General features: G+C 72.6%; 42 protein-coding genes, 9 tRNA genes, 1 pseudogene and 1 riboswitch (1 of these 53 only partly in view). Of the genes and pseudogenes, 24 read left to right on the top strand and 28 right to left on the bottom strand.

The window, feature by feature from the left end:
• On the bottom strand, nucleotides 1-463 hold the 5' end (the start) of the coding sequence (locus tag AC069R_RS28435) for an NAD(P)/FAD-dependent oxidoreductase (RefSeq protein ID WP_478769629.1). It extends 902 nt beyond the left edge of the window; the window shows 463 of its 1,365 coding nt (coding positions 1-463); its start codon is at nucleotides 461-463; its stop codon lies beyond the left edge, outside the window.
• A gap of 376 nt (nucleotides 464-839) precedes the next feature.
• Between AC069R_RS28435 and AC069R_RS28430 the strand changes: the two genes are divergently transcribed.
• Both AC069R_RS28430 and AC069R_RS28425 read left to right on the top strand, forming a co-directional pair.
• Nucleotides 840-1,652, top strand: coding sequence for a TetR/AcrR family transcriptional regulator (locus AC069R_RS28430; RefSeq protein WP_478769628.1), 813 nt, complete (start codon nucleotides 840-842; stop codon nucleotides 1,650-1,652).
• A 238-nt stretch (nucleotides 1,653-1,890) separates the two neighbouring features.
• Nucleotides 1,891-3,723: a sigma-70 family RNA polymerase sigma factor gene (locus AC069R_RS28425; protein ID WP_478769627.1), complete on the top strand. Its 1,833-nt coding sequence runs from the start codon at nucleotides 1,891-1,893 to the stop codon at nucleotides 3,721-3,723.
• A 141-nt stretch (nucleotides 3,724-3,864) separates the two neighbouring features.
• Here AC069R_RS28425 and AC069R_RS28420 read toward each other — a convergent pair whose 3' ends face one another.
• Together AC069R_RS28420 and AC069R_RS28415 are read right to left on the bottom strand one after the other, a co-directional pair.
• Entirely contained in the window at nucleotides 3,865-7,119 is a 3,255-nt protein-coding gene (locus AC069R_RS28420) for an ATP-binding protein (protein WP_478769626.1), read from the bottom strand.
• A 209-nt stretch (nucleotides 7,120-7,328) separates the two neighbouring features.
• A complete protein-coding gene (locus AC069R_RS28415) occupies nucleotides 7,329-9,428 on the bottom strand; it encodes an asparagine synthase-related protein (protein ID WP_478769625.1) in 2,100 nt (699 codons plus the stop codon).
• Between the two features lie 712 nt (nucleotides 9,429-10,140).
• Here AC069R_RS28415 and AC069R_RS28410 point away from each other — a divergent pair.
• From AC069R_RS28410 to AC069R_RS28395, 4 genes are all read left to right on the top strand, one after another.
• Nucleotides 10,141-11,565 carry an NsdA family TPR-like regulatory protein gene (locus tag AC069R_RS28410; protein ID WP_397985202.1) on the top strand — a complete coding sequence of 475 codons (1,425 nt, stop codon included), beginning with the start codon at nucleotides 10,141-10,143 and terminating at the stop codon, nucleotides 11,563-11,565.
• Between the two features lie 84 nt (nucleotides 11,566-11,649).
• Nucleotides 11,650-12,897 carry an L-2-hydroxyglutarate oxidase gene (gene lhgO, locus AC069R_RS28405; RefSeq protein ID WP_478769624.1) on the top strand — a complete coding sequence of 416 codons (1,248 nt, stop codon included), beginning with the start codon at nucleotides 11,650-11,652 and terminating at the stop codon, nucleotides 12,895-12,897.
• A gap of 13 nt (nucleotides 12,898-12,910) precedes the next feature.
• Nucleotides 12,911-13,723 carry a tRNA (guanosine(46)-N7)-methyltransferase TrmB gene (gene trmB / locus AC069R_RS28400; RefSeq protein WP_478769623.1) on the top strand — a complete coding sequence of 271 codons (813 nt, stop codon included), beginning with the start codon at nucleotides 12,911-12,913 and terminating at the stop codon, nucleotides 13,721-13,723.
• A 41-nt stretch (nucleotides 13,724-13,764) separates the two neighbouring features.
• Nucleotides 13,765-15,111, top strand: a complete 1,347-nt coding sequence (locus AC069R_RS28395) for a PrsW family intramembrane metalloprotease (RefSeq protein ID WP_478769622.1) — start codon at nucleotides 13,765-13,767, stop codon at nucleotides 15,109-15,111.
• A 19-nt stretch (nucleotides 15,112-15,130) separates the two neighbouring features.
• Here the strand turns inward: AC069R_RS28395 and AC069R_RS28390 are convergent, their stop codons facing one another.
• From AC069R_RS28390 to AC069R_RS28375, 4 genes are all read right to left on the bottom strand, one after another.
• Nucleotides 15,131-16,075, bottom strand: a complete 945-nt coding sequence (locus AC069R_RS28390) for an aldo/keto reductase (RefSeq protein WP_478769621.1) — start codon at nucleotides 16,073-16,075, stop codon at nucleotides 15,131-15,133.
• 67 nt (nucleotides 16,076-16,142) lie between these two features.
• A complete protein-coding gene (locus AC069R_RS28385) occupies nucleotides 16,143-17,192 on the bottom strand; it encodes a M23 family metallopeptidase (protein ID WP_478769620.1) in 1,050 nt (349 codons plus the stop codon).
• 9 nt (nucleotides 17,193-17,201) lie between these two features.
• A riboswitch (cyclic di-AMP (ydaO/yuaA leader) is annotated at nucleotides 17,202-17,370 on the bottom strand.
• 299 nt (nucleotides 17,371-17,669) lie between these two features.
• Nucleotides 17,670-17,743, bottom strand: a tRNA-Met gene (locus AC069R_RS28380).
• Between the two features lie 46 nt (nucleotides 17,744-17,789).
• Nucleotides 17,790-18,971, bottom strand: coding sequence for a dihydrofolate reductase family protein (locus AC069R_RS28375; RefSeq protein WP_478769619.1), 1,182 nt, complete (start codon nucleotides 18,969-18,971; stop codon nucleotides 17,790-17,792).
• Nucleotides 18,972-19,357: 386 nt separating this feature from the next.
• Here AC069R_RS28375 and AC069R_RS28370 point away from each other — a divergent pair, with 386 nt between their 5' ends.
• Entirely contained in the window at nucleotides 19,358-20,014 is a 657-nt protein-coding gene (locus tag AC069R_RS28370; protein WP_478769618.1) for a DUF2637 domain-containing protein, read from the top strand.
• Between the two features lie 122 nt (nucleotides 20,015-20,136).
• Here AC069R_RS28370 and AC069R_RS28365 read toward each other — a convergent pair whose 3' ends face one another.
• The 7 genes from AC069R_RS28365 to AC069R_RS28335 form a co-directional block, all read right to left on the bottom strand.
• Entirely contained in the window at nucleotides 20,137-20,847 is a 711-nt protein-coding gene (locus tag AC069R_RS28365; protein ID WP_478769617.1) for a leucine-rich repeat domain-containing protein, read from the bottom strand.
• Nucleotides 20,848-21,008: 161 nt separating this feature from the next.
• Nucleotides 21,009-21,545, bottom strand: a complete 537-nt coding sequence (locus tag AC069R_RS28360) for an NADPH-dependent FMN reductase (protein WP_478769616.1) — start codon at nucleotides 21,543-21,545, stop codon at nucleotides 21,009-21,011.
• 65 nt (nucleotides 21,546-21,610) lie between these two features.
• Nucleotides 21,611-21,683: transfer RNA gene (locus tag AC069R_RS28355), tRNA-Lys, on the bottom strand.
• Nucleotides 21,684-21,771: 88 nt separating this feature from the next.
• Nucleotides 21,772-23,316 (bottom strand): amino acid permease, encoded by a 1,545-nt coding sequence (locus tag AC069R_RS28350; protein ID WP_478769615.1) that lies wholly within the window; start codon nucleotides 23,314-23,316, stop codon nucleotides 21,772-21,774.
• A gap of 129 nt (nucleotides 23,317-23,445) precedes the next feature.
• Entirely contained in the window at nucleotides 23,446-25,620 is a 2,175-nt protein-coding gene (locus AC069R_RS28345; protein ID WP_478769614.1) for a DEAD/DEAH box helicase, read from the bottom strand.
• A 218-nt stretch (nucleotides 25,621-25,838) separates the two neighbouring features.
• The gene (locus tag AC069R_RS28340) at nucleotides 25,839-26,357 is read right to left on the bottom strand and encodes a hypothetical protein (RefSeq protein WP_478769613.1); all 519 of its coding nucleotides are present in this window, start codon (nucleotides 26,355-26,357) and stop codon (nucleotides 25,839-25,841) included.
• 149 nt (nucleotides 26,358-26,506) lie between these two features.
• Nucleotides 26,507-26,857, bottom strand: a complete 351-nt coding sequence (locus AC069R_RS28335; RefSeq protein ID WP_397985189.1) for a metallopeptidase family protein — start codon at nucleotides 26,855-26,857, stop codon at nucleotides 26,507-26,509.
• A gap of 426 nt (nucleotides 26,858-27,283) precedes the next feature.
• Here AC069R_RS28335 and AC069R_RS28330 point away from each other — a divergent pair, with 426 nt between their 5' ends.
• The 5 genes from AC069R_RS28330 to AC069R_RS28310 all read left to right on the top strand — a co-directional run bounded on the left by AC069R_RS28330 (nucleotide 27,284) and on the right by AC069R_RS28310 (nucleotide 29,653).
• Nucleotides 27,284-28,864 carry a metallophosphoesterase family protein gene (locus tag AC069R_RS28330; RefSeq protein ID WP_478769612.1) on the top strand — a complete coding sequence of 527 codons (1,581 nt, stop codon included), beginning with the start codon at nucleotides 27,284-27,286 and terminating at the stop codon, nucleotides 28,862-28,864.
• An 80-nt stretch (nucleotides 28,865-28,944) separates the two neighbouring features.
• Nucleotides 28,945-29,017, top strand: a tRNA-Glu gene (locus tag AC069R_RS28325).
• Between the two features lie 39 nt (nucleotides 29,018-29,056).
• Nucleotides 29,057-29,131, top strand: a tRNA-Asp gene (locus AC069R_RS28320).
• A 24-nt stretch (nucleotides 29,132-29,155) separates the two neighbouring features.
• Nucleotides 29,156-29,232, top strand: a tRNA-Phe gene (locus AC069R_RS28315).
• A gap of 76 nt (nucleotides 29,233-29,308) precedes the next feature.
• A complete protein-coding gene (locus AC069R_RS28310; RefSeq protein WP_478769611.1) occupies nucleotides 29,309-29,653 on the top strand; it encodes a hypothetical protein in 345 nt (114 codons plus the stop codon).
• A 9-nt stretch (nucleotides 29,654-29,662) separates the two neighbouring features.
• Here the strand turns inward: AC069R_RS28310 and AC069R_RS28305 are convergent, their stop codons facing one another.
• Nucleotides 29,663-30,703: an ABC-2 transporter permease gene (locus AC069R_RS28305; protein ID WP_478769610.1), complete on the bottom strand. Its 1,041-nt coding sequence runs from the start codon at nucleotides 30,701-30,703 to the stop codon at nucleotides 29,663-29,665.
• A gap of 188 nt (nucleotides 30,704-30,891) precedes the next feature.
• Here AC069R_RS28305 and hrpA point away from each other — a divergent pair, with 188 nt between their 5' ends.
• The 3 genes from hrpA (at nucleotide 30,892) to AC069R_RS28290 (ending at nucleotide 35,477) form a co-directional block, all read left to right on the top strand.
• Nucleotides 30,892-34,836 carry an ATP-dependent RNA helicase HrpA gene (hrpA, locus tag AC069R_RS28300; RefSeq protein WP_478769609.1) on the top strand — a complete coding sequence of 1,315 codons (3,945 nt, stop codon included), beginning with the start codon at nucleotides 30,892-30,894 and terminating at the stop codon, nucleotides 34,834-34,836.
• A 97-nt stretch (nucleotides 34,837-34,933) separates the two neighbouring features.
• Nucleotides 34,934-35,008 (top strand) — tRNA-Asp (locus AC069R_RS28295).
• Nucleotides 35,009-35,297: 289 nt separating this feature from the next.
• On the top strand, nucleotides 35,298-35,477 hold the full coding sequence (locus AC069R_RS28290) for a DUF6274 family protein (RefSeq protein WP_478769608.1): 180 nt from the start codon (nucleotides 35,298-35,300) through the stop codon (nucleotides 35,475-35,477).
• Nucleotides 35,478-35,918: 441 nt separating this feature from the next.
• Here AC069R_RS28290 and bldC read toward each other — a convergent pair whose 3' ends face one another.
• Both bldC and AC069R_RS28280 read right to left on the bottom strand, forming a co-directional pair.
• Nucleotides 35,919-36,125 (bottom strand): developmental transcriptional regulator BldC, encoded by a 207-nt coding sequence (bldC, locus tag AC069R_RS28285; protein ID WP_003949541.1) that lies wholly within the window; start codon nucleotides 36,123-36,125, stop codon nucleotides 35,919-35,921.
• 554 nt (nucleotides 36,126-36,679) lie between these two features.
• Nucleotides 36,680-37,522: a DUF8083 family protein gene (locus tag AC069R_RS28280; protein ID WP_478769607.1), complete on the bottom strand. Its 843-nt coding sequence runs from the start codon at nucleotides 37,520-37,522 to the stop codon at nucleotides 36,680-36,682.
• Between the two features lie 197 nt (nucleotides 37,523-37,719).
• Between AC069R_RS28280 and AC069R_RS28275 the strand changes: the two genes are divergently transcribed.
• Together AC069R_RS28275 and AC069R_RS28270 are read left to right on the top strand one after the other, a co-directional pair.
• Nucleotides 37,720-38,823 (top strand): Leu/Phe/Val dehydrogenase, encoded by a 1,104-nt coding sequence (locus tag AC069R_RS28275; protein ID WP_478769606.1) that lies wholly within the window; start codon nucleotides 37,720-37,722, stop codon nucleotides 38,821-38,823.
• A gap of 364 nt (nucleotides 38,824-39,187) precedes the next feature.
• Nucleotides 39,188-39,436, top strand: coding sequence for a DUF3073 domain-containing protein (locus tag AC069R_RS28270; RefSeq protein WP_397985182.1), 249 nt, complete (start codon nucleotides 39,188-39,190; stop codon nucleotides 39,434-39,436).
• Nucleotides 39,437-39,530: 94 nt separating this feature from the next.
• On the opposite strand, the gene purM is transcribed toward AC069R_RS28270, so the two are convergent.
• The 4 genes from purM to AC069R_RS28250 all read right to left on the bottom strand — a co-directional run bounded on the left by purM (nucleotide 39,531) and on the right by AC069R_RS28250 (nucleotide 43,664).
• On the bottom strand, nucleotides 39,531-40,598 hold the full coding sequence (gene purM / locus AC069R_RS28265) for a phosphoribosylformylglycinamidine cyclo-ligase (protein WP_478769605.1): 1,068 nt from the start codon (nucleotides 40,596-40,598) through the stop codon (nucleotides 39,531-39,533).
• Nucleotides 40,599-40,633: 35 nt separating this feature from the next.
• Nucleotides 40,634-42,163 (bottom strand): amidophosphoribosyltransferase, encoded by a 1,530-nt coding sequence (gene purF / locus AC069R_RS28260; protein ID WP_397985180.1) that lies wholly within the window; start codon nucleotides 42,161-42,163, stop codon nucleotides 40,634-40,636.
• Nucleotides 42,164-42,366: 203 nt separating this feature from the next.
• Complete coding sequence (locus AC069R_RS28255; RefSeq protein ID WP_478769604.1) at nucleotides 42,367-42,726, bottom strand: META domain-containing protein; 360 nt, start codon at nucleotides 42,724-42,726, stop codon at nucleotides 42,367-42,369.
• Nucleotides 42,727-42,866: 140 nt separating this feature from the next.
• Nucleotides 42,867-43,664 carry a maleylpyruvate isomerase family mycothiol-dependent enzyme gene (locus AC069R_RS28250; RefSeq protein WP_478769603.1) on the bottom strand — a complete coding sequence of 266 codons (798 nt, stop codon included), beginning with the start codon at nucleotides 43,662-43,664 and terminating at the stop codon, nucleotides 42,867-42,869.
• Nucleotides 43,665-43,769: 105 nt separating this feature from the next.
• Here AC069R_RS28250 and AC069R_RS28245 point away from each other — a divergent pair, with 105 nt between their 5' ends.
• On the top strand, nucleotides 43,770-44,354 hold the full coding sequence (locus tag AC069R_RS28245) for a Uma2 family endonuclease (RefSeq protein ID WP_478769602.1): 585 nt from the start codon (nucleotides 43,770-43,772) through the stop codon (nucleotides 44,352-44,354).
• Between the two features lie 54 nt (nucleotides 44,355-44,408).
• On the opposite strand, the gene purL is transcribed toward AC069R_RS28245, so the two are convergent.
• Genes purL through purS form a run of 3 tightly spaced genes read right to left on the bottom strand, consistent with a single transcriptional unit; the run spans nucleotide 44,409 to nucleotide 47,613 of the window.
• Nucleotides 44,409-46,667, bottom strand: coding sequence for a phosphoribosylformylglycinamidine synthase subunit PurL (gene purL / locus AC069R_RS28240; protein ID WP_478769601.1), 2,259 nt, complete (start codon nucleotides 46,665-46,667; stop codon nucleotides 44,409-44,411).
• The gene (gene purQ, locus AC069R_RS28235) at nucleotides 46,664-47,344 is read right to left on the bottom strand and encodes a phosphoribosylformylglycinamidine synthase subunit PurQ (RefSeq protein WP_397985176.1); all 681 of its coding nucleotides are present in this window, start codon (nucleotides 47,342-47,344) and stop codon (nucleotides 46,664-46,666) included. Before purQ ends, purL begins: the two co-directional genes overlap by 4 nt.
• Entirely contained in the window at nucleotides 47,341-47,613 is a 273-nt protein-coding gene (purS, locus tag AC069R_RS28230) for a phosphoribosylformylglycinamidine synthase subunit PurS (protein ID WP_037650676.1), read from the bottom strand. The genes purQ and purS overlap by 4 nt, the downstream gene beginning before the upstream one ends.
• Before the next feature lie 310 nt (nucleotides 47,614-47,923).
• Between purS and AC069R_RS28225 the strand changes: the two genes are divergently transcribed.
• The 6 genes and pseudogenes from AC069R_RS28225 to AC069R_RS28200 all read left to right on the top strand — a co-directional run bounded on the left by AC069R_RS28225 (nucleotide 47,924) and on the right by AC069R_RS28200 (nucleotide 50,907).
• Complete coding sequence (locus AC069R_RS28225; protein WP_145488531.1) at nucleotides 47,924-48,241, top strand: histone-like nucleoid-structuring protein Lsr2; 318 nt, start codon at nucleotides 47,924-47,926, stop codon at nucleotides 48,239-48,241.
• A 213-nt stretch (nucleotides 48,242-48,454) separates the two neighbouring features.
• Nucleotides 48,455-48,526, top strand: a tRNA-Gly gene (locus AC069R_RS28220).
• A gap of 82 nt (nucleotides 48,527-48,608) precedes the next feature.
• Nucleotides 48,609-48,684 (top strand) — tRNA-Gly (locus AC069R_RS28215).
• A gap of 136 nt (nucleotides 48,685-48,820) precedes the next feature.
• Nucleotides 48,821-49,651: pseudogene (locus AC069R_RS28210) on the top strand (ABC transporter ATP-binding protein); the annotation flags it as partial.
• 545 nt (nucleotides 49,652-50,196) lie between these two features.
• Entirely contained in the window at nucleotides 50,197-50,811 is a 615-nt protein-coding gene (locus AC069R_RS28205; RefSeq protein WP_478769600.1) for a response regulator, read from the top strand.
• A gap of 23 nt (nucleotides 50,812-50,834) precedes the next feature.
• Nucleotides 50,835-50,907: transfer RNA gene (locus tag AC069R_RS28200), tRNA-Gly, on the top strand.
• Nucleotides 50,908-50,954: 47 nt separating this feature from the next.
• On the opposite strand, the gene AC069R_RS28195 is transcribed toward AC069R_RS28200, so the two are convergent.
• The 4 genes from AC069R_RS28195 to purD form a co-directional block, all read right to left on the bottom strand.
• On the bottom strand, nucleotides 50,955-51,854 hold the full coding sequence (locus AC069R_RS28195; RefSeq protein WP_478769599.1) for a phosphoribosylaminoimidazolesuccinocarboxamide synthase: 900 nt from the start codon (nucleotides 51,852-51,854) through the stop codon (nucleotides 50,955-50,957).
• A 106-nt stretch (nucleotides 51,855-51,960) separates the two neighbouring features.
• Nucleotides 51,961-53,457, bottom strand: coding sequence for a N,N-dimethylformamidase beta subunit family domain-containing protein (locus AC069R_RS28190; RefSeq protein WP_478769598.1), 1,497 nt, complete (start codon nucleotides 53,455-53,457; stop codon nucleotides 51,961-51,963).
• A 201-nt stretch (nucleotides 53,458-53,658) separates the two neighbouring features.
• Complete coding sequence (locus AC069R_RS28185; RefSeq protein ID WP_478769597.1) at nucleotides 53,659-55,680, bottom strand: hypothetical protein; 2,022 nt, start codon at nucleotides 55,678-55,680, stop codon at nucleotides 53,659-53,661.
• 330 nt (nucleotides 55,681-56,010) lie between these two features.
• Nucleotides 56,011-57,267: a phosphoribosylamine--glycine ligase gene (gene purD, locus AC069R_RS28180; protein ID WP_478769596.1), complete on the bottom strand. Its 1,257-nt coding sequence runs from the start codon at nucleotides 57,265-57,267 to the stop codon at nucleotides 56,011-56,013.
• Between the last annotated feature and the right edge of the window lie 404 nt (nucleotides 57,268-57,671).

Genomic DNA, 57,671 nt, shown 5'->3' with positions numbered 1-57,671 from the left:
GTTCGATGACGTGGTTGCGCAGGGCGATGGCCTCCTCGACGGTCTTGAAGCCGATGCCGTGCTCGGCGAGGCCGGGGATGGGCAGGGTGCGGGCGACGGAGCCGGGGGCGAGCACCAGTTCGTCGTAGCGGAAGAGTTCGGTGCGGCCCGCGTCGGCGGTGGCGAGGGTGCTGACGGTGACGGTGCGCGCCGCGTGGTCGACGGCCTTCGCCTCGCCGACGACGACGTGGCACTGGTCGAGGACGCGGCGCAGCGGTACGACGACATGGCGGGGGGAGATCGAGCCCGCGGCCGCCTCGGGCAGGAAGGGCTGGTACGTCATATACGGGTCGGGGGTGACGACGGTGACGCCGATCTCCCCGCGCCGCAGCTCGGCCTTCAGCTTCCGCTGGAGGCGCAGGGCCGTGTACATCCCGACGTAGCCGCCGCCGACAACCAGAATGCGCGCACGTTCCTTCACCATCCCATGACGCACCCGGCGCTGTGGTTTGTCCACAGGCCCGGCAATTTGTGTGACCGGAGGCCTCGTGGCGGGCGGTGCCGGCCCGGCGGCCGGGGCGGTGGCAAGGGGGCAGGTCAGCGGGGGCGGACGCGCGGGCGGACGCGCCGGGAATCGGGACGTATACGGCTCGTACTCCGATCGGGGGGCGCAGTGTGCGGAACCTGCCCCTTCTGAATTGACTCCCTCTCAACTATGTTCGTGTCGACGGGGTGTGGGGGTTGTGGTCGTTCGGGCTCTGTGACGGGTCGGCCCGCGGCGACCGGTGCCCCTTCGCGCATTCCGGCATCAGTGACGGGGAGTGTCTCCGGGGGGAGACGTCATGCACCGGGGGAAACACATGCATATGCAGGACACGCACTGGTCGACCGCCACCGCGGTGGCGACCGCAGGTTCGACGCTGCCGGCGGTGCCGGCGGTCGCGACGGCGAACGGGCGCGCGGACGGGGCGCGTACGACGCCGCTGCGGGTGGACGCACAGCGCAATCTGGAGCACGTGCTGCGCGCGGCGCGTGAGGTGTTCGGCGAGCTGGGCTACGGCGCGCCGATGGAGGACGTGGCGCGGCGCGCGCGGGTCGGGGTCGGCACCGTCTACCGGCGCTTTCCCAGCAAGGACGTGCTGGTCCGGCGGATAGCCGAGGAGGAGACGGCGCGGCTCACCGAGCAGGCGCGGGCGGCGCTGGGGCAGGAGGACGAGCCGTGGTCGGCGCTGTCCCGGTTCCTGCGCACGTCGGTGGCGTCGGGGGCGGGCCGGCTGCTGCCGCCGCAGGTGCTGCGGGTCGGCTCGGCGGAAGGCGCCGGGGGTCCGGCGGACGGGGTCCGTTCGGTCGGTTCGGTCGCTCCGGTCGTCGGGGAGACTCGTGTGCCGCAGCAGCGGCTCCAGCCCGGCACCGGTGAACTGCGGCTCGTCGGGCAGGAGTCCGGCCCCGCGGAGGATGCCGGGGCCGGGGAGCTGCTGGCGGTCGTGGGGCGGCTGGTGGAGCGGGCGCGGGCGGCCGGGGAGCTGCGGGCCGATGTGTCCGTCTCCGATGTGCTGCTGGTGATCGCCACGGCGGCGCCGTCGCTGCCGGATGCCGCGCAGCAGGCGGCGGCGTCGGCACGGCTGCTGGACATCCTGCTGGAGGGTCTGCGGTCCCGGCCGTCGATCGCCTGACCGCGCCTTCGGCGGGGATTTCCGGCCGCCCGCGTCACCCGAGCGATCTTCACACTCGGGTGACGCGGGCGGCCTTTTTCCTCGGCTCCTCATTTCGTGTTTCCTCGGCCCCTCTTTTCGTGGGCGTTTCCCCGCCAGTCCCCCCGGACGGGTGACAGGAGGCGAAGGGGGTCGTTGAAGAAATGACGATGTGGCACGCTGGGGCGGTGATGTCGGGCTGGGGCGGGGGCGTTCCGCGATGAGTGTTGACGGGGCGCGTGAGGACGAGGGCGCCGGGACCCAGGTGCCCAGCCAGGGGCGCCGGACGAGCAACTGGAACGTCCCGGTGCAGCGGGGCACGCCGGCCGGTGACGCCGAGCTGATCGAGCGGATGCGGGGCGGCGACGACTCCGCGTACGAGGAGCTGTACCGGCGGCACGCGCCCGCGGTGCGCCGGTACGCGCGCACCTGCTGCCGGGACGCGCACACCGCCGACGACCTGACCGCCGAGGTGTTCGCCCGGATGCTCCAGGCCGTGCGCGGCGGCTCCGGTCCGGAGCACGCCGTACGAGCCTATCTGCTGACCTCGGTACGACGGGTCGCCGCGCACTGGGTCAGCTCGGCCCGGCGCGAACAACTCGTGGACGACTTCGCCACGTTCGCCCAGCAGGCCGCCCGCTCCTCGGCGGTGTCCGACGACGACACCCTCGAACTCGGCGCCGACGCAAGGGCGTTGCACGAGGCCGAACAGTCCATGGCCATGCGGGCGTTCCGTTCGCTGCCCGAGCGCTGGCAGGCCGTGCTGTGGCACACCGAGGTGGAGGACGAGTCCCCGAGCGAGGTCGCCGTCCTGTTCGGACTGGACGCCAACGGCACCCGCGTGCTCGCCAGCCGCGCCCGCGAGGGGCTGAAGCAGGCGTACCTCCAGGCGCATGTCAGCACCACCCTCACCGAGGACGCGGAGTGCGCCCGCTACGCCGACCAGCTCGGCGGCTACGCCCGCCGCAAGCTGCGCGTGCGCGCCGAGCGGGGCCTGCGCAAGCATCTGGAGGAGTGCGCCAGGTGCCGGCTCGCGGCGGCGCAGATCGAGGAGGTCGCGGGGGGCATTCCCGCGGTCGTGCCGGTCGCGGTCATCGGCTGGTTCGGGGCCGCCGGGTACGCCAAGGCGCTCGGCCTGGTCGCGGGCGGCGCGGGGGCCGGGGCCGCGGGTGCCGCGGGGGCGGCCGCCGCGGCGGGCGGGTCCTCCGGCGGGTCCGGTGCCGCGGGCGGGGCCGCCTCGGAGGCGATCGGGGCGCCGGTCAAGGCGGGCATCGCCGCCGGTGTCGTCGCGGTCGCCGCCGCCGCGGTGGCCTTCGGCCTGGTGTACGACGGCCATCCGGCGAAGGAGGTCGCCAAGCCCTCCGCGCCGCCCCCGCCGGTGGTCGTGCGCACGCCTCCCCCGACGCCCGCCCCGCCGAAGCCGAAGCCCGTCCCGAAGCCGGCGCCGAAGCCGGCGGTGCCCGCCGCACCCGCGCCGGCGCCCACCCCGGCCCCGACACCCCCGCCGAAGCCGAAGCCGTCGCCGAAGCCCGCACCCCCGAAGCCGAGCCCCAAGCCCACGCCGACGCCCAGCCCCATACCCACCCCGACCCCGACGCCCCCTCCCCCGGCGCCCCCCGTCGTCTACCAGCTCAGCGAGCTGGGCTACGACGTGGGCGGCGACGGCACCCGGCCCGAGATCGCGCTCGGCGCGAGCAGCTGGGTGTGGCAGCGGTACGGCCTGGAGGTCGGCGGCACGCGGTACGCGCACGGCGCGACCGTCCGCGGCGAGTCCTCCGTGACCATCGACCTCAACCGGCAGTGCACCGCGTACGACGCGGTGGCCGGCGTGGACGACATGACCCTCGGCCTGGGCAAGGTGACCTTCGCCGTCTACGCCGACGGGGTCCCGCTGTGGCAGTCGGGGCCGGTCAAGGGCGGCGACCGGGCCGTCCCCGTCCATGTGGACCTCACCGGACGGCGGACCGTGCAGCTCGTGGTGCGCCCGCACCGCGCCCCCTTCGACCGGATGACGCTGGCGGACTGGGCTCAGTCCCGGTTCACCTGCCGGTAGCCCGGTTCACCCGGCGAGCGGCAGGGACCGTCCGCAGGCGGCAAGGACCGTCCGACGGCAGCCGGGAACGTCCGGCGGCGGCCGGGGTCATCCGACAGCAGCCGGGAACGTCCGACAGCAGCCGCGGTCGTCCGGCGGTGGTCAGCTCGCGCTGGCCCGGCGCAGTTCGCGCAGCACGTCGGCCTCGTCGTAGTCCGCGCCGCGGGCCTCTTCGGCCGCGTACCGCTCGGCGGGCAGGGCGGCGCGGGCCTCGGCACGGATGCGGGCGGCCTCGGTGCGCTCGGGTTCGCTGCGCGGGCGCCCTGCGCGCCAGTGGTCGGCGGCCGCGTACAGCCGCAGTGCGCCCGGCAGGTCCCCGAGCCGGGCGAGCAGACCGGCCGCGGCGTCCACCATGCCACCGGTGATCGACTCGGCGCAGCGCACGGCGACGGCCTCCTCCAGTGCCCCGGCCAGGATCGGCAGACCGTGCCCGGGGCCCGACTCCGCGGCGACCAGCAGCGCCTCGACGGTCCGCAGCGCGGCCGCGAACTGCGGCGGGGCCGGCTCGGATCCCGCCGCGTCCCGCATCGCCTCGAAGTGCGTCCGGGCCTCGGCGGGCCGGCCGTCGTACAGGGTGATCCAGGCCCGCATCAGCAGGATGAAGGCGCGGGACTCCGGGACCGCGTACCGGTCCGCGGCGGTGCCGGCCTCGTCCAGGGCGGCCAGCGCGGTGTCCCGGTCGCCGAAGCGGAAGGCGATGTCGGCGAGGCGGGCCAGCAGGAACGGCGACTCCGCGTACGCGCCCACCTCGTAGGCGAGCCGCAGCGCCTCCTCGTACTCCCCGCGCGCCTCCGCGAACCGGCCGCGCGCCATCTCCGCCTCGCCTGCCGCGCTGCACACCTGCGCTCGCATCCAGCGGTCCCCGACCCGGCGGCTGAGCACCCGCAGTTCGGCCAGGTCCTCGTCCACCCCGCGCAGATTGCCCGGCGAGTCGACCAGCACATGGGCGCGGAACATCAGCGCGGCGCCCAGCTCCCAATCTCCGCCGTGCACCCGGCAGTTGGCGACCACCGGGGCCATGTCCCGGCCGGCGTCGTCCGGGCCGCCCAGGTAGTAGGCGGTCATCGGCCAGACGACGCCGGGGAGCCGGGCGGCCACCGGGCCGCCCGACTCGTACGCGGCGCGCACGAGGGCGAGGTAGCGCGGGGTGCGTTCGTCGGCGGCCAGGCGGTCCAGGCCGCCGCCCGCCGTCAGGAACAGCTCGAACAGCCGCAGGTCCATGCGGAGTTCGCGCAGCGGGTGGGCGGCCTCGGCGTCGGGGCCGGCGAGCAGGGCGGCCACATGGTCGGCCGACTCGGTGCGGGCCGTCAGGGTCGCCGGGTCGGCCGCCGCGCCGGCGTCGAGGGCGGCGCCGAGGCGGAGCACCTGGCGTACCCGCGCCACCCCTTCCTGGCGGTAGTTGCGCAGCCACCAGTACCAGCACATGGCCCGCACGAGCGCGCCCGCCTCCGCCTCCTCGCCGGCGCGCACCGCGCGGTCGAGGGCGGCGCGGATGTTGTCCAGGTCGCTCTCCAGGCGGGCGATCCAGTGGAGTTGGTCCGTCGAGCGCAGCCGCGGATCGGCCTCCTCGACCAGGGCGCGCGCCCAGGCCCGGTGGCGGCGCTCGGCGGCGGCGCGCAGGTGGGGGGTCTCGGCGGCGCGCTCGGCGGCGTACTCGTGGATGGTCTCCAGCATGCGGTAGCGCATGCCGCCGGGGCCGCCGGGCGTGGCGAGGACGAGGGACTTGTCGACCAGCGCCCCGATCAGGTCCGCCACCGGCCCGGTGCACACGGCCTCGGCCGCGGCGAGGTCCCAGCCGCCGGCGAAGACGGAGACCTCGCGCAGCAGGGTGCGCTCACGCTCGTCCAGCAGGTCCCAGGACCAGTCGACCACCGCGCGCAGGGTCTGCTGGCGGGGCAGCACCGTGCGACTGCCAAAGGTGAGCAGGCGGAAGCGGTCGTCGAGGCGGTCGGCGATCTGCCGCGGGGTGAGCGACCGCAGCCTCGCCGCGGCCAGTTCGATGGCGAGCGGCAGTCCGTCCAGGCGGCGGCAGATCTCCGCGACGGCGGCGGTGTCGCCGAGCACCGCGTCGGCGTCGGGGCGGGCGGCCCTGGCGCGTTCGGTGAAGAGGCGGTGCGCCTGCTCGGGGACGAGGGGTTCGACCGGGCGCACGGACTCGCCGGGCACGCCCAGGGGTTCGCGGCTGGTCGCGAGGATGGTCAGGCGCGGGCAGTGGGTGAGGAGGGTCTCGGCGAGGGCGGCGGCCGCGTCGATGACGTGCTCGCAGTTGTCGAGGACGACGAGTTCGGCGCGCGGGGCGCAGTACTCGATCAACAGGGCGGTGGGGTCGGTCTGCTGGGGGGCCGGCTCGGGGTTAAGCAGCACGGTCTCGCGCAGGCCGAGGGCGCTGACCACGGCGCCGGGCACCGCGTCCGGCTGGTCCAGCGGGGCCAGTTCGGCCAGCCAGGCCGGGGCGAGGGCGGCGGCGGCCTCCTCGGCGAGCCGGGTCTTCCCGGAGCCGCCGGGGCCGGTGAGAGTGACGAGCCGGGACCGCTTCAAGTCTGCTTGTACGGCGTCGAGTTCGCCTTCCCGGCCGACGAAGGAGGTGAGCCGGGGGCGGAGGTTGCCCCGGCGGGCCGGGGGCGGTGCGGCGGGGCGGTGTTCCTGTGCCAGCAACTCGGCGTGCAAACCGCGCAGTTCGGGGCCGGGGTCGGTGCCGAGGGTGTCGGCGAGGGTGCGGCGGGCGGACTCGTAGGCCGCGAGGGCGTCGGCGGGGCGGCCGGTGGCGGCGAGGGCGCGGATGAGGAGGGCGTGCAGCGGTTCGTCGTACGGGTGCGCCGCGGTCATCTCCCGCAGTTCCGGTACGACCTCTCGGGCGCGGCCCAGGGCGAGCGCTGCGGCGGCACGGGCGCGGGTCGCCTCCAGGCGCAGCGCCTCGGGACGGGTGGCGGCGGTGCGGTCGGGGAGGTCGGCGAGGGCGGGGCCGTACCAGAGGGCGAGGGCGTCGGTGAGGGTGCGGTGGGCGGTGGCGGGATCGCCGGCGGTGAGGGCGGCGGTGCCGGTGCGGGTGAGCCGTTCGAAGACGTACAGGTCGATGTCGTCCTCGGTGGCTTCGAGGCGGTACCCGCCGGGGGTGGAGGTGACGGTGTCCTTGCCGAGGGTGCGGCGGAGCCGGCCGACGAGGGCCTGGAGGGCGGCGGGGGCGTCCTGCGGCGGGGCGTCGGTCCAGATCTCCTCGATGAGGGTGGCGGGGACGGTGGTGCGGCCGGGGCGCAGGGCGAGGGCGGCGAGGAGGGTACGGAGACGGGGGGCGGTGAGGGGGACGGGGGTGCCGTCAGGGTCCGCCGCCTGCGTGTTGCCGAGAATTCTGTACCGCACCGGGTCATTGTCGCGGGTGACCGGAGTTCCGGACGAAGGGTTTGCGGGCGCGGGCTGGGTGGAACGGCGGCGCCACACGGGTAGCGGCGCTGCAATTCCCCAGGGGCGCGGGGAACTGCGCGACCAGCCACGACGCACCCGCAGCCGCCACCCCACCGCACACCCTCTCCCCTGACGCGCCCGGCCGAAACCCTCACGCGCCGAAACCCTCACGCGCCGGAGGCCAGCGCGTCCCTCCGCCGCTGGATCCCCGCCGGCACCGCCCGCGACCGCGCCGGCGTTCCCGTCCAGCACGTGCCCCGGCGGGACAGCAGGCGGTGCAGCCACAGTTCGAGGGAGACCAGGTCGGCCAGCCCCTCCACCGTGGACCCGGCCGCCGCCGAGCGGAGCGCCTTGCGGACCACGCCCCCGTCCACCAGCCCCGCGTCCGCGAGCAGCGGGCGGGAGAAGAGGTCGAGCAGCGGGTCGGCGGACAGCCGCAGGCCCGCCCGCGCGGCCGCGGCCGACGAGGCGTGCGACGGGGTGCCCCAGCCGGGCGGCAACTCGGTGATGCCGGTGCTCTCCAGGACCGTGCGCAGGATCTCGGCGCGCGCACCGGGCCGTACCCGCAGCGCCTCCGGCAGCTCACGGCACGCGCGGACCACCTGGTTGTCCAGGAACGGCGCGTGCAGCCGCTGCGAACGGACCTCCGCGGACTGCTCCAGCACCCGCAGGTCCGCCGCGTACCGGGCGAGCGCCGCCCGTGCCCGGTGCTCGCCGGGCCGCTGCGCCCCCGTACCCGACCGGTCCCCCTCCACCCCGAGCAGAACCGATACTTCAGCCAGTGCCTCCCCCGTGAGCCACCGGGCGGCCGGACCCGGCGCGGCCCAGGTCAGCGCCGCGAGCGACGCCCCGACCGCCCCCTTCGGCTCCTCGAACCGCCGCCGCATCAGCCGCTCGGCGAGCTCCTCCAGGCCGGCCCGGTACGGCGTGCGGGCGAGCCGCCGGGCCGCGCCGTACACCCGCGCGGGGACCAGGACCGAGCCGTCCGCACGGGCGAGCGCGGCGACCGGCCGGACCAGATGGCGGCGTCTGCGGTCCATCAGCAGGTCGGCGAGCCGGGCCGGGTGCGCGTCCAGGACCTGCCGCGCGCCGTGCCCGGTGAAGTGGTCCGCGCTGCCCGCGGCCAGCCGCGCCCGGTGCCGCCCGGCCGTGACCAGCGAGGGTCCTGGCTCGTCGGTGAGGGGGCCGTCGAGGTCGGCGTAGGGCAGGGCCTCCTCGCCGCCGGTCACCACCACGTGGTGCAGCCGCGGGTCGGCCGCGAGCGCCGCCGCCCGCTGCACCTCGGCCTCGCGGCCGCCGACGGCGAGGTCGTTGAAGGTGACGGCGAGAAGGCGTTCGCCGGCGCCGTGTCCGAGCAGGGTGCCGGGCCGGCCGGGCAGCCCGGCGGCGAGCAGCGCGAGGGTGGCGGAGGCCGGCCCGCCGGACAGGTCGGCGCCGATTCCGGGCACCGGCATCCCGCGCCGGGCGCGCCGCTCGGCGGGCCCCATGCCGGGCACCGGCCCCGGATCGAGGTCGGGCACGTGCCGCGGCGCCGAGAGCCGGGTGCGCACCGCCTCCACCAGGGCGTCGCGTACGGCGTCCACCGCGCGGTCGGGGTCGGCCGGGGGCGCGGACACGGCGAGCGAGGAGACCGGGTCGTACCCGGCGATCTCCAGCGCCCCCGCGCGCAGCACCAGCGCGTGTCCGGGCGGAATGCGCCGTACCCCTTCGTAGGGGGTGGTGTCGCGCAGCGCGGCCGGGACGTCCGGGGCGGCGAGCAGGGCGGCCAGATGACCGAAGTCGAGGTTGGCCTCGATGAGGTCGGCGAGCGGCAGCGCGGCGGTGGCGTACGCCGTGCCGCCCGCCCACGGGGTGTGGAAGACCGGGCGGGCGCCCGCGAGGTCGCCGCAGACGGTGACGCGGCGGCCGACCTGGACGACGGCCGTGTAGCTGCCGGGCCAGTTGGTCAGGTGGCGCAGCGCGCCGCCGCGCGCGGTGAACAGGCCGCGCCGCAGCTCCTCGTCGGAGGCGCCGCAGATGCCGAGGACGGCGATCCGGTTCTGCTCGTCGGCCTTGATCACGCGCACCTCGTCCGGGCGCCAGTCGCCGACGGCCCACAGCGGGTCGGGGTCGCCCCACAGGAGCTGGGAGCCGACCGGGTGCAGGGTCTCGCCGTCGGGGCCGAACGAGCCCGCGGAGCCCGGCGAGTCCGCGGAGCCCGGCGAACCGGCGGAGCCGAGCCCGGCCGCGCCCCCGGCGGCGCTGCTCCACCCCACCAACCACCGCATCGTGCCTCCACAGCCTGTGGACAACCAGTGCACCGATCGAACCGGTCCCCATGCTGCCACGAAGGACGCGTGGGAGAGGTGTGGTGACACCGTCCGGAACGGCGGAGGGAGAAGGGGGGGTCGGCGGCCGGGCGCCGCGGGCGGGCCGGCGCTCGGGTGGCCACTCACCAGGCAGGGCGCGACGCGAATGCGCCCCCGGCGCGCTCCCCCAAAACGCCCTTCGCGCCCCCAAGTTGCGTGGTCGGAGCAGAAATACCCCGGTCGACTCCGGGACGATTTTCAGCCAAATAGCAGAAGTGGCAGGGGAGATGAGCACGCTCCGTAGGGGCTCGCGGCCCGCGCGGCGCCCCGGACGCACGCACGGTCCGGGAGACGGCATCCGCCTCCCGGACCGGTCCGCCACCCGCGGGGATGAAGGCGGCGGTGTCCCCCAGCCCGCTGGATCCAGTACAGCGGGCCGACCCACGCAGGACCAGGTAACCGCCCGCGAGCCGGCCACAGGAGAGCGCACGGCCGGGCGCACGACCACACACGCGGGGGCACGCGACGGCCGTCCGTGCACGGTGCGTACTGGTCCGCACTCCCGTACGGACCACAATCCCGCCATCCGGAACAATGCCCCTTAACGCTTGGGATGCGGCGAACTACGCTGGGTTTACGAATGCCGCACGGTTATGCCCGAGCGGCGGCCGTCTGTGTCGAGGGGTGGCGCATGTCCAGGGAGCAACGCGGGCCGAACGAAAAGCTCGGCGCCGTTCTCGCCCTCGCGGGAATCAGCAACGCAGGACTCGCGCGCCGCGTCAACGACCTTGGCGCCCAACGCGGGTTGACACTTCGCTACGACAAGACGTCCGTGGCGCGCTGGGTGTCGAAGGGCATGGTGCCGCAGGGCGCCGCGCCCCACCTCATCGCGGCCGCCATCGGACAGAAGCTCGGCCGCCCGGTGCCGCTCCACGAGATCGGCCTGGCGGACGCGGACCCCGCGCCCGAGGTCGGCCTCGCCTTCCCGAGGGACGTGGCGCAGGCGGTGCGCTCGGCGACCGAGCTGTACCGCCTCGACCTCGCCGGACGCCGGGCCGGCTCGGGCGGCATCTGGCAGTCGCTGGCCGGATCGTTCGCGGTGAGCGCCTACGCGACGCCCGCCTCACGCTGGCTGATAACCCCCGCCGACAGCTCGGTCGCACGGGCGGACGGCGCCGCCGAGGGCACCGGCGCACCGGTCAGAGTCGGCCACAGCGATGTCCGCAAGCTGCGGGAGGCCGCCGAGGACGCCAGGCGCTGGGACTCCAAGTACGGGGGCGGCGACTGGCGTTCGTCCATGGTGCCCGAGTGCCTGCGGGTCGAGGCGGCACCGCTGCTGCTCGGCGGGTACTCCGACGAAGTCGGCCGCGCGCTGTTCGGCGCCTCCGCCGAACTGACCCGGCTCGCCGGGTGGATGGCCTTCGACACCGGCCAGCAGGAGGCGGCGCAGCGGTACTACATCCAGGCGCTGCGGCTCGCCCGCGCGGCGGCCGACGTACCGCTGGGCGGGTACGTCCTCGCCTCCATGTCCCTCCAGGCGACCTACCGGGGGTTCGGGGACGAGGGCGTGGACCTCGCGCAGGCCGCGCTCGAACGCAACCGGGGGCTGGCCACCGCCCGCACGATGAGCTTCTTCCGGCTGGTAGAGGCGCGCGCCCACGCGCGCGCCGGGGACGCGCAGGCGGCGGGCGCGGCGCTGAAGGCGGCGGAGAGCTGGCTGGAGCGCTCCCGCGAGGGGGACAACGATCCCTCGTGGCTCGGCTTCTACGGCTACGACCGGTTCGCCGCCGACGCGGCCGAGTGCTACCGGGACCTGAAGCTGCCGCGCCAGGTGCGCCGCTTCACCGAGCAGGCGCTGTCGAAGCCGACGGAGGAGTTCGTGCGCTCGCACGGACTGCGCCTGGTCGTCTCCGCGGTGGCCGAGCTGGAGTCCGGCAACCTCGACGCGGCCTGCGAGCAGGGGGTGCGGGCGGTCGAGGTGGCCGGCCGGATCTCCTCGGCGCGGACCACCGAGTACGTGCGGGATCTGCTGCACCGGCTGGAGGCGTACGGCGACGAGCCGCGCGTGGTCGAGCTGCGGGAGCGGGCCCGGCCCCTGCTGATGGCGCCCGCGTAAAGACATCCCCGCGCCTTCGGCCGTACCGCCGCTTCCCGTGTTTGAAGGCATTGTCAGTGGCGCAGTGCACTATCGACGTGGGAGGTGGTGCAGGTGCCGGTCGGGGCGTACGACTGCGATGTGCTCGTGGTCGGAGGGGGAATCGTCGGGCTGTCGACGGCGTACGCGATCGGCCGTGCGGCGCCGGGGACACGGGTGACCGTGCTGGAGAAGGAGCCGGGCCCGGCCCGCCACCAGACGGGCCGCAACAGCGGGGTGATCCACAGCGGGATCTACTACCGGCCGGGCTCCCTCAAGGCGCGGTACGCGGTGCGCGGCGCCGCCGAGATGGTCGCGTTCTGCGCCGAGTACGGCATCGAGCACGCCGTCACCGGCAAGCTGATCGTGGCCACCGAGCGCGCCGAGCTGCCCCGGCTGCACGCCCTGGTCCAGCGCGGCCGGGAGAACGGAATACCGGTGCGCGAGCTGGGCGCCGCCCAGATCGAGGAGTACGAACCCGAGGTGCGCGGACTGGCCGCGATACACGTCGGCAGCACCGGCGTGTGCGACTACACGGGCGTCGCCCGGCAGCTCGCCCGCGCCTCGGGCGCCGACATCCGCTACGGCGCGCGGGTCGCCGGCGTGGACCGGCGCCCCGAGCGCGGCGTGGCCGTGCGCACCGCGACCGGTGACGTCGTGCGCGCGCGGGTGCTGGTGAACTGCGCCGGGCTGTACTGCGACGAGCTGGCCCGGCTCACCGGTGACGAGCCGGGCGTGCGGATCGTGCCATTCCGCGGGGAGTACTACCAGCTGGCGCGGCCCGAGCTGGTGCGCGGCCTGGTCTACCCGGTGCCGGACCCGGCCTTCCCGTTCCTCGGCGTGCATCTGACCCGCGGCGTCGACGGCGGCGTCCACATCGGCCCCAACGCGGTACCGGCCCTGGCCCGCGAGGGGTACGACTGGAGGGTCGTACGACCGCGGGAGCTGGCCGGCACCCTGGCCTGGCCGGGCTCGTGGGCGATAGCCCGGCGGCACTGGCGCTACGGCGCCGGTGAGCTGCACCGCTCGCTGTCGAAGGAGGCGTTCCTGGCGGCGGTGCGCAGGCTGCTGCCCGCGGTTCGGGCCGGGGACCTGGTGCCGGCGCCGGCCGGGGTGCGGGCGCAGGCGGTGCTGCGGGACGGCTCGCTGGTGGACGACTTCCTGATCAAGGAGGGCCCCCGCGCGGTGCATGTGCTGAACGCGCCGTCCCCGGCGGCCACCGCGTCCCTGCCGATCGGCCGGGAGGTCGCGCGCCGGGCCCTGGAGATGCTGGCCGCGGCCGACGGCGCGGGCATATCCGCCGCGCGCCCGTAGACTCGTTCGTACTGTGTCTGATGCGCTGAACACCCCCGACGTCCTGTCCGAGCCGGCCCCGGACGCCCCCGGTGCCGCCCCCCGGCCCGGCCGGGCCAAGGGCGAGCCGCGCTTCCCGGACGGCCCGAAGGCCGATCCCGCCGGCTCGCACTTCGAGCGGCGGATCCGCAGCTTCCAGCCGCGCCGCAGCCGGGTCACGAGCGGGCAGGCCGACGCGCTCCAGCGGCTGTGGCCGGCCTGGGGACTGGACATCGACGGACAGCGGGTGCTCGACCTCGCCGAGCTGTTCGGCAACGACCGTCCGGTGGTCCTGGAGATCGGCTTCGGCATGGGCGAGGCCACCGCACAGATGGCCGCCGCCGACCCGGACACCAATGTGCTCGCGGTCGATGTGCACACCCCCGGCCAGGGCAATCTGCTGAACCTCGCCGAGCAGAACGCGCTGGACAACATCCGGGTGGGCAACGGGGACGCGATCATCCTGCTGCGCGAGATGCTCCGCCCCGACGCGCTCGCCGGGCTGCGGGTCTACTTCCCGGACCCCTGGCCCAAGAAGCGCCACCACAAGCGGCGGCTGATCCAGCCCGAGTTCCTCGACCTCGCCGCGACCCGGCTGCGGCCCGGCGCGCTGGTGCACTGCGCGACCGACTGGGAGCCGTACGCCGAGCAGATGCTCGAAGTCCTCACCGCCCACCCCGCCTACGAGAACACCCAGCCCGACGGCGGTTACGCGCCCCGGCCCGCGTTCCGGCCGCTGACCCGTTTCGAGGGGCAGGGGCTGGACAAGGGTCATGTGGTGCACGATCTCCTGTTCCGCCGCAGGTAAACCGCTCAGCCCCGCGTCCCGCCACCGTTAGGGTCGATGCCGTGGCCACCAGTTCTGCGTACCCGATGTACCCCCCGAGCCCCGGCGGCGAGACGCTGCACCACCCGCACTGGTGGCAGCTGCGGTGGGTGCGGTACGGCGCGCTGATCACGCTGCTGGCCATGTCCGGGCTGGTCATCCTGGCGCTGGTGCGCAAGGAGACCGGCACCGAGGGGTTCCTGGTGGGTCTCGGCCTCGCGGTGCTGCCGGTGCCCTGGCTGGTCACCGCGTTCCGCTGGCTGGACCGGGTGGCGCCCTTCGCCTGGCGGAACCTGGTGTTCGCGTTCTGCTGGGGCGCGTTCGCGGCGGCGCTGATAGCCATCGTCGCGAACAGCTTCGCGACCAAGTGGATCGCCACCTCCACCGCGGACCCGGCGGGCGCCAACACCCTCGGCGCCACCCTGATAGCCCCGATAGTCGAGGAGTCCGCCAAGGCGGCGGCCGTCCTGCTCGTCTTCCTCTTCCGCAGGCGCGAGTTCACCGGGATCGTGGACGGGATGGTGATAGCCGGGATCACCGCCACCGGGTTCGCGTTCACCGAGAACATCCTCTACCTCGGCACCGCCTTCGGCACCGACCGGATCAGCGGCGGCCACGGCATCGTCTCCGTCACCGCCGCCACCTTCTTCGTGCGCATCGTGATGTCCCCGTTCGCGCACCCCCTGTTCACCACCTGCACCGGCATCGGCTTCGGCCTCGCCGCGCTGTACGGGGCCCGCGGGCGCGCCCGGCGGGTGCTGCTCCCGCTCGGCGGTCTGCTGCTCGCGATGTGCATGCACTCCCTGTGGAACAGCTCCGCCGGCTTCGGCCAGTACGGCTTCCTCGCCGTCTACGGCGCCTTCATGCTGCCCGTGTTCGGGCTGCTGACCTGGCTCGCGGTCTGGACCCGGCAGCGGGAGCTGCGCACGGTGCGCGAGGAACTGCCCACCTATGTGCTGGCCGGCTGGCTGGGCCCGGCCGAGCCCTTCGCGCTCGGCTCGATGCGCGCCCGCCGGATGGCCCGCGACTACGCCCGCCACCACGCCGGCCGCCCCACGGCACGGGCGGTCGCCCAGTACGAGACGTACGCCACCGCCCTCGCGCTGCTGCGCCGGCAGGGCCGCCAGGGGCGGGCGGGCGCGGACTTCGCCACCCGCGAGCGGGAACTGCTCGATCAGCTGTGGCAGCGCCGGGAGGCCGCCCGGCCCGCCCTGGAGTACGCGGCCCTCAGGGCGGCCGCCGCCCACGTCCCGATGGGGTGGGCGCCCGCGCCGTACGGGCACGCGTACATCCGGCCGGGGCAGCCGCAGGGGCACGGGTACGGCCACCCGGCGGCGCCGTACCCGTCCTACCACCCGTACTGGATGTGACCTACGGGCCCCAGGGTGCTCAGGCCGAGGCGTCCGTCAGCTTCTTCAGCTCGTCGTCCGTCAGCTTCAGCTCGCCGACGGCCAGCAGCGGCGGGAGCTGCTCCAGGGTGCGGGCCGAGGCGATCGGGGCGGTGACGGTCGGCTGGGCGGCCAGCCAGGCGAGGGCGACGGTGGCGTGCGCGGCCCCGTGCGCGGCGGCGATCTCGTCGAGGGCGGCGAGCACCTTCTGGCCGCGCTCGGTCTCCGCGTACTTGGCGGCCGAGCCGGCACGGGCGCTGTCGACCGTGGCACCGGGCCGGTACTTGCCGGTCAGGAAGCCCGCGGCGAGCGCGAAGTACGGCACCGCGGACAGGCCCTCGCGGGCGACGAGGTCCTGGAGCGGGCCCTCGTAGGTGTCGCGGGAGACCAGGTTGTAGTGGGGCTGGAGCGCCACATAGCGGGCCAGGTTCTCGCGGGCGGAGAAGTCCAGGGACTCCTTGAGCCGCTCGGCGCTGATGTTGGACGCGGCGATCTGCCGGACCTTTCCGGCCTTCACCAGCTCGTCCAGCGCGCCGATGATCTCCTCGACCGGCACCTCGGGCTGGTCGAAGTGGGTGTAGTAGAGGTCGATGTAGTCGGTGCCCAGGCGGGCCAGGGAGGCATCGGCGGCGGCCTTGATGTTGGCCGCGGACAGGCCCCGGTACTGCGGGTGCTGGCTGACCTTGGTGGCGATGACGACGTCGGAGCGGTTGCCGCGGGCCTTGACCCACTTGCCGATGACGGTCTCGGACTCGCCGCCCTGGTGGCCCTCGACCCAGGCGCTGTAGGCGTCGGCGGTGTCGATGAAGTTGCCGCCCGCGGCCGTGTACGCGTCCAGGACGGCGAAGGAGGTCTGCTCGTCGGCGGTCCAGCCGAAGACGTTGCCGCCCAGGCAGAGCGGGGAGACCTGGAGGTCGGATGAGCCCAGTGTGCGCAGAGAAGTCATGCTTCACATCAACACCGGCGACGGATGATCGCATTCCGCCGCCGGTGCGGGAACCGGCGCGGTTCCGTCAGGGGTTGAGGCCCTTGTCGCGCAGCCAGGGCGCGGGGTCGACGGCGGTGGGCTGCCCGTTCGGGTGCACCTCCAGGTGCAGGTGCGGGCCGGTGACATTGCCGGTGGCGCCGACGCGGCCGATGACCTCGCCGGTGGTGACCTTCTGGCCGACCGAGACGTTGATCGAGGACTGGTGGCAGAACCACAGCTCGGTGCCGTCGTCCAGGGTGAGGACGGTGCGGTAGCCGTAGGCGCCGGCCCAGCCGGCCTGGGTGATGGTGCCGCCGTGGACGGCCTTGATCAGGGTGCCGGTGGGGGCGGCGAAGTCGAGGCCGGTGTGGTAGCCGGAGGACCACATGGCGCCGGGCTGCCCGAAGGTGCCGGTGATCGTGTACGAGACGACGGGCAGCGTGTACTGCTTGGCGAGCGCGGCCAGCCGCTTGGCCTCGGCCGCCTTCTTGGCGTCGGCCTCCGCCTGCTCCTTGGCGTCGGCGGCCTTGGCGGCGGCCTCCTTCTCCGCCTTGGCGGCCGCCGCGTCGCTCTGCTGCTGGGCGGCGGCGACCATCGCGGCGGTGGCCTTGCTGTCGGCCTGGCCCTGCTGCTGCTCGGCCTGGGCCATGATCCGGTTGCGCAGGGCCTCGCCCGCGCCGGTGTCCGTGGCGCCCTCGGTGGTCCGCCCGAGGTCGGTGAGCGCGGTGGCGGTCTCGGCCTTGGGCGTCTCGGCGGAGTCGTCGCCGAGGAAGTGCTCGACGGTGGACAGGTGCGGCACCGAGACGTCCGGCAGGTCCGGCATCGAGACGGAGACCGGCGGCTTGCCGGGGTTGGCGCTGGCGATGCCGCCCGCGCCGACGGCGGCGATCACGCCGACGCCGAGGACGGTGGAGCTGCGGGCGAAGCCGCCGCGCTGCTTGGCGACGCGGTGGCGGCCGCGGACCGGGGCGACGGACTCCTCGCCGGGGTTCCACTCCTCCCAGGGGCCGTCGCCTTCGGGGCCGGGGCCGAACGACTCGGGTGCGCGCTGAGCGGGCACGAACGGTGCTTCGGGGGCGGGCCGGTTGGACGCCACGGGGGCGTGCTCCTTTCCTTCCTCCGCCTACCGGGTTAGCTGACGGGTTCGGAGCAGGAAGGTCTCCTACGCGCGTATACCGCTCGTGGACTCGGCTGAGTCCGCGGTGGTGTCCGCGTGATTCACCCCAGAGGTGGTGGTTCCCCGGTTCCCTCGCGGGATTCGGCGCGTGCGCACGGAGCCGCCTCGGGTGACGGCTGGGACGACCGCGCTGCGTTATCGAACGTTAATAGACCGGAGGGGAACTTTCCAAGCCGTTCGGCTTGATCATTAAGGTTCAAACCCGTGGACTTACCGCCCAGCGGGCCGCCAAACCGGGCGAGTTGACCGCCGTTCACGAGTCACCCGGTTTTTGATGGTGACTCAGATGTTATGCGCTGGGCGGTCGAACGGTCACGGGGGGTAACCCCCCGTTCGAGGCCCGGAAAACACCCAGGGCCGGAATCCATGAACTGGATTCCGGCCCTGAGACATCAGTAGCGGGGACAGGATTTGAACCTGCGACCTCTGGGTTATGAGCCCAGCGAGCTACCGAGCTGCTCCACCCCGCGGCGATGTCTCTACTGTACGCCATCACCAGGGCGGAAAGCACATCGGTTACGACGGGCCCCCGGATCGGCCGGGCAGATGCCGGTTCGGCGCCTTGGCCAGCGGCTCGTACTCGGGCAGGACGACGACCTCGGCGCCCGCGGCCGTCAGCACCCCGGTGCCGTCGGCCGCCACCACGAAGGTGTCCGGCTCCCGCCAGGCGGTCACCACCCGGCGCACCCCCGCCCGCAGGATCAGCTCGGCGCAGGGCGCGGGGCGCGAGGCGCGGCGGGCGCAGGGCTCCAGGCTGCTGTAGACGGTGGCGCCGGGCAGCCGCGGGTCGGCGGGGTCGGTCTTGGCGAGCGCCGCCTCCTCCGCGTGCACCACCGGGTCCCCGCCCTCGCGGGAGTGGCCGCGGGCCAGCTCGGTGCCGTCGGCGGCGACCACGACCGCGCCGACGCTGAAGGCCGTTCGCGAGGGCGGGCACAGCGCGGCCAGCTCGCAGGCGGTGCGCAGCCAGTGCCGGTCGGCGGCGGTGAGCACCGGTCCGGTGCCGGGCGCGGTGGGCTCGTAGCGCATCAGGACGACGTCCTCGATCCGGCGGGACTCGACCAGCCGCAGCCGACCCTCCTGGTACCGGCCGGGTCCGAACAGCCGCGGGGCGGCCGGATCGCCCACGATCAGCGGGGCGACCACGAGCTGGAGTTCGTCGGCGAGGCCCTGCTGGAGGAGCTGGGTGTGCACGGCCGCGCCGCCCTCCACCATCAGCCGGCCGACCCCGCGCTCGGCCCGCAGGTGGCCGAGCAGGGCCCGCCAGTCCAGCTCCGGGCCGAGCGCGACGACGTCGGCGGCGCCGCCGAGGAGACGGGTGACCCGTGCGGCGCCCGCGTCGGTCGTGTAGACGAGCTTGTCGCCGCCGGTGTGCCAGAAGCGGGCCGCGGGATCGAGGTCGCCGGTGCCGGTGACGGTGACCTTCAGCGGATACTCCGGCCGGCCCCGCGCGAGCCGGGCCGCGCGCCGCTCGGCGGAGGCGACCAGCAGCCGCGGGTTGTCGGCGCGCAGGGTGCCGGCGCCGACCAGGAGGGCGTCGGCCGAGGCCCGTACCGCGTCCACCCGGTCGAAGTCGGCCGGTCCGGACAGCAGCAGCCGCTGCTGTCCGGTGTCGTCCAGGCAGCCGTCGAGGGAGACGGCGGCGGACAGCAGCACGTACGGGTACGGCGCGGACTCGGGCAAAGCTCGCTCGGTGCTCATCGCCTCCAGTGTGCGGCCCGCCGTGGGCCTGCCCGCCCGGGGGGACGGCACGCGCCGCCCGGCCCGCACCCGCCCCAGCCCGCCCTAAAAGCATTCTTATTTCCGCCCGTTGCTGTCATAGGACCGCCGAACCCCGCTTTCGAGTTACAGAAGCACCCGAATGCCCCACACCCCCAGCTCCCGAGAGGCTCGTTAGCTGACCGTGGCACGCACAGAGAGACGCACAGCGCTGAATCTCCACTCGCCGGTCACATTCCGGGTGGAAAGCAAGGAAGGCGAGGTGTTCACCGACGGCTGTTCCGATCTTCTTGACGATTTCTTGAGAAGAATCCGCCAGCTGGAGAGTGAGTACCTGCGGGCGATGGTGAGGCTCTAGGACTCGGCCGATGGACAGGATTCACGATGAAGACGTTATGTGTGACTACGAGTTCAGCACGCTCGAGATGCAGTGGGACCCGGTCGAGGAACTGGCCCAGATGCTGTCCGGCGCGTCCGCCGCGAATCCCGACCCGGCCACCCCGCCCCACGGCAGGTCCAGCCACCGGAAAAATCGCCGGCGCATCCGCACCGAGCCCGGATTGCTGCGCGACGATCAGCGCGGCGCGCCCGTCACGCTGCTGATCGCCACCATCTCGGTGTGCGCGCTGTGCATGCTGGGCTGGTCCTTCTCCTATTCCTACGCCCAACTCCGCGCCACCGCTTCCTCCGTACTGCCGATGCGCCTCGCACAATGGTGGCCGTTGACGGTGTACGGGCCCTGGCTCGTGGCGGCGCTTTCCATTCTGCGGGCGACGGTCCAGCACCGAAGTGCCAGAAGATCCTGGGGAGTTCTGCTGGGCGCCTCCACCATGGCGGTCGCCCTGTGCGTCTGTCACACGGCGCATTCCCCGCTCTCCCTGATCATCTTCGGAATTCCGCCGATCACCGCCCTGGTGTGTTTCTGGGAGATCGTCGGCCAGGTCTCCTCCAAGGTGACCCGCCCCCGGCATGCCGCGCACAGCCGCCGCAATCCCAAGACGCAGGGACCGTACGACGTCAGATGAGCCACCGGCCCGCCGGGACACCGGCGGGCGCGGCCATCGCGGGCCCGGTCATCGCGGGCCCGGTCATCGCGGGCCCAGTTATCGCGGGCCCAGTTATCGCGGTGCCGCCGCCGCAGGCCCGGTCATCGCAGGACGACGCAGCCCCGCCGCTCCAGTTCCGCTGTCACCGGCGATTCCCGGAGGCCCTGGTTCCAGCGCAGGTCCAGCTTCTCCAGTGCGGGCAGGTCCACGAGCCAGCCGGGCAGCCGGGTGAGCCGGTTGCCGCGCACGTCCAGCTGCCGCAGCAGCGGCAAGCCGGCGAGGCATGACGGCAGTTCGGGCAGCGCGTTCTCCCGCAGGTCGAGATGGCGCAGCTCGCGCAGGCCCGCCAGGGACGCGGGCAGGCTCGTCAGCTCGTTGCCCCGGAGCCAGAGCTCGCGCAGGGCGCGCAGGGCGCCGATGGTGTCGGGCAGCGCGGTCAACCGGTTGTGCTGCGCCCGGAGTTCGACCAGCGCCGCCATCCGTCCGATGCTCTCGGGCAGGGCCGTGAGGGCGTTCTCGCCGACGTTGAGGTACCGCAGCCGCGTCAGCTTCCCCAGTTCCCCGGGAAGCTCGGCGAGCGCGTTGTCGTGCAGGTAGAGGCAGCCGTCGAGCCCGGTCAGCTCACCGATCGCCGAGGGCACCGAGGGGAGCCGGTTGTGCCCGAGGTCCAGGGTCCGCAAGGAGCGCAGCCGCCCGATGCCGTCCGGCAGGGCGGTGAGCCCGTTGTCCGCGAGGATGAGCACCTGGAGGCCGCTGCGCTCCCAGACCGACTCGGGCACCCGACCCAGCCGCCGCCGCCACAGATTCAGCACACTCCCGGAATCCGGCGCCACGCCACCCTCGGACCCCGGCGCCACGCCGCCCCCGGACCCCGGCGCCACGCCGCCCCCGGACCCCGGCGCCACGCCGCCCCCGGACCCCGGCGTCACGCCACCCTCGGAACCCGGCGACGCACCGCCCTCGGAATCCGGCGTCACGCCGCCCCCGCCCCGGCCGCCGTCAGCAGGTCCAGCACTTCCCCGACCCGCCGGCGGATCTCCGGGTCCGCGACGAGCCCGTCCTCGCCCACGTCCCCGTGCCCCACCGGCACCCGGACACAGGCCGCCTCCACGATGGCCGCCCCGGTGTACCCGAGCACGGTCCGCAAGGTGGCCTCCGCGCCCTGCCCGCGCCCCGGCGCCGCCACATTGACCCAGGCGACCGGCTTGTCGCAGATCTCGGTCCCGCCGACCGTCCAGTCCAGCAGGTTCTTGAACGCGCCCGGCAACGTCCCGGCGTACTCCGGCGCGCAGATCAGCACCCCGTCCGCCGCGCCGATCGCCGCCCGCAGCTCGGCCACGGCCGCCGGCAGCGGTTCCCGGTCGTCATCGGGATTGAAGTACGGCAGCCGCCCCAGCCCGTCGTACCGGACGGCCCGCACGCCCGCATCGGCCGCCACCGCCTGCGCCGTCCGCAACAGCACCTCATTCACGGAACCGGCCCGCAGGCTCCCCGACAGCAGCAGAATCATCCCCGACCCCCCTCGAAACGGACGAGCCCCCAGCTCGAACTGCTCCTGAGCTGGGGGCGATTCCGTAGGCCCTGTGGGACTCGAACCCACAACCAATGGATTAAAAGTCCACTGCTCTGCCAATTGAGCTAAGGGCCCAGGCGATGTTGCCTGTCCGAGCATAGCCGCAGGAGGCCGGGTCTCCGATCGGGTAGGGGGGACCCGGCCGCGTCGCGGGGCGGGATGGCTAGTTTTTGACGGGATCCGAGGGGGCCGGGGCGAGGAACCAGTGGCGGGCGGAGACGAGCCACCAGGTGGCGGCGAAGCCCAGGACGACCAGGACGGCGACGGGGGCGTAGTTGAAGGTCTCCCAGGTGACGGGCGAGACCTGCGGGAGCATGAAGAGGATCGTGATCGCCAGCACCCACAGGACCGAGATCACCCCGATCACCCCCGACCAGCGGCCCAGGTGCCACGGCCCCCGCTCGAACGCCGCGCCCTTGCGGACCCGCAGGAAGGTCGGGACGACGTAGGCGAGGTACAGGCCGATCACCGCGATGGACGTCACCGCCGCGTACGCCGTCGAGTTGATCAGGTAGGGCAGGCCGAGGGCCAGCGCGGCGAGCGCGGCCAGCCAGACCGCCGCCACGGGGGTGCGGGTGCGCGGGCTCACCGTGTGCCACAGGCGGGAGAAGGGCAGCGCGCCGTCGCGGGAGAAGGCGTAGATCATACGGCTGTTGGCGGTGACGGAGGCCATGCCGCAGAACAGCTGGGCGCCGATCACCACCAGGAGCAGCAGCTTGCCGGAGGTGGCGCCGAGCGCGTCCAGCAGGATCTGGGCCGGCGGCGCGCCCGTCGCGGAGGTCAGCTCCCTGTCGTACGACTGGATCGCGTAGGTGAAGCCGAGCAGCAGCACGAACCCCGCGATCCAGGACGTCCAGATGGAGCGCACGATGCCCTTCGGGCCCGCCGTGGCCGCGTCGTGCGTCTCCTCGGTCATATGGGCGGAGGCGTCGTAGCCGGTGAAGGTGTACTGGGCCATCAGGAGGCCGAGCAGCACGACGTAGACACCGCTGCCCCAGCCCGTCCGGTTGACGAAGTGGGTGAGGACGAAGGACGTCGGGCGGTGGTGGTCGGGTACGAGGGCCAGCGCGCCGACGATGACCACCACCCCGAGCACGTGCCACCACACGCTCACGCTGTTCAGGAAGGCGACGATCCGCACGCCGAAGGTGTTCAGCAGGCCGTGCAGCAGCAGGATCGCGGCGAAGAGCAGGACGGTTCGCACGCGCGTGACCTCGAAGCCGAACTGGAGGTTCAGGTACGCGCCGAGGAAGGACGCCGCGCCGAAGTCGATGCCCGCGGTGACCGCGACCTGGCCCAGCACGTTGAACCAGCCCGTGAACCACGCCCACGCGGCCGCCGAGCGGGGCGGTGCCAGCCGGTGGGCCCAGAAGTACAGGCCGGCCGAGGTCGGGTACGCCGAGCAGATCTCGGCCATCGACAGCCCCACGAGCAGCGTCATCAGGCCGACCGCGACCCAGCCCCAGGTGATCACGGCGGGGCCGCCCGTGGCCATGCCGAAGGCGTAGAGGGTCAGACAGCCCGACAGGACCGAGATGATCGTGAAGGACACCGCGTAGTTGGCGAACGCCGACATACGGCGGGCGAGGACCTGCGGGTAACCGAGCTGGGCCAGCCGTTCCTCGTCCGAGGGCCCGCCCGCCGGCGCGGCGCCCTTCGTGTCACCTGTGACATCCCGTGTGGCGCCGCCTGTCGCGTCTTCTGTCATGCCCCCAGCAATTCCCCCGTCACGGGCGTGACATGCGTCACTCGGAGGCGGTACGCGGAAGGGCCCGCACGACATCGGTCGTGCGGGCCCTTCGCGGTGCGTACGGCGCTGTGTGTACGGCGCTGTGCGTCAGCCGTTGCGCTTCCAGCGCGGCTTGTCGTCACGGCGGCCGAAGGAGGAGCCGGTCCCGCGGTGGTCGTCGCGGCGGCCGTAGGGGCGCTCGTGGCCGCCGGTGGGGGTCCCCCCGTTCGAGCGGGTCCGAGAATGGGGGAGGAAGCCCGGACGGTCGTCGCGGCGGTCGCGGTTGAACGGGCGGTCGCTGCCCCGGTGGCCGCCGCGGTCGTCACGGCGGAAGCCACCGCGGTCGTCACGGCGCTCGAAGGAACGGCCACCACGGTCGTCCCGGCGGTCATCGCGGCGGAAGCCGCCACGGTCGTCACGACGCTCGAAGGAACGGCCACCACGGTCGTCACGGCGGTCATCGCGGCGGTCGTCCCGGCGCTCGAAGCCACGGGCGCCACCGCGGTCGTCACGACGGTCACGGTCGAACGGACGACGGTCGTCGCGGCGCTCGAAGGAACGGCCGCCACGGTCATCCCGGCGGTCATCGCGGCGGTCGTCCCGGCGGAAGCCGCCACGGTCGTCACGACGCTCGAAGGAACGGCCACCACGGTCGTCACGGCGGTCATCGCGGCGCTCGAAGCCACGCGCACCACCGCGGTCGTCACGGCGCTCCCGGCGCTCGGGCGCCGCCGAAGCCGCCGGACGCTCCTCGCGCTCGGCCTGCTGCGCGACGGGCTCCTCGGCCACCGCCAGTTCCTCGGCGGCGGACGCCTGCGCCTCGGCCACCGCGGTCTCCGGGTCCTCACCGCGCTCGCGGGCGACACGGGCCACCAGGCGGTCGGCCTCCTCGCGCAGCTCGGCGGCGCGGCGCTGGGCGCGCTCCAGCTGCTTGGTCAGCTGGACGACCTCGCGCTCGGCCTGCTGCGCGGCGTTGCCCGCGGACTCGGCCTGCACCTCGGTCATGGACCGGGCGCCGGTGATCTCGGCGACCTCCGGCTCGAAGGCGGCGCCGCCCTGGATGATGTGCCGGCCCGCGTCGACGCCGGCGTCCTCCATCAGACGGAAGATCTGGCGCCGCTGGTGCGGCAGCGACAGGGAGACGACGGTGCCGGTACGGCCCGCACGCGCGGTACGGCCCGCACGGTGCAGGTAGTCCTTGTGGTCGCCGGCCGGGTCCACGTTCAGGACCAGGTCGATGCCGTCGACGTGGATGCCGCGGGCGGCGACGTCGGTGGCGACCAGGACGTTGACGTAGCCGTCCTTGAAGTCGGCCAGGGTGCGGGTGCGCGCGCCCTGGGTCATGCCGCCGTGCAGCGCGTCGGCCTTCACGCCCGCGTCGCGCAGCTGCTCGGCGACGCGGTCGGCGCCCAGCTGGGTGCGGACGAAGATGATCGTGCGGCCCTTGCGGGAGGCGATCGCGGCGGTGACCGGCGCCTTGTCCTTGGGCTTCACGATGAGGATGTGGTGGGACATGGTCGTCACCGCGCCCTGGGCCGCGTCCACCTCGTGGGAGACGGGGTTCTTCAGGTAGCGGTCGACGAGGGTCTGGATCTCGTTCTCCATGGTGGCGGAGAACAGCATGCGCTGACCGCCCGCCGGGACCTGGTCGAGCAGTTCGGTGACCTCGGGCAGGAAGCCCAGGTCGGACATCTGGTCGGCCTCGTCCAGGACGGTGATCTGGACGTCCTCCAGCGAGCAGGCGCCGCGGTTGATGATGTCGCGCAGCCGGCCCGGCGTGGCGACGAGGATGTCGACGCCGCGCTCCAGGGCGTAGATCTGGTTGCCCATGGAGGTGCCGCCGCAGACGACCTTCATCTTCAGGCCGACGACGTCGCCGTACGGCTGGAGGGCGTCCGCGACCTGCATGGCCAGCTCGCGGGTCGGGGTGAGGATGACCGCGCGGGGGCGCTTCTTCTCGGTGCGGCCGCCGGCCAGCTGCGCCAGCGTCGGCAGGCCGAAGGAGAGGGTCTTGCCGGAGCCGGTGCGGCCACGGCCGAGGATGTCCTTGCCGAGCAGGGCGTCCGGGATGGTCGCGGCCTGGATCGGGAAGGGGGACGTCACGCCGTTCTGCGCGAGCTTGCGCACGACGCCCTCGGGGAGCCCGAGGTCGGCGAAGGTGATCTGGGGGGTCTGGGTGGCCTCGGGGGCCTGGGTCTCAGTGGCCTCGGTCGTCTCGTCCACGAGTTCGTTCTCGTTCTCGTTTTCGGGCACGACGATCTGGTCAAAACTGGACACGGACATGCGAATGCGAAACCTTCCGGAGTCTCGTCGGCACGCGCCCGTCAACTCCGTGATTCGCACACGACCGCCTCAATGCGGTCCGCCACGGCAAGGGAGAGTACGCGCCACACGGCGCGCTCTGTGGTGGCGCCGGGCAAATGGGATCAAACGATCTACCACCATACGCACCCTCCCCCCATGAAGGCAAACCGGTGGCCCGCTCGGCAGCGTGCGTCCGGTCACATCGGGACGCCCGCCGCGGGGGCCGGCTCCCGCTGGACCAGTTGGGGGCCGGGGTCCTCGTGCGCCGAGGAGGAGGGTTCGGCCGAGGGGGGCTGGGTGTCGGGCGGCGGCGGGGTGGTCGCCGGGGGCGGGGGCGGGGCGGTGGTGGGTCCGGGGGTCGGCTGGGCCCGCGGCGGGGCGGGCGGGGCGCCGGGGGTCTTGCGGGGCTTCGCGGGGTCCGCGGGGGCGCTGTCCGCGCCGGGCGCGCCGGACGGGGACGCCGGGGCCGACTCCCCCGGCTTCGGCTTGCCGCCGTGCCCGTGCTTGCCGTCGCCGCCGGGGGCGATGCGTCCGGGGGCGGCCACGCCATCCGCCGCGGGCCCGGCGCCCGCCGCCGCTCCGGCGCCGCCGTGCCGCCCCGCGGAGTGGGAGGGCGTGGCCCGGCTCCCGGCATCACCCACGTTCACACAGCCGGCGGCGGTGGAGACGGCCAGTGCCGTGACGACCAGACGTACGGGTACGGGCAAGGGGCGCACGGCGGCCACCTCCGGGGGCAGGGAACGGGGTCAACCTGTCCAACTCCCGTCGCCCACGGGAGGACACGCGCCGCGTACGCATCAAGTCACGCGGCTCGTACGGCCGCTACGGCCATGCCCGCGTCCCGTACGGCCGCGTTGACGCCTCGTCACCCGTAACCGAGGGCGTGCAGCCGGGCGTCGTCGATGCCGAAATGGTGGGCGATCTCGTGCACCACGGTCACCTCGGTCTCCGCCACGACGTCCTCGCGCGTGTCGCACATCCGCAGCGTCGGCCCCCGGTAGACCGTGATCCGGTCGGGAAGCACACCGGCGTACCACTCGCCCCGCTCGGTCAGCGGGGTGCCCTCGTACAGGCCGAGCAGACCGGGGTCGGCGGCGGGCGGCTCGTCCTCGACGAACACCGCCACGTTGTCCATGAGCCGCGTCAGCTCCGGCGGGATCCGGTCGAGCGCCTCGGCCACCAGTTCCTCGAACTCCTCGCGCGTCATCTCCAGCACAGGGCCATTGTCGGGCACGGGAGGGCCGTACGAGAGCGCCGGTCCGCCACGCCCGAGCGCGACCGGGCCCGCGCACGGGGGCCGCCGACCGCTCGCACACGGGGGCCGCCGGCGACGTCGCCCTGTCCCGCGACGCCGCACGGGCGACCGGACCCGCGCACCAGGGGTCCGCCGGCTCCCGCACCCGTCGGCCCCCGCCGCCCACCCGGTCCGCCGGTCCGCGTGCACGGGAGCGGCCGGTCGCCCCGCACGCGATGGCCGATCACCACACGCCGGACGACCGCCACCCACCGGACGGCCGGACGGCCCCCGCACGAGACGGCGAACCCCTCCGCCGCCTCCGAGTCTGGCCGACTTCCCCGCGGCGCCCCGCGCGCGAGCCGGTCAACCCGCATATCCACCCCCGCACATGGGCATACGGGATCAATGGTCCGCGTCCCCGTCGCCGTCCTGAACCGCATGCCGAACCGCGTCGCAGCCCTCTTCCGCCGCCCCCCGGCTCCCCGCCCCCGGCCGCTCCCCGAGCTGGAGCTCGCCGCCCGCCCCCGGCCCTGGCCCGGCGCGCTGGGCCTCACCCTGGTCGTGCTCGTCGGCGCCTGGCTGGGGCTGCTGATCGTCGGCAACGTACGGACGCCGGTCGGGCCGATGAACACCACGATGGCGCTGCGCCCCTCGCTGACCGGCGGCACGAAGATCAATGTGTCCCCGCTGGGCGCGCTCACCCTGGACAGCCATGTCGCGCCGGTCCGCCTGGACGTCAACGTCGATCAGCTGGACCCGCTGCGCTCCCAGGAACTGGTCGACCACCCGGAACGGATCTCCGGCCTCCAGGACGAGGTGGTGCACGACGTGGAGCACGGCACGTTCGACCTCGCCGTGCGCTCCTGCGTCGCCGTGGTCACCGGCGCGGGCGTCCTCGGGTTCGCCGTCTACCGGCGCCCGCGCCGCGCCCTCACGGCCGCCGGGCTGGCCCTCGCGCTGCTGGCCGCCTCGGGCGCCTCCGCGTACGCGACCTGGAACCCCGAGTCCGTGCTGGAGCCGCGATTCTCCGGGCTGCTCTCCTCCGCGCCCTCGGTGATCGGCAACGCGCGCGGCATCGTCACCGACTTCGACGTCTACCAGGAGGAGCTGGCCCGCCTGGTGACGAACGTGACCAAGCTGTACGACGTCACGTCCACGCTCCCGGCCTACCAGCCGGACCCGTCCACCATCCGGGTCCTGCACGTGTCGGACATCCACCTGAACCCGGCGAGCTGGAAGATCATCGCCTCGCTGGTCCAGCAGTACAAGGTGAACGTGATCGTGGACTCCGGCGACACGATGGACCACGGCATGGCGGCGGAGAACGGCTTCCTGGACCCGATCGCCGGGCTGGGCGTGCCGTACGTCTGGGTCCGGGGCAACCACGACTCCAAGGTCACCCAGCGCTATCTGGAGCACATGAAGAACGTCCATGTGCTGGACGACGGGCACGCGCAGACGGTCGGCGGGCTGCGTTTCGCGGGCATCGGCGATCCGCAGTTCACCCCGGACCGCGCGGTGGTGCCCGGCGGTGACGCCGCCGAGCGGCTGGCCGGCGACCGGCTGGACAGCGCGCTGCGCTCCCAGCGGGCCGCGGGCACCCCGGTGGACGTGGCGATCGCGCACGAGCCGGTGGCCGCGCGGGAGACGGACGGGGAGGTGCCGCTGGTGCTGTGCGGGCATCTGCACCACGAGGGGGACGAGAAGCTGCCGTACGGGACGCGGCTGCGGATGGAGGGCTCGACCGGGGGCAGCGGGCTGCGCGCGGTGGAGGGGAAGTACCCGGCGCCGATCGAGGCGTCGGTGCTCTATTTCGACCGCGACAGCCATCTTCTCCAGGCCTGGGACGCGATCCGGCTGGGCGGCCTCGGACTGACGACGGCCGAGGTCAGCCGCCATCTGGCGGACGACAACCGGCCAGGCGCGGCACCCGCGTCGACCGCCCCGGCGCCCTCCGGGAAGGCGAGCGCCTCCGGCCGCCCGTAAACCGTTTTGGCGATCCCCCTCGCCATCCCATATGCTTCTCACGTCCCCGACGCGCTGAGAAGCGCCCAGGCGGGCCGATAGCCCTCATCGTCTAGCGGCCTAGGACGCCGCCCTTTCAAGGCGGTAGCACGGGTTCGAATCCCGTTGGGGGCACGCAGAACCGTGTGCGACACTGTTGCGCACAAACAGCTTGGTCCTGTGGAGCAGTTTGGAGTGCTCGCCACCCTGTCAAGGTGGAGGCCGCGGGTTCAAATCCCGTCAGGACCGCTGAGGTTTCACGTGAAACCTCGTGGCTGGGTAGCTCAGTTGGTACGAGCGATCGCCTGAAAAGCGATAGGTCGCCGGTTCGACCCCGGCCCCAGCCACCACCCGAAGGCCCCGTTCGACGAACGGGGCCTTCGTCGTCGTACGACAGCGTCGCACTCCAGCCAGGTCGGGGGGACCATGAGCGGCACCGAGATCGAACTCGAAAAGAAGAAGGCGAAGTACGGCATGCTGGCGGTGATAGCCAGCAATGTCGCGATCGCCGTCGTGGCGGCCGTCGGGGTCTGGCGGCTAGCCGGCGACACCTCGGTGGTCGTCGGCATCCTCACCGCCGCCTTCACCGCGGTCAGCGGCATGACCACCGCCTACCTGGGCATCAAGGCGGTGTCCAACACCGCGCGGTCCATGACCCTGGCCGCCGGCCCGGCCCAGCAGCCGGCCCCCGCGCCGGCTCCCGCGGCCCCCGCGCCCCCCGTGGGCACCGACGCGATCCCCGCCCCCGCGGCGCCCACCCCCAGCTCCTAGGCCGGTTTCCTAGGTCCCGACCTCCTCGGCCGGGCCCGTCGAGCGGCCGCCCGGATGGCGGTGGCGCCAGATCAGGAAGACCGCGCAGGCGAGCAGGGACCAGCCGGCCAGCACCAGGAACGGGAAGGCGTGCTGGTCGCCCCGGAAGTAGACCGCGGTGTGCTGGGCGTTCACCGAGGCGCCGGGCGGCAGCCAGCGGCCGATGGTGCCCAGCGCGGACGGCAGCAGCGGCCAGGAGACGGCGCCGCCGGACGAGGGGTTGCCGAGCAGCACCATCAGGCCCCAGGTCGGCAGCATGGCCCAGCGCCCGAACAGGGTGTTGAACATCGTGAAGACCATGCCGGACGTGAACATCGTCAGGGCGAGAATCAGCCAGGACTCCACGAACGGCAGCCGCAGCGCGCCCAGCCACCAGTCGACCACCGCGCCGATCGTGAACCCGCCGAGCAGGGCGTAGCCGACGGTGAAGGCGATGCGCTCCAGCGGGTTCAGCGCCTTGGCGTGCACGCTGAGCTGGATCGCGCCGATGAAGCCGATCACCACGGCGGCGAGGGAGACGTAGAAGATCGCCAGTCCGCGCGGGTCGCCCTGCTGGAGCGGCTTGAGGTCGTGCACCACCACGGGCGTCCCGGTGGCCCGGCTCACGCTCGCCGCGGCCTGGCCGAGGAGCTGTGCGACGGTCGCCCCGGAAGCCGCGGACACGTCCAGCCTGACCGGCCCGGCGCCCGCGGGGGCGTCGACCACCGCGAAGACGCGCTGCTGGTCCACGGCGCGTACGGCCGCGGCCCGGTCCGGGTACGGGTGCAGCTTCAGCGAGGCCGACAGGGCGCGCTCCATGCCCGCGAGGAAAGTGCGCGCCGCTGGCTTGTCGTAGGCGCCGGTGACCGCGGCGGGGATGCTGTGCGGGGTGGGGTTCGCCATGGCGTAGGTGTAGGAGCCCGCGAAGAGGCCGGCCGCGGCGGAGATGAGGAGGAGCAGGACGGTGGCGGGGAGGAAGGGGGACCGCTTGAACGTCGTCCAGTGCGAATCGGGCGTACGCGAATCGGACATAGGGGAACTCTGGCATCTCGGCGCGGGGGGTGCCTGTTGATCGCCGGGCGCGGGTCGCCGGTGGTTGCTCGCGCCCACGCGGCGGGGCCGCATATCGGCACAGTCCCGCGCCCCTTCGGGCGCGAGGCCGTCGGCCGGCGGCAAATCGGTCGACTCCGTTTCGGCCGAGGTGAGATCCTGGATCGCGTATGTCTACGCATCCAGCCCCCGCCCTCGGCTCCCTCGCCGCCCGTCTGACCGAGTTGTCGCTGCGTGACGCGCACCGGCTCGGGCGGCGGCTCGAGGGCGCGCGCAAGATCCGCAAGCCCGAGGCCCGTGACGCCGTACTCGCCGAGATCGGGGGCGAGCTCGACAAGGCAGCGGGCCGGATGGCCGAGCGGCGCCTGCGCGTGCCGGCCGTCACCTATCCCGAACAACTGCCGGTCAGCCAGAAGAAGGACGAGATCGCGGCGGCCATCCGCGATCACCAGGTCGTCATCGTCGCCGGTGAGACCGGTTCCGGGAAGACGACGCAGATCCCCAAGATCTGCCTGGAACTGGGCCGTGGCGTGCGCGGCCTGATCGGGCACACCCAGCCCCGCCGGATCGCCGCCCGTACCGTCGCCGAGCGCGTCGCCGAGGAGCTGCGCACCCCGCTCGGCGAGGCCGTCGGCTGGAAGGTGCGCTTCACCGACCAGGTGAACCCGGACGCCACCTTCATCAAGCTGATGACGGACGGCATCCTGCTCGCCGAGATCCAGACCGACCGCGAGCTGCGCGCCTACGACACGATCATCATCGACGAGGCCCACGAGCGGTCGCTCAACATCGACTTCCTGCTGGGCTATCTCGCCCAGCTGCTGCCCAAGCGGCCCGACCTCAAGGTCGTCATCACCTCGGCGACCATCGATCCCGAGCGCTTCTCCCGGCACTTCGGGAACGCCCCGATCATCGAGGTCAGCGGGCGGACGTACCCCGTGGAGGTGCGCTACCGGCCCCTCCTCGAAGCGGACTCCGAGGACGCCGACCGGGACCAGATCACCGCGATCTGCGACGCGGTCGAGGAGCTTCAGGCCGAGGGCAAGGGCGACATCCTCGTCTTCCTCTCCGGCGAGCGGGAGATCCGCGACACGGCGGACGCGCTGGAGAAGAAGAAATACAGATTCACCGAGGTCCTGCCGCTGTACGCCCGGCTGTCGCACGCCGAGCAGCACCGGGTCTTCCAGCCGCACACCGGCCGCCGGATCGTGCTGGCAACGAACGTCGCCGAGACCTCGCTGACCGTTCCGGGCATCAAGTACGTCATCGACCCCGGCTTCGCCCGGATCAGCCGCTACAGCCACCGCACCAAGGTCCAGCGGCTGCCCATCGAACCGGTCTCGCAGGCCAGCGCCAACCAGCGCAAGGGCCGCTGCGGCCGTACCTCCGACGGCATCTGCATCCGGCTGTACAGCGAGGACGACTTCCTCGCCCGGCCGGAGTTCACCGACGCGGAGATCCTGCGCACCAACCTGGCCTCCGTCATCCTCCAGATGACCGCGGCCGGCCTCGGCGACATCGAGAAGTTCCCCTTCATCGATCCGCCGGACCACCGCAACATCCGCGACGGCGTGCAGCTGCTCCAGGAGCTGGGCGCGCTGAACCCCGCCGAGAAGGACCCGCGCAAGCGGCTCACCGAAACCGGCCGCAAGCTGGCCCAGCTGCCCGTGGACCCGCGCCTGGCGCGCATGGTGCTGGAGGCCGACAAGAACGGCTGCGCCCGCGAGGTCATGGTCATCGCCGCCGCCCTGTCCATCCAGGACCCGCGCGAACGCCCCGCCGACAAGCAGGCGCAGGCCGACCAGCAGCACGCCCGCTTCAAGGACGAGACCAGCGACTTCCTCGCCTACCTCAACCTGTGGCGGTACATCCGCGAGCAGCAGAAGGAGCGCGGCTCCAGCTCGTTCCGGCGGATGTGCAAGCAGGAGTACCTGAACTTCCTGCGCATCCGCGAATGGCAGGACATCTACACCCAGCTGCGGACCGTGGCCAAGCAGATGGGCATCCACCTCGCCGAGGAGGACTCGCCCGCCGACCGCGTGCACGTCTCCCTGCTGGCCGGCCTGCTCTCCCACGTCGGGATGAAGGACGTACGCGAGGGCAACAAGAACGAGTACCTGGGCGCCCGCAACGCCAAGTTCGCGATCTTCCCCGGCTCGGCGCTGTTCAGGAAGCAGCCCAAGTTCGTGATGTCGGCCGAGCTGGTGGAGACCAGCCGGCTGTGGGCGCGGGTCAACGCGAAGATCGAGCCCGAGTGGGTCGAACCGCTCGCCGGGCACCTGCTGAAGCGCACGTACAGCGAGCCGCACTGGGAGAAGGACCAGGCGGCCGTGATGGCGTACGAGAAGGTCACGCTGTACGGCGTGCCGATCGTCGCCCAGCGCAAGGTGAACTACGGCCGGATCGACCCCGAGGTCTCCCGCGAGCTGTTCATCCGCAACGCGCTGGTGGAGGGCGACTGGCGCACCCACCACAAGTTCTACGCCGACAACCGCAAGCTCCTCAGCGAGGTCGAGGAGCTGGAACACCGGGCGCGGCGCCGGGACATCGTGGTGGACGACGAGACGCTGTACGACTTCTACGACCAGCGGATCCCCGAACACGTCGTCTCCGGCGCGCACTTCGACTCCTGGTGGAAGCGCAAGCGGCACGAACAGCCGGACTTGCTGGACTTCGAGCGGGAGATGCTGATCCGGGAGTCCGCGGAGGCGGTCACCAAGGCCGACTACCCGGACAGCTGGCGGCAGGGCGCCCTGAAGTTCCGGGTCACCTACCAGTTCGAGCCGGGCGCGGACGCGGACGGTGTGACCGTGCACATCCCGCTCCAGGTCCTCAACCAGGTCACGGACGAGGGCTTCGACTGGCAGATCCCCGGCCTGCGGGAAGAGGTCGTCACGGAGCTGATCCGGTCCCTGCCCAAGCCGATCCGGCGCCATTACGTGCCCGCGCCGAACTACGCCAAGGCCTTCCTGGAGCGGGCGGTCCCCCTCCAGGAGCCGCTGACCGTGACGATGGCGCGCGAGCTCAAGCGGATGGTCGGGGTGCCGTTCGAGGCGGAGGACTTCGACTGGTCCAGGGTGCCCGAGCATCTCCGGATCACGTTCCGGATCGTCGACGAGCGGCGCCGGAAGCTGGCCGAGGACAAGGACCTCCAGGCGCTGAAGCTGCGGCTGAAGCCGAAGGCGCGCAAGGCCCTCTCCCAGGCCGCGGCGGCGACCGCGTCCCGCGAGGGCGGCCCCGCGCTGGAACGCGAGGGGCTGACCGACTGGACGATCGGCACGCTGAGCCGGGTCTTCGAGACGCGCCGGGCCGGGCAGCCGGTGAAGGCGTACCCGGCGCTGGTGGACGACGGCGACACGGTCTCCGTACGACTCTTCGACACCGAGGCCGAGCAGGCGGAGGCCATGTGGAAGGGCACCCGGCGGCTGATCCTGCGCAACATCCCGGTGAACCCGGCCAAGTTCGCGTCCGAGAAGCTCAGCAACCAGCAGAAGCTCGGGCTGTCCGCGAACCCGCACGGGTCCATCCAGGCCCTGTTCGACGACTGCGCGATGGCCGCGGCGGACAAGCTGATCGGCGACTTCGGCGGCCCCGCGTGGGACGAGGAGTCGTACCGGAAGCTGTACGACAAGGTGCGCGCCGAGATCGTGGACACCACGGTGCGCACGGTCGGGCAGGTGCAGCAGGTGCTGGCCGCGTGGGGGGCCTGTGAGCGGCGTCTGAAGGCCGTCCGCAGCCCGGCGCTGCTCGCGAACCTCACGGACGTCCGCAAGCAGCTGGACGCGCTGGTGAAGCCGGGGTTCGTCACATGGGCGGGGATACGGCGGCTGCCGGATCTGATGCGGTACCTGGTGGCGGCGGACCGGCGGCTCCAGCAGATGCCGGCGAACGTGCAGCGGGACACCACGCGCATGGAGAAGGTCCACGAGATGCAGGACGAGTACGCCTGGCTGCTGGAGCAGCTGCCCAAGGGGCGGCCGGTTCCGCAGCAGGTCCTGGACATCCGCTGGATGCTGGAGGAGCTGCGGGTCAGCTATTTCGCGCACGCGCTGGGCACGGCGTACCCCGTCTCGGACAAGCGGATCACCAAGGCGATCGACGCGCTCGCACCGTAACCGGCCGCTCGCAGGGAGTGAGTTCGACCAGGCGGCCTCACCTCCTGTACAGTCTCATCTCGCAGCACAACGCACCAGGCAAAGTGCCGCGAAACCTGGTCCTGTGGAGCAGTTTGGAGTGCTCGCCACCCTGTCAAGGTGGAGGCCGCGGGTTCAAATCCCGTCAGGACCGCAGTAGAAGTAAGGCCCGCACCCCTTGAGGGACGCGGGCCTTACTTCATGTCCCATCCCGCCACCGCGTCAAGGCGGAGGCCGCCCCGCCCCGTCGCGGCCGCACCGCCTCAACGGCCCCTGAGGGCAACGGCGGCCGGCAAACCCCCGCAGAAGCCCGTCCGAGCCCGTCCGTCTGCCTCTAAGCGCTTCCGGGGGGTTCCTGGTGGCGCGTGGCCTTGACGGGGTCCGTCGGGGTCGGTACCCAAGGGGCAGGGCCCGGTTCAGGGTGGGGTCCCAGGAGGTGGGGCATGGGGACAACGGTCAGGCATGAGACGCGGGCGCTGCTCAGAGCGCACCTCGCGGCCGCCTCGTCGTACGGGCACCTCACCCGGCACTGTCCGATCTGCCACCACCTGCTGCGGCTGGCGATGAGCGCCGGCCCCGCGGAGCGGACCGAGGACCGGCGATCCCGGTCCCGTACGGCGTGACCGGCGCACGCCCTCAACTCCCGTTCGCACAGCGGACACTGGAACCGGTGCTTCCATTAGCTCACCGGCGCCCGAGGCAACAAGTGGCCCGGCATGTGACGGGTGTCACCGCATAAGTTTTCAGGAGTGCGGAACTTACACCCGTCCTACAACGGGTCAATTTAATATGTGCAATTGCACCTCGTACCGAAGTGCGCCCCGAGCAGCCGCCCGGACCCCCACCCCACCCCCGACCAGTGCACAAAACAGATCGCGCTGGACCCGGCGGAGTCCAGCGCGATCGACGACGCACCCTGTGTCGCTTGCCTGCAACGTTCTCTTGGGCTCGGGCGTGGGGCCTGTTGGGGCAGGTCCCGCGTCGCTTGAAGCTAGGGTTTCGGGCGCCTCGGCAGGTTGGGGGGCCCGCCGTTTCGCCCTGTATTCAGTTGTTCCGCTGCTCGGTCAGGCCTCGCTGCGCTGCTGCGGGATGCCCGCGAGCAGAGCGCGGACCTCGGCCTCGCGGTAGCGGCGGTGCCCGCCGAGCGTGCGGATCGACGTGAGCTTGCCGGCCTTCGCCCACCGCGTGACCGTCTTGGGGTCGACGCGGAACATGGTGGCGACCTCAGCCGGGGTCAGCAGCGGCTCGGCATCAGGGGTGCGAGCGGTCATGAGCGGCCTCCTCGGGAGAACCGAACCTTCTCGGTTCTTTCCTCTAAATTCTGCACCTTGACCCGCGTTGCCCGAAATGGCGGACGCGAGTCGAGTCGGTTATAGGACGAACGGCTTGTCCTCGGCACTACAACTACACCATCTGTCCAGCCCGGTCGGCCAAACCGACGGAATTGCCCTCCCAGGTGTCCATCAGCGACGGAAGCCGATGGACCATGCCATAGCGGACAGTCACGCCACCGTGACGATCAGTCACAGAGCGATCAGGAGGCACCAGACCCCCCAAAGCGTGCAATGCGAAGATTCCGCCCATAGTGCACCACACTTGGACGGAAGGAACCCTCCCCGGACTCCTTGTCCTATTTTGGCATGAGGAGGGGGAAGAGGCGCAAGGGCCCCGTACGTGCAGTCCATCACCTTTCGGGCACCCTTGACGCAAACGCCCGGATCAGGTCCGATGCCCCGTCAGGTGAGGGAAGCGCGCTTGACCGTACGCCGTTGAGCACCGTCTCAGCTGTGGCGCGGATCACGTTCCGGCGGTTTCTGTTTGAACGTCAGTTCGCCGAACGCCGGTCCCGCACCGCGCGCCACCGCTCCACCAGCCGCGCGTACGCCTCCGCGGCCGCCTCCTCGTCGCCCCGGCGCAGCGCCTCGATGCCCTCGGCCACGTCCGCCGCCGAGTGGTCGTCCGCCAGCTCGTCGGCCGGCAGCACATGCACCAGACCGCCGTAGTCCAGTTCCACCAGCGAACGCGGATGGAACTCCTCCAGCCAGCGGCCGATGTCCAGCAGGCCGTCGATCAGCGGCCCTTCCGCCACGGCCTCCTTCAGCGTGCGCAGTGCCCTGGCCACCCGGCGCCGGGCCTGCACCATCGGCGTGCGGTAGCGCAGCGCCGGGGGCTCCTCCGCGCTCCCCTTGTCGTACTGCCGCTCCTCGTCCGCGACCAGCACGAACCAGTTCACCGGCACCTGCCAGGTCGCCGTGCGGATCCACGGGCGGGCGTCCGGGTTGCGGCCCAGCCAGCGCTCGTAGTCCAGGGCCGCCTGCCGGCGCACCACCGGCGGCAGCACGGCGTCCAGCACCGGCGGCGGCAGCTCGTCGCCGAGCTCCTCCAGCGCCTGCCAGCCGCGCAGCCGGGTCCGCCAGGGGCATACGCAGACCACCCCCTCGACCTCCAGCACGAAGGCGTCGCCGCTCTCGTGCACCGGCACCGCGATGGGCGGGGTCGGCACCAAGTCGGCCAGGGAGCGGCGCAGTTCGTCCTGGTACGAGGGCCGGTCCGGGCGGCGGGCGTAGCGCGCCCAGTGGTCGCGCTCCGGCTGGGGGAAGGCGCCCAGCGGCTCGTACACGCGCAGGTAGGCGGCATAGGGGACGACCACGGAGGACACCTTCGGCACGCCTGCTCCCTCCCCATCGGACCCGGCTGGAAACACTGCAAATCGTGCCACGGCCAGGGGGCGCGGTGAGCCCGTGCGAGTGATCCTGAACACTGCGCGGACGGCGGCCGGACGCAGGCTCTACGCTCATGCCACCAGCCCCCGCCACCCGTACGGGAGCTGACCCCACTCGCCGCTAGTACACAGGAGTCACCACAGTGACCGACGTAACCGGCGCGCCTGCTGATGTCCTGCACACCCTGTTCCACTCGGAGCAGGGCGGTCATGAGCAGGTCGTGCTCTGCCAGGACCGCGCCAGTGGCCTCAAGGCCGTGATCGCGCTCCACTCCACCGCTCTGGGCCCCGCCCTCGGCGGCACCCGCTTCTACCCGTACGCCACCGAGGCCGAGGCCGTCGCCGACGCGCTCAACCTCGCGCGCGGGATGTCGTACAAGAACGCCATGGCCGGTCTGGACCACGGCGGCGGCAAGGCCGTGATCATCGGCGACCCGGAGCGCGACAAGACCGAGGAACTGCTCCTCGCCTACGGCCGGATGGTCGCCTCCCTCGGCGGGCGCTACGTCACCGCCTGCGACGTCGGCACCTATGTGGCCGACATGGACGTGGTGGCCCGCGAGTGCCGCTGGACCACCGGCCGCTCCCCGGAGAACGGCGGCGCCGGCGACTCCTCGGTGCTGACCTCCTTCGGCGTCTACCAGGGCATGCGCGCCTGCGCCCAGCACCTGTGGGGCGACCCCTCGCTGCGCGACCGCACGGTCGGCGTGGCCGGGGTCGGCAAGGTCGGCCACCACCTGGTGCGCCATCTGCTGGACGAGGGCGCCAAGGTCGTCGTCACCGATGTCCGCCCGGACGCCGTCCAGCGGATCCTCGACCAGTACGAGGGGGTGACGGCGGTCGCCGACACCGACGCGCTGATCCGCGTCGAGGGCCTGGACATCTACGCGCCCTGTGCGCTCGGCGGCGCCCTGAACGACGAGACCGTGCCGGTGCTCACCGCCAAGGTGGTGTGCGGCGCGGCCAACAACCAGCTCGCCCATCCGGGCGTGGAGAAGGACCTCGCCGACCGCGGGATCCTCTACGCGCCGGACTACGTGGTGAACGCGGGCGGGGTCATCCAGGTGGCCGACGAGCTGCACGGCTTCGACTTCGAGCGGTGCAAGGCGAAGGCGGCGAGGATCTTCGACACCACGCTGGCCATATTCGCACGTGCGAAGGAAGACGGGATTCCGCCGGCCGCGGCGGCCGACCGGATCGCCGAGCAGCGGATGGCCGAGGCACGCGCGGGCCACACCGGACGCTGAGCGCCATGCGGAGCATCACAGGGAGCACCACATGGAGCACTGCGGTGAGCACCGCGCGCAGGGCCGCACGCGCATGATTTCGCACACATGAGCGGTACCCGCCGGGGGCGAGTTGGAGAGAACTCTCACTTCCCTCGGCGGGTCGTTCCCCGATAAGTGGTTAAAATCGCCACTGACCAGCGAGGACAGGGCACCTCGAAGGTTCTGTGCACACGCGCGTGCTGCGGGCGACGTACCGTATGGGCGCGGGCTCAGGTACCGTGGAAGCCCTACGGACCGGCCTCTCCATGGAGAGTCCGATCCAGATCATGAACGCGTGTCAGACTCTGGGGCCGTCGAGCCCCGTCACCGAGGGGGTCGAGCCATGGGGCGCGGCCGGGCCAAGGCCAAGCAGACAAAGGTCGCCCGCCAGCTGAAGTACAACAGCGGTGGGACTGACCTGTCACGTCTGGCCAGTGAACTGGGCGCATCAACTTCGAGCCAGCCGCCGAACGGCGAGCCGTTCGAGGACGATGACGATGACGAGGACGACCTTTACTCCCGTTACGCCGACCTCTATGAGGACGACGAGGACGAGGACGAGGGCCCTTCACAACATCGTCGCGGCGCTTGACCTTGCACTGAGCACAAGCCCGGTCGGTGGCACAGCCACCGACCGGCTTCTGTGCTACCCACGAGCGGTTCCCGCGGGCACCACACCGTAGGCGTCAGTTCGCGTAGTCCCCCACCAGCTCGGCGCCGCTCTCCTTGTCGCCGCGCCCGGTGATCTCGCCGGCCACCCAGGCCTCGACGCCCCGGTCGGCCAGCGTCGCGAGGGCCACCTCGGTGGACTCCTCCGGCACGATCGCCATCATGCCGACGCCCATGTTCAGCGTCTTCTCCAGCTCCAGGCGCTCCACGTTCCCGGTCCTGCCGACCAGGTCGAAGATCGCGCCCGGCGTCCAGGTGGTGCGGTCGACCACGGCGTGCAGACCGTCCGGGATCACGCGGGCCAGGTTGGCCGCGAGCCCGCCGCCGGTGATGTGGCTGAAGGCGTGCACATCGGCCGTGCGGGTCAGGGCCAGGCAGTCCAGCGAGTAGATCTTGGTGGGCTCCAGCAGCTCCTCGCCGAGGGTGCGGCCCAGCTCGGCCACCTCCGACTCCAGGGCCAGGCCCGCCGTGTTCAGCAGGACGTGGCGGACCAGGGAGTACCCGTTCGAGTGAAGGCCGGAGGCCGCCATGGCGATCACGGTGTCACCCTTGCGGATGCGATCCGGGCCGAGCAGCCGGTCGGCCTCCACGACGCCCGTACCGGCGCCCGCGACGTCGAAGTCGTCCTCGCCGAGCAGACCCGGATGTTCGGCCGTCTCACCGCCCACCAGGGCGCAGCCGGCCAGCACACAGCCCTCCGCGATGCCCTTGACGATGGCGGCGACCCGCTCGGGGTGGACCTTGCCGACGCAGATGTAGTCGGTCATGAACAGCGGCTCGGCGCCGCACACCACGATGTCGTCCATGACCATGGCGACCAGGTCGTGGCCGATGGTGTCGTAGACGCCCAGGCGGCGGGCGATGTCCACCTTGGTGCCCACGCCGTCGGTGGCGGAGGCGAGCAGGGGGCGCTCGTAGCGCTTGAGGGCGGAGGCGTCGAAGAGTCCGGCGAAGCCGCCGATGCCGCCGAGGACCTCGGGGCGCCGGGTCTTCTTGACCCACTCCTTCATCAGCTCGACGGCGCGGTCGCCCGCCTCGATGTCGACGCCCGCCGCTGCGTAGCTGGCACCAGTTGTCTCAGACATGACTGTGAGAGCTTTCGTGTCGTACTGCGGGGGTGTTACGGGCGACGGATCGCGTCGGCCGCGGCCGTCTCTGCGGGGCCGGCCGCCAGCTCGGTCTCCAGCAGCTGCTTGCCGAGCAGCTCCGGGTCCGGCAGCTCCATCGGGTACTCGCCGTCGAAGCAGGCGCGGCACAGGTTCGGCTTCGCGATGGTGGTCGCGTCGATCATGCCGTCGATGGAGATGTAGGCGAGCGAGTCGGCGCCGAGGCTGGTGCCGATCTCGTCGATCGTCATGCCGTTGGCGATCAGTTCCGCGCGGGTGGCGAAGTCGATGCCGAAGAAGCAGGGCCACTTCACCGGCGGCGAGGAGATGCGGATGTGCACCTCGGCGGCGCCCGCCTCGCGGAGCATGCGCACCAGGGCGCGCTGGGTGTTGCCGCGCACGATCGAGTCGTCCACGACCACCAGGCGCTTGCCCTTGATGACTTCCTTGAGCGGGTTGAGCTTCAGCCGGATGCCCAGCTGGCGGATGGTCTGCGAGGGCTGGATGAAGGTGCGGCCCACGTAGGCGTTCTTGACCAGTCCGGCGCCGAACGGGATGCCCGAGGCCTCCGCGTAGCCGATGGCGGCCGGGGTGCCCGACTCCGGGGTCGCTATCACCAGGTCGGCCTCGACCGGGGCCTCCTTGGCGAGCCGGCGGCCCATCTCCACGCGGGAGAGGTACACGTTCCGGCCGGCGATGTCGGTGTCCGGACGGGCCAGGTACACGTACTCGAAGACACAGCCCTTGGGCTTTGCTTCCGCGAATCGTGAGCTGCGCAGGCCGTTCTCGTCGATGGCGACGAACTCGCCCGGCTCGATCTCGCGGACGAAGCTGGCGCCGCAGATGTCCAGGGCGGCGGACTCGGAGGCGACCACCCAGCCGCGCTCCAGGCGGCCGAGGACCAGCGGGCGGATGCCCTGGGGGTCACGGCCGGCGTAGAGGGTGTGCTCGTCCATGAAGACGAGCGAGAAGGCGCCCCGGACCTTCGGGAGGACCTGCTGCGCGGCCTCCTCGATGGTCAGCGGCTTGCCGTCCTCGTCGACCTGGGCGGCGAGCAGCGCCGTCAGCAGGTCGGTGTCGTTGGTGGCCGCGACCCGGCTGGAGCGGCTGTTGTTCTCGTTCGGGAGTTCGGCGACCATCTCGGCGAGCTGCGCCGTGTTGACCAGGTTGCCGTTGTGGCCGAGCGCGATCGAGCCGTGCGCGGTGGCGCGGAACGTCGGCTGGGCGTTCTCCCAGACGGAGGCACCGGTGGTCGAGTAGCGGGCGTGTCCGACCGCGATATGACCCTGGAGGGAGCCGAGAGAGGTCTCGTCGAAGACCTGGGAGACCAGGCCCATGTCCTTGAAGACGAGGATCTGGGAGCCATTGCTGACCGCGATTCCCGCGGATTCCTGACCCCGGTGCTGGAGGGCGTAGAGCCCGAAGTACGTGAGCTTTGCGACCTCTTCACCCGGAGCCCAGACACCGAAGACGCCACACGCGTCCTGGGGGCCTTTCTCTCCGGGGAGCAGGTCGTGATTGAGTCGACCGTCACCACGTGGCACAGCACCGAGTGTAGGCGAGATCGACCACTGGTCCGAATTGGGGATACGCGGTCGTAACGGCCGACCGGTTTACGGATCATCTTGTCGTTTTCCGCGTCAGCGCAGGTCAGCGCGGCGTGTCCGCCGTCACTCGGGATTTTCGCCGGTCGCCCGCGACGCCCCGCGGGGCGGTTTGGCCGGATGCGTGAGTGAGGTGTCGCACATCATTGTGGCGTGCTGCGGGTGAGGTTGACGTGGTCCCCGTGACTCGTGGTGAGCGTGAGCTTGCCGTGGCCGGGCACGCCGGTGAGCGTCCGGCCGCCGAGCAGCCCGCCGAGCAGCCGCTCGAAGGCCATCCGGGCGGTGTCGCAGGCCATCTTGGTGGTGCGCAGCCGCCCGAAGGTGACGCGGTCGCCGTGCACGGTGGCCGGGGCGCTGAAGCTGTTGCACCCGAGGTTGCCGGCGGCGGTTCCGTCGTCGCGCAGGAGCAGCCGGGCGGCGGCGGGCGCGGGGTGCGTCGCGCCCTGGGCGGTGACGCTCACGACGCGCCATTCGACGCCGGTCAGGGGTTCGTCCGCGGTCACCGCTCCACTGTGCGCGGGCGCAGCGCCACAGGCCACCGCCAGGGGCAGGAGAAGGGCGAGGACAGCGGTCGCTTTCATCCGTTTCATACGGATACGACGGCCGGTCGCCCCCACCGGTTCCCCCGGCTCTCCTCGCTCCCTCAGGACATGACCGGCAGCAGCCCCCCGATGTCGGCCCGCTCCCCGCTCGCGCTGACCTTGGCGTCGTCCACCGCCGTCCGCCAGTCCAGCCGCCCGGTGGCGAGCCGTACCCATGTCAGCGGGTCGGTCTCCACCACGTTGGGCGGGGTGCCGCGGGTGTGCCGGGGCCCCGCCACGCACTGCACCACGGCGTACGGCGGCACGCGCACCTCCGTGGACCCGCCGGGCGCCTTCGCCGCGAGCGCGTCGGCGAGCAGCCGGGTGGTGGCGGCCAGCGCCTGCCGGTCGTACGGCACGTCGAGCCCCGGTACGGCCGCGTTCAGGTCGTCGGTGTGCACGACGAGTTCGACGGCTCGGGTGACCAGGTAGTCGTCCAGGGAGAGGGCGCCGGCGTTGGTCGTCAGCAGCCGGCTGCCGGGGTGCTCGGCGAGCAGACCGCGCAGGGACGCGTCGACGTCCGCGAGGTAGGCGTCGAGGTCGGGATGTTCGGCGGCGAGGTTCCGGGTGAACGCGTCGATGGCCGCGGAGTTGGCGGCGGTGGCGAACGGCCAGTCCAGCAGTACGGCGTCCGCCCTGGCAGGCTCGGGCAGCGCGAGCGCCCGGTGCACGGCCGTCAGCGCCATCCCGATGTGCACGACCAACTCCCGCACGGACCAGCCCGCCAGCCGGGTCTCCCCCGCCAACTGCTCCTCGTCGAGCCCGCGTACGGCGTCCCGCACCGCACCGAACTGACCGAGGACCGCGGCACGGGTCCGGACGGGATCGTAGGTACGGGCGCGCTTCTTGGCCTGGGGCATGGCGGGAGCTTATGCGCACTCACCCGTGTGGGTGAGCACCGGCGGAATCCACGCCGCGCGGCCGGGGACGGGCAACACTGGCTTCCGCCTGGAAGGGGGCGCGGCATGACGGGCAGGGGCGAGGGCACGACTCAGATGTCGGTGGAGGAGTTCGAGACGATCGCCGCCGCCGCTCCCGAGACCGTCACGTTGGAGTTCATCGGCGGGCGGCTCGAAGTCAAGAAGATGGCGGACGGAGATCACGACACCATCGTGACCTGGCTTGCACGGCGCTGTATGCAGGCGAGGCCCGACCTGGACCTGTACCAGGGTCGAGGACTTCAGGTGGAGGCATACGGGGACGGCCGGGCGAGGCCCGATGCGCTGCTCGTACCGGAAGGCCACTTCGCGGGGCACAGTGAGTGGGCCGGACCTGAGGGCGTGCTCATGGTCGTCGAGGTCACCTCGTACGACTCGGACACCGACCGGCGGGACCGGCACGAGAAGCCGACCGCGTACGGGCAATCAGGAATCCCGCTGTATCTCTTGATCGACCGGGACGCCCGCACCGTGACCGTGCACAGCAACCCTGACCGGCAGATCGGTGGCTACCGCGATGTCCACACGGCGAAGTTCGGGGAGAAGGTGCTCGTCCCCGGCCCGATGGACATCGAGCTGGACACGGAGATCCTCAACAACTACGTCCGCTGAACTTTCACGAGAGACCCCCGCCCGGAAACCGAGTCCGGGCGGGGGTCTTCGTGGTCACGCCAGCAGCGAGGGGATCGTGCCCTCGTGGGCCTCGCGCAGGTCGGCCAGGGGGAGGGTGAACTCGCCCTGGACGTCCACCGCGTCGCCGTCCACGACGCCGATGCGGGTGGCCGGCAGGCCGCGCGCGCCGCACATGTCGGTGAAGCGCAGCTCCTCCGAGCGGGGCACGGCCACCAGCGCACGGCCGGCCGACTCGGAGAAGAGGAAGGTGAACGCGTCCAGGCCGTCGGGGACGACGAGGCGCGCGCCCTTCCGGCCCAGCAGCGCCGACTCGACCACGGCCTGGATCAGACCGCCGTCCGACAGGTCGTGCGCGGAGTCGATCATGCCGTCGCGGGAGGCGGAGATCAGGATCTCGCCCAGCAGCCGCTCCCGCTCCAGGTCGACCGCCGGGGGCATGCCGCCCAGGTGGTCGTGGATCACCTGGGACCAGGCCGAGCCGCCGAACTCCTCGCGGGTGTCGCCGAGGAGGTAGAGCAGCTGGCCCTCCTCCTGGAAGGCGACCGGGGTGCGACGGGCGACGTCGTCGATCACGCCGAGGACCGCGACGACCGGCGTCGGGTGGATCGCCGCCTCGCCCGTCTGGTTGTAGAGCGAGACATTGCCGCCGGTCACCGGGGTGCCGAGCTGCCGGCAACCGTCCGCGAGGCCGCGTACCGCCTCCGCGAACTGCCACATCACCGCCGGGTCCTCGGGCGAGCCGAAGTTCAGGCAGTCGGAGACGGCGAGGGGCTTGGCGCCCGTCGTGGCCACGTTCCGGTACGCCTCGGCCAGGGCCAGCTGGGCGCCGGTGTACGGGTCCAGCTTGGCGTAACGGCCGTTGCCGTCCGTCGCGATGGCGACACCGAGGCCGGTCGACTCGTCGATGCGGATCATGCCCGAGTCCTCGGGCTGCGCCAGCACCGTGTTGCCCTGCACGAAGTGGTCGTACTGCTGCGTGATCCACTTCTTGGACGCCTGGTTCGGGGACGCCACCAGCTTCAGGACCTGCTCGCGCAGCTCCTCCGCAGTCGCCGGGCGGGGCAGCTTGCCCGCGTCGTCCGCCTGGAGCTCGTCCTGCCAGGAGGGGCGCGCGTACGGGCGCTCGTAGACCGGGCCGTCGTGCGCGACCGTGCGCGGGTCGACGTCCACGATCTTCTCGCCGTGCCAGAAGATCTCCAGCCGGTCGCCGTCGGTCACCTCGCCGATGACCGTGGCGATGACGTCCCACTTCTCGCAGATCTCCAGGAAGCGCCCGACCTTCGCCGGCTCCACGACCGCGCACATGCGTTCCTGCGACTCGCTCATGAGGATTTCCTCGGGCGAGAGCGTCGAGTCGCGCAGCGGGACGTCGTCCAGGGTCACCCGCATGCCGCCGGAGCCGTTGGACGCCAGCTCGCTGGTGGCGCAGGAGAGTCCGGCCGCGCCCAGGTCCTGGATGCCGACGACCAGCTTCTCCCGGAACGCCTCCAGGGTGCACTCGATGAGGAGCTTCTCCTGGAAGGGGTCGCCGACCTGCACCGCGGGGCGCTTGGAGGGCTTGGCGTCGTCGAAGGTCTCGGACGCGAGGATCGAGGCGCCGCCGATGCCGTCGCCGCCGGTCCGGGCGCCGTACAGGATGACCTGGTTGCCCGCGCCGGAGGCCTTGGCGAGGTGGATGTCCTCGTGCCGCATCACACCGATGGCACCGGCGTTGACCAGCGGGTTGCCCTGGTAGCAAGCGTCGAAGACGACCTCGCCGCCGATGTTGGGCAGGCCCAGGCAGTTGCCGTAGCCGCCGATGCCCGCGACCACGCCCGGCAGGACGCGCTTGGTGTCGGGGTGGTCGGCCGCGCCGAAGCGCAGCGGGTCGACCACCGCGACCGGGCGGGCGCCCATCGCGATGATGTCGCGGACGATGCCGCCGACGCCCGTGGCCGCGCCCTGGTAGGGCTCCACGTACGAGGGGTGGTTGTGCGACTCGACCTTGAAGGTGACCGCGTAGCCCTGGCCGACGTCCACCACGCCGGCGTTCTCGCCGATGCCGACGAGCAGCGCGTCCGACTCGGGCGCCTTCTCGCCGAACTGGCGCAGATGGACCTTGGAGGACTTGTACGAGCAGTGCTCGGACCACATGACCGAGTACATGGCGAGTTCCGCGCCGGTCGGGCGGCGGCCGAGGATCTCCACCACCCGCTCGTACTCGTCCTTCTTCAGGCCGAGTTCGGCCCAGGGCAGCTCGGCGTCGGGGGTCGCGGCCGCGTGCTCGACCGTGTCCAGAGGCGTCCGGCTCATGCGTTGACCAGCTTCTTGAGGATCGAGGTGAAGAAGGGGAGGCCGTCGGTGCGGCCCGAACCGATCAGCGGCTCGACGGCGTGCTCAGGGTGCGGCATCAGGCCGACGACATTGCCCGCCTCGTTGGTGACGCCGGCGATGTCGTTGAGCGAGCCGTTCGGGTTGACGTCCAGGTAGCGGAAGACGACGCGGCCCTCCGCCTCCAGCTTGTCGAGCGTGTACGGGTCGGCGACGTACCGGCCGTCCATGTTCTTCAGCGGGATGTGGATCTCCTGGCCCCGGCGGTAGTCGCCGGTCCAGGCGGTCTCCGCGTTCTCCACCCGCAGCTTCTGGTCGCGGCAGATGAAGTGAAGGTGGTCGTTGCCCAGCATCGCGCCCGGCAGCAGGTGGGCCTCGGTGAGGACCTGGAAGCCGTTGCAGATGCCGAGGACCGGGAGGCCGGCCTTCGCCTGCTCGATGACCGTGTCCATGACCGGCGAGAAACGGGAGATGGCGCCGGCGCGCAGATAGTCGCCGTAGGAGAAACCGCCGGGCAGGACCACGGCGTCGACCTGCTTGAGGTCCTTGTCCTTGTGCCACAGGGCGACCGGTTCGGCGCCCGCGAGACGGATCGCGCGCTGGGTGTCCCGGTCGTCCAGGCTCCCCGGGAAAGTGACGACGCCAATACGAGCGGTCACTTCGCCGCCTCCGCGACTTCCGCGCCCTCTTCCACCTTGACGGTGAAGTCCTCGATCACGGTGTTGGCGAGGAAGGATTCCGCGAGATCGCGGATGCGGGCGAGCGCGGCCTCGTCGACCGGGCCGTCAACTTCCAGTTCGAAACGCTTTCCCTGACGGACGTCCGAGATCCCTTCGAATCCCAGGCGCGGCAGCGCACGCTGGACCGCCTGGCCCTGGGGGTCGAGGATCTCCGGCTTGAGCATGACGTCGACTACGACGCGTGCCACTGGCACTCCCGATGTGTGGTGCTGAGCAGGTTCCTTCAGACTACCCGCACAAAATTTCTACGCGGGTAGAGTTGGAGGAAACTACGTGAGGCGCATCACGATCGGGTGTCGGAGACCGGCGGCCGTGAAAAGTTCTGGGAAAGTTCGACGGGCCGTCCGCAACCCCTATTGCCTTCGGACACGCGGACGGATTTAGTCGGGCTTCACTTTGCATTGCCGGGCACTGTACAAATGAATTGGCAATAGCCGATACTCGGCACGTCAACGCCGGTGAGCTGTATCGACGTGCCGCACGAAGGGACCGATATTCGTGGCGCAAAAGGTCGTGGTCACTCTCTTCGACGACATCGACGGCTCGGAAGCGGCGGAAACGATCGCCTTCGGACTCGACGGCAAGTCGTACGAGATCGACCTGAACGAAACCAACGCCAAGAAACTGCGCAAGGCGCTCGCGCCGTACGTCGAGGCCGGCCGCAAGCGGTCGCGCTCCGGCAAGGCGTACAAGCAGACCGAGGTGGCGCCCGACCCGGCGGCCGTCCGCGCCTGGGCCCAGGCCAACAAGATGGACGTGCCCGCGCGCGGGCGCATCCCCAAGAAGGTCTACGAGGCGTTCAGCAGCGCGCAGTGAGGCGTGACAGGGCCCGCGAAGGGGCGGTCTCCAGGGTCCGTCAGCGGGCCCTGGAGACCGTGCACTTGGGGCCGTACGGGGGTGCCCGGACGGTGTGCGGGCGGCGCGCGGACGGCCGGTGGGGGAGCCGACTTGCGCTACCCCCCTGCTGATCAGCTAATGTCTGAGACACGCCGAGGGGCGAGGCCGAAAGGCCGAAACCCCGAGGATCGTGCGGGTGTAGTTCAGTAGTAGAACATCCCCCTTCCAGGGGGAAGGCGCAGTGTGCGATTCCTGTCACCCGCTCTGGCACCGGCCGTCCGGACCACTCTTGTGGATCAGGTAGGCTGGTGCTCGCACCGATCGGTGGGAGCCGATCGGCAGCAGTGCGGACGTAGCTCAGTTGGTAGAGCGCAACCTTGCCAAGGTTGAGGTCGCGAGTTCGAGCCTCGTCGTCCGCTCCAAGGGAAAGCCCCGGTCTTCGCGACCGGGGTTTTTTCGTGCGCCGGGAAGTGGCATCGGAACCCCGCTGACATTTGTCATGCCGGCCGATGACATCCCGCACTGCCGGCCGCCCCCGCCCGCCGGGACGCTGAAGGCATGGACATCCCAGGGCACGATCGCGTGATCGAGGTCAGCGGCCTCACACGTGCCTACCGCGGCGGATTCGAGGCCGTGCGCTCAATCGGCTTCTCCGTGGCGCGCGGGGAGATCTTCGCGCTGCTCGGCACCAATGGCGCGGGCAAGACCTCCACCATGGAACTCCTCGAAGGGCTCGCCGCGCCGACCCGCGGCGAGATCAGGGTCCTCGGCCGTGATCCCTACCGCGAACGGGCCGCCGTACGCCCCCTAACCGGCGTACTGCTCCAGGAGGGCGGCTTCCCCGCCGAGCTGACCGTCGCCGAGACGGTCCGGATGTGGGCGGGCTGCACCAGCGGGGCGCGCCCCGGCGACCGGGTGCTGGCGCGGGTGGGACTCGACGACCGGCGCGGGGTGCGGGTCAAGCAGCTGTCCGGCGGCGAACGGCGCCGCCTCGACCTCGCGCTCGCCCTGCTCGGCGACCCCGAGGTGCTCTTTCTGGACGAGCCGACGACCGGTCTGGACGCCGAAGGCCGCCGCGACACCTGGGAGTTGGTGCGCGCGCTGCGCGACGCCGGTACGACCGTGCTGCTCACCACGCACTACCTGGAGGAGGCCGAGAACCTGGCCGACCGGCTCGCCATCCTGCACGCCGGCCGGATCGCGGCCGCCGGCACCCCGGCCGAGGTCACCGCGGGGCGCCCGTCCCGGATGTCGTTCCGGCTCCCGGAGGGCTACCTGCCCGGCGATCTGCCCCCGCCGGCCGCGCTCGGCGTCTGCGGCCACGCGCACGAGGGCCGGACCGTGCGCCTGAGCACCACCGACCCCCAGCGGACCGCGACCGGCGTCCTCGCCTGCGGCCTACGCGGTTACCGCGAGGCCGACCTAGGCGCCGAACTCGCGGGCGCGCGGGGTGTGTTGGAGGCCGCCGGGATCGAGTGCGAGGTGCGCGCGGCGCCGGCCGGGCTGCCCGCCGGGGTGCAGTCGGCGCTCGGCTGGGTGGTGCGGGAGGCGACCACCAATGTGCTGCGGCACGGGGACGCGCGGCGGTGTGCGGTGGGGCTGGCGGTGCGCGAGGGGCGGGCGGTGCTGATGGTGGAGAACGACGGGGTGCCGGCCGGCGGAGCCGACACCGGTGGCGGGTCGGGGCTCGCCGGGCTGCGGGAGCGGCTCGCGGTGGTGGCCGGGACGCTGACGGTGGAGAACGACGGGGCGCCGGCCGACGGAGCGGACACCGGTGGCGGGTCGGGGCTCGCCGGGCTGCGGGAGCGGCTCGCGGTGGTGGCCGGGACGCTGACGGCCGGGGCCGCGGGCGGGGACCGGTTGCGGCTGGTGGCCGAGGTGCCGCTGCCGGCGGGGGCGCCACGCGAGGCGCGGGAAGTGAGTGACGTCACGTCATGAGTGATCCGGTACGGCTGCTGCTCGCCGACGACGAGCACCTGATCCGGGGCGCGCTGGCCGCCCTGCTCTCGCTGGAGGACGCTCTGCTGGTGGTCGCGGAGGCCGCCACCGGCCCCGAGGCGCTGGCGATGGCGCGGGCGCACGCGCCCGATGTGGCGGTGCTGGATCCCCAGATGCCGGGCGCGGACGGTGTGAGGGTCGCCACATCCCTGCGGGCCGAACTGCCCGGCTGCCAGGTGCTGATCGTCACCGGGCACGGGCGGCCGGGGCATCTGAAGCGGGCGCTCGCGGCGGGGGTGCGCGGGTTCGTGCCGAAGACGGTCAGCGCGCGGCGGCTGGCCGAGATCATCCGGACCGTGCACGCCGGAAGCCGTTATCTGGACCCGGAATTGGCCGCCGACGCGATCGCCGCCGGGGACTCCCCGCTGACCGCGCGGGAGGCGGAGGTGCTGGAGCTGGCCGCCGACGGGGCGCCGGTCGCGGAGATCGCCGAGCGGGCCGCGCTGTCCCCCGGCACCGTGCGCAACTACCTCTCCTCGGCCGTCACCAAGCTCGGCGCCGAGAACCGGCATACGGCGGTGCGTCTCGCGCGCGAGCGGGGTTGGGTATAGTAGCTGTCGCGCCACGGCGCACTGCGGACGTAGCTCAGTTGGTAGAGCGCAACCTTGCCAAGGTTGAGGTCGCGAGTTCGAGCCTCGTCGTCCGCTCCGCAGAGAAGGCCCCGGTCCACTGGACCGGGGCCTTCTTCGTGTCTCTAGGACCAGCTGGTGCCGGTCAGACGCTCGTACGCCTCCAGGTACTTGGCGCGGGTGCGCTCCACCACCTCGTGCGGCAGCGGCGGCGGGGGCTGCTCGCTCCTGCGGTCCCAGCCGGACTCCGGGGAGGTCAGCCAGTCGCGCACGAACTGCTTGTCGTACGACGGCTGCGCCCGCCCCGGCTGCCACTGGTCGGCCGGCCAGAAGCGGGAGGAGTCCGGGGTGAGCACCTCGTCGGCGAGGACGAGCGTGTCCCCGTCGTAGCCGAACTCGAACTTGGTGTCCGCGAGGATGATGCCCCGCTCGCGGGCGATGTCGCGGGCCCGCGAGTAGACGGCGAGGGTGGCCTGGCGCAGCCGGGCGGCGGTGTCCGCGCCGACCTGGCGGGCGACCTCCTCGTAGGACACGTTCTCGTCGTGCTCGCCGACCTCGGCCTTGGTGGCCGGGGTGAAGATCGGGGCGGGCAGCTCGGAGCCGTCGACGAGGCCCTCGGGGAGGGCGAGGCCGCACACGGTCCGGGACTCGCCGTACTCCGCCAGGCCCGAACCGGTGAGGTAGCCGCGGGCCACGCACTCGACCGGGACCATCCTCAGCGACCTGCAGATCAGGGTCCGGCCCGCCCAGTCGGCGGGGGCGCCCGCGGGCAGTTCCTCGGAGATCACATGGTTCGGGGCCAGGTCGCGCAGCTGGTCGAACCACCACAGGGAGAGCCGGGTGAGGACCCGGCCCTTGTCGGGGATTTCCGTGGGCAGCACCCAGTCGTAGGCGGAGATGCGGTCGCTGGCGACCATCACGAGGTCGCCCGCCTCGTTCCGGTACAGGTCCCGCACCTTTCCGGTGTGCAGGTGCACCAGGCCCGGAACCTGGATCGGCTCGGGCTTTTCTACGAATCCGGACACGGTTCCTCCCCGTGGTTCTGTCCAACTGCCTCGATTCTCCCTTACGGGGGTGTCCGGTTCCGGCCAGGGGTCGGCCGGGGTCCTGTCGGGCCCGGTCGCCGGCTCCTCAGTCGCGTTTGCAGATGCGGTCCAGGAGGTTGGCCGTGGCCCGCTGGATACGGGGGTCCACATGGCCGGGGCGGTCCAGGGCCGGGGACCAGGCGAAGGTGCCGGAGGCGAACACCCAGGCGCCGGACGGGGCCCGGTACAGGGAGGTCTCCTGGTGGCGCGGGGTGCCGCCGGCGTCGGTGTAGGGGGAGTGGGCGAGCAGGATGCGCTCGTCGTGGGCGGGCAGCGCGGTGCGCGGGAAGTACCGGTCGGCCTCGCCCGCGACCAGGCCGGGGATCTCGTCGCCCTCGTACGCCCCGGTGGCCTCCCACAGCCAGTGGCCCGCGTTGCGCACGATCAGCGGGCACGGTTCGGGCACCCGGCCCGCGTACTGGATGCCGATCAGCTCCTGTTCGGGGCGGTCGATCTCCCGCCACAGCACCGGCTTGCCGGGGCCCTTGCGCTTGCGGCAGGTCAGCAGCCGGTCCGGCGTCCCGGACGGCGAGGGCCCCAACTCGACCTGCCAGTACATGGTGTTGGCGGAGAGGAAGACCAGCGAGGTGCCGTGGTCTCGGGCCCGCTCGGCGGCGCGGCGCATGGGCCCCGTCCAGTACTCGTCGTGGCCGGGGAAGATCAGGCCCCGGTAGCGGGTGGGGTCCACCCGGCCGGCGTGCAGATCGCGGGCGTCGGCGTAGGCGAGGTCGTAGCCGTAGCGCTCGGCCCAGCGGATGACGTCGTAGGCGTGCCCGACGTGCAGCGGCAGGCCCGCGCCCGCGTACGGCCGGTCGAAGGAGACCGTGGTCGCCGCGTCGGCCTCGCCGAGCAGCGCGCCCTGTTCGTCCCAGGCGTGGTAGAGGCTGGCGCCGGTGTGCCCGTCCTCCGGGTACAGGTTGTACGCCTGCCACGTCACGTCGGGCAGCAGCAGGAGCAGATCGGCCGGGCGGTCGTCGCGGACCGTGAACGGCACGTGGGAGCGGTAGCCGTCGGCGGTGGTCAGCACGGCCACATAGGCGCCGATGCTCCAGTGGGAGGGCACCTGGAGGCGCCAGGACAGCCACCAGTGGTGGCAGGAGACCGTGCGGTCGGCGGCCAGCGGCGGGGGCTGCACGATGCCGGACAGCCGGGGGCTGGTGGTGATCTTGGCGGCGCCGTCGCCCGCGTAGTGGCCGATCCGGTAGATGTCGACGGAGAACTCCTGCGGCGGGTCGACCGTGATGTGGAAGTCGATCGCCTCGCCGGGCGCGACCGCGCCGGTGGCGGTGAAGCCCTTGATCTGGCGGTGCACGTCGTCGGCGGAGCGGGGGCCGCCCGGTGTGGTGCGCGGCGCGGGAATGCGCACATCACCGCGGGTGTGCTGCTGGGGCACGGCGTCCACGTACCAGGGCACGACGTGGCCGGTGTCGTCGAAGTACGTCTCGCTGCCGCGCAGCCAGGGCACGGGGCCCAGGCCGAAGGGATCCGTGACGGCGTGCGCGATCGCTCCGGACTCCCAGCGGCGGATGTGGTCCGAGGCCATGGTCGCTCCCCTCCCCGAGCCCCCCGATTCCTGTGGTGGGTGGTGCTCGCGGTGCTCGGCCGTGCTGTCGTATGTCGCATGCCTTTGCCAGGTGCGTGATGGGTACCAGCACATCACATAACGCACGGGCTCGGTCACTATTCGTTGCGAATTGACCTGAAGTGGAAGCTGGGGCTCCCGTTGAGCGAGGCGGCTCGGCTGTCAGACGAGGCGTATCGGCTTCTCGGGGCGTATCCCCGCGGCGGCCAGCCAGTCGCGCAGCGGGCCCGGATCGCCCTCCTCGATCAGGCTCAGCACGCGGGGGGTCAGGTCGGCCACCCGCTCGCCGTGCAGCAGCAGGGAGGGGCCGTCCAGCCAGTCCAGCGCCGGGACCGCGCCCGCGGTGTCGACGGCGGCGCAGCACACCATCGCCGTGACGTGGTCGGTCAGGAGTTCGCGGGCGGTGCGCGGGGGCTGGAGGGGGACGAGGGGCAGCGCGCCGCCGTCCCACAGGGTGCTGGGCGGGCTCTGGCCCGCGGCGGTGGCGCCCCGCGGCACGGCGCTCTCCTCACGGGCCACCTCGGCGCTGAGACCGGCGGCGAGGGCGGCGCTGCGTTCGGTGCCGGGGTCGTCCTCGTCGGGATCGGCGTCGGGATCGGTCACGGGTCCGGCGCCGGGGGTGGGGGTGGGGGTGGGTGTGGCGTCGGGGGTGGGGGGTGCGTCGGGAGCGTCGAGCAGGTCGTCGGCCGCCGGGAGGGCCGGGCGGGGGTCCTGGGCCGGGCGGCTGGCCGGGGCGGGGTGCGCGGGGACGAGGGCGGTTCCGGGGGCGGTCGTCGCCGGGTCGCCGGGGCAGCCGGGGGTGTCGGGTACGGCGGACTCGCCGGGGGCGGTCGTCGCCGGGTCGCCGGGCTCGCGGGGGGAGTCGGTGGCGCCGGGGGTGTCGGTCTCGCCGGGGGCGTCGGCGGGGGCCGTGGGCTCGGCGAGGTGGTCCAGGATCCGGGCCAGGGTGGGGGCGGCGGTGTGCCGCGCGGGGCGGGCGGCGAGGGAGTCCAGGACGCGGTGCAGCCGGGCCGCGTCGGCGCGCCAGGTGCGGTCCACGACCTCCTCCGGGTACGACTGCCAGTCCACCGGCGCCCACTCGGCGCGGGGTCCGGCGGGGCCGCCGTGGAAGAGGCGCGCGGCGAGCAGCGAGGTGGCTTCGTCCACGCTGCCGGGCTCCTCCAGCAGATCGCAGGCGGGCCGCTCGCCGAGGCGGGAGGTGAAGCCCTCGGCCAGCCGGTCGCGCCGGGACAGCTCGGTGAGCGCAGCCACCACGCCCGCGTCCAGCCGGGAGGGCCAGCGGCCCATCCGCCAGGCGGGCAGGGCGACTCGGGTCAGCAGCCGGTCCCAGCCCGCGTACGCGAGGCCGACCTGTTCCTGGGCGACGATCCGCAGTCCGTAGTCCACCGACTGCGCCCGCTCGGCGGCCGCCGCGGCGACCCCGCGCTCCAGCTGCGCGGCGTGCTCACGGCAGGCGCCCAGCAGCAGCCGGGCCACCCGGCCGAGGACCGCGCGCGCCCCGCGGGCCAGCGGCCCCCGGCCCGGCGTGGCGGCGATGGCCAGGGTGGCGTCGAGCCCGCGCACGAAGCGCCGGGCGGCGGCTATGTCGGGGTGGGCCGAGGGGCCCGTACCGGCCACGACCGGGGCGATGACCGCGCGCAGCTCGCCGACCCGCATCCACCACAGGAACGGGGAGCCGATGACGAGGACCGGCGCGACGGGGGCCCGGCGGGGGCGGCGCCCCTCACCCGGTATGTCCGTCTCACCGGGGGCCGGCCGTGCGGGCGGGCCGTGCGCCGCGTGCGTCCGGTCCTCCAGCCAGCTGTCGCAGTCGGGGGTGAGGGCTATGGCGGAGGGCGCCGGGACGTCCAGCCGCTCGGCGAGGTCGCGGACCATTCGGTACAGGTCCGGGGCGGACTCCTCGGCGACCGGGACCGTGGGGCTCATGGCGGGGCGGGCGCGGGTGAGGACCAGGGCGATGCCGGCGGTGGCCAGCAGGACGAGGACCGCGAGGACGCCCACGGCCCAGCGGGCGGTGTCCCAGCCGGGACCGACCAGATGGCCCGTGGCCGCGCCGGCCAGCAGGATCACCTCCGCGGCCGCGGGCAGCACGGCCACGCCCAGGGCCCGGCCCCGGACCCGCAACACCGCGAGGGCCCGAGAGCGCGCGGCCTGCGCGCCCGCTTCCACACCGATTCCGCTCACGTGCCGACCTCACCCCCTCCCCTGCCGATGCCGTGCTGTGCTGGTGCTGCTCACTCCCCCACTGTGGCATCCGCCACTGACAACGCAATGCCGGTGGGCCAAGTGCGCAATGCCGGTGCGCCAAGTGCGTACGGCCGGTCCGCCAAGCGCCGGAACGCTTGCGCGGCACCCTAGTTGCGGCCCCGGCCCACGTCAGCAGGATGGACGATTGCTCACTCGATGGAATGGCTTTGGTCAGAGCTGGGTGACAGACAGCAAAGATCAGGCCCCGGATCGCCGGTCCGGGGCCTGCGGGGGTGAAACAGGAGATGGGAGGCGTCGGAGCGGCGCTCAGAGCGCCCCGGCGGCCGCCTTCGCCGCGATGTCCGTGCGGTGCTGCGCGCCGTCGAGCCGGATCCGGCCCACCGCCCGGTACGCCCGCTCGCGCGCCTCGGTCAGGTCCTTGCCGGTGGCGGTGACGGACAGCACGCGACCGCCCGCGCTGACGACCGCGTCGCCGTCCTGCCGGGTGCCGGCGTGCAGCACGTAGGCGTGCGGGGCGTCCTCGGCGGCGACCTCGGCCAGTCCGGTGATCGGGTCGCCGGTGCGCGGGGTGCCGGGGTAGTTGTGGGAGGCGACGACGACGGTGACGGCCGCGTCCTCGCTCCAGCGCAGCGGCGGCAGGTCGGCGAGGTTGCCGGTGGCGGCGGCCATCAGCAGCCCGGCCAGCGGGGTCTTCAGCCGGGCCAGCACGACCTGGGTCTCGGGGTCGCCGAAGCGGGCGTTGAACTCGATGACCCGCACGCCCCGGCTGGTGATCGCGAGACCGGCGTAGAGCAGCCCGGAGAACGGCGTACCGCGGCGCCGCAGTTCGTCCACCGTCGGCTGGAGCACGGTGTGCAGCACCTCCTCGACCAGCTTCGGGTCGGCCCACGGCAGCGGCGAATAGGCGCCCATGCCGCCGGTGTTGGGACCCTCGTCGCCGTCCAGGGCGCGCTTGAAGTCCTGTGCGGGCTGGAGCGGTACGACGGTCTCGCCGTCGGTGACCGCGAACAGGGACACCTCGGGGCCGTCGAGGAACTCCTCGATCACCACGCGCTCGCAGGTGGCCGCGTGCGCCGTGGCGGCGGCCGGGTCGGAGGTGACGACGACGCCCTTGCCGGCGGCGAGTCCGTCGTCCTTGACGACGTAGGGGGCGCCGAAGGCGTCGAGCGCGTGGGCGACCTCCTCGGCGGTGGTGCAGACGTACGACCGGGCGGTCGGTACCCCGGCCGAGGCCATGACGTCCTTGGCGAACGCCTTGGACCCCTCCAGCAGGGCGGCCTCGCCGGACGGACCGAACACCGGGATGCCGGCGGCGCGCACGGTGTCGGCGACGCCGGCGACCAGGGGGGCCTCCGGGCCGACGACGACCAGCTCGGCACCGAGGCGCTGCGCCAGGGCGGTCACCGCGGCGCCGTCGAGGGCGTCGACCTCGTGCAGCTCGGCGACCTCGGCGATGCCGGCGTTGCCGGGGGCGCAGTGCAGCGCGGTGACGTCGGGATCGAGGGACAGGGAGCGGCACAGGGCGTGTTCGCGGGCGCCGCTGCCGATGACGAGGACGTTCACGGGGTCAGCCTAATGGCAAGGTTGCCGAAGGCTGGGGGTCGGGGAAGTCGTATGTTCCTACAGGGGGGTGGGGTGGGGTGGGCAAGGTCGGCTCCGGTTGTTCGTCGGGTGCGGCTTGGCGGGTGCGGCGGGTCGTCGGGGGCGGCTCGGCAGGTGCGGCCGGTTGTCGGGTGCGGGGCCGTCGTGGCTGGTCGCGCAGTTCCCCGCGCCCCTAGGCAGTTGCCAGGGGGCGTCGGCTTCGAAGGGCCGGCAGATTGCGGCGGCTTGGCGGATGCGGCCCGTTGTCGGGTGCGCCGCCGTCGTGGTTGATCGCGCAGTTCCCCGCGCCCCTAGGCAGTTGCCAGGGGGCGTCGGCTTCGAAGGGCCGGCAGATTGCGGCGGCTTGGCGGATGCGGCCCGTTGTC

This window comes from Streptomyces sp. NPDC043952, assembly GCF_056435325.1.
Note: the sequence above shows the minus strand (reverse complement) of the source record. Positions and strands in the feature narration are given on the sequence as shown.

Excerpts from the sequence above, each read along its gene's own strand:
- AC069R_RS28425 (WP_478769627.1), top strand. The coding sequence starts at position 1,891 with ATGAGTGTTGACGGGGCGCGTGAGGACGAGGGCGCCGGGACCCAGGTG.
- AC069R_RS28410 (WP_397985202.1), top strand. The coding sequence starts at position 10,141 with ATGTCCAGGGAGCAACGCGGGCCGAACGAAAAGCTCGGCGCCGTTCTC.
- AC069R_RS28350 (WP_478769615.1), bottom strand. The coding sequence starts at position 23,316 with ATGACAGAAGACGCGACAGGCGGCGCCACACGGGATGTCACAGGTGAC.
- purM (WP_478769605.1), bottom strand. The coding sequence starts at position 40,598 with ATGTCTGAGACAACTGGTGCCAGCTACGCAGCGGCGGGCGTCGACATC.
- AC069R_RS28305 (WP_478769610.1), bottom strand. The coding sequence starts at position 30,703 with ATGTCCGATTCGCGTACGCCCGATTCGCACTGGACGACGTTCAAGCGG.
- AC069R_RS28330 (WP_478769612.1), top strand. The coding sequence starts at position 27,284 with ATGGTCCGCGTCCCCGTCGCCGTCCTGAACCGCATGCCGAACCGCGTC.
- AC069R_RS28205 (WP_478769600.1), top strand. The coding sequence starts at position 50,197 with ATGAGTGATCCGGTACGGCTGCTGCTCGCCGACGACGAGCACCTGATC.
- AC069R_RS28290 (WP_478769608.1), top strand. The coding sequence starts at position 35,298 with ATGGGGACAACGGTCAGGCATGAGACGCGGGCGCTGCTCAGAGCGCAC.
- AC069R_RS28345 (WP_478769614.1), bottom strand. The coding sequence starts at position 25,620 with ATGTCCGTGTCCAGTTTTGACCAGATCGTCGTGCCCGAAAACGAGAAC.
- hrpA (WP_478769609.1), top strand. The coding sequence starts at position 30,892 with ATGTCTACGCATCCAGCCCCCGCCCTCGGCTCCCTCGCCGCCCGTCTG.
- AC069R_RS28370 (WP_478769618.1), top strand. The coding sequence starts at position 19,358 with ATGGACAGGATTCACGATGAAGACGTTATGTGTGACTACGAGTTCAGC.
- AC069R_RS28310 (WP_478769611.1), top strand. The coding sequence starts at position 29,309 with ATGAGCGGCACCGAGATCGAACTCGAAAAGAAGAAGGCGAAGTACGGC.
- AC069R_RS28190 (WP_478769598.1), bottom strand. The coding sequence starts at position 53,457 with ATGGCCTCGGACCACATCCGCCGCTGGGAGTCCGGAGCGATCGCGCAC.
- AC069R_RS28375 (WP_478769619.1), bottom strand. The coding sequence starts at position 18,971 with ATGAGCACCGAGCGAGCTTTGCCCGAGTCCGCGCCGTACCCGTACGTG.
- bldC (WP_003949541.1), bottom strand. The coding sequence starts at position 36,125 with ATGACCGCTCGCACCCCTGATGCCGAGCCGCTGCTGACCCCGGCTGAG.
- AC069R_RS28360 (WP_478769616.1), bottom strand. The coding sequence starts at position 21,545 with ATGATTCTGCTGCTGTCGGGGAGCCTGCGGGCCGGTTCCGTGAATGAG.
- AC069R_RS28390 (WP_478769621.1), bottom strand. The coding sequence starts at position 16,075 with ATGACTTCTCTGCGCACACTGGGCTCATCCGACCTCCAGGTCTCCCCG.
- AC069R_RS28430 (WP_478769628.1), top strand. The coding sequence starts at position 840 with ATGCATATGCAGGACACGCACTGGTCGACCGCCACCGCGGTGGCGACC.
- purL (WP_478769601.1), bottom strand. The coding sequence starts at position 46,667 with ATGAGCCGGACGCCTCTGGACACGGTCGAGCACGCGGCCGCGACCCCC.
- AC069R_RS28415 (WP_478769625.1), bottom strand. The coding sequence starts at position 9,428 with ATGCGGTGGTTGGTGGGGTGGAGCAGCGCCGCCGGGGGCGCGGCCGGG.
- AC069R_RS28270 (WP_397985182.1), top strand. The coding sequence starts at position 39,188 with ATGGGGCGCGGCCGGGCCAAGGCCAAGCAGACAAAGGTCGCCCGCCAG.
- AC069R_RS28250 (WP_478769603.1), bottom strand. The coding sequence starts at position 43,664 with ATGCCCCAGGCCAAGAAGCGCGCCCGTACCTACGATCCCGTCCGGACC.
- AC069R_RS28245 (WP_478769602.1), top strand. The coding sequence starts at position 43,770 with ATGACGGGCAGGGGCGAGGGCACGACTCAGATGTCGGTGGAGGAGTTC.